Raw genomic sequence first — 55,518 nt, forward strand, 5'->3', positions numbered from 1 at the left:
GATTTCCGGGACCAGCTCCAGTGCCTCGGCCGCCGGTTCGATCGTGCGCCGGGCTCGTCGTTGCGGCGAGCAGAACAGCCCGTCCGGTTTCACCCGACGGGCGTACGCGGCCAGCGCGTCGGCCTGGCGGATCCCCTCCTCGGTCAGCGCTACCTCGCTCGTGCCCGCGTAGCGGTTCTCCGCGTGCCATTCGGTCTGCCCGTGCCTGGCCAGCAGCAGCCGTGCGCCCACTCGTGCCCTCCTTGCGTGTGAACACCCTTGCGAACTTCTCAATCTCGCTGTTAACTTAACATTGCTCGTGTGAAACGGGCTCGCTCTCTGAAGGGATCTGGTGGATGACGCTCGACGCGGTGGTGTTCGACCTCGACGGTGTCCTGGTGGAAAGTGAACACCTCTGGGAGGAGAACTGGGTCGCTTTCGCCGCTCGCCACCAGGTCGAGTGGACGGCGGAGGACACGGCCTCGGTACAAGGCATGAGCGCGCCTGAATGGGCCGGTTATCTCGCGCGGCGGTGCGGGGTGCCGGACCAGGCGGTCGAGGTGGAACGCGCGGTGGTCGACGGCATGATCGCCTCGATCGACGCGGGCGAAGCGCCGCTGCTTCCCGGTGCGGGCGCGATGGTGCGCGAGGTCAGCGAACGGGTTCCGGTCGCGCTCGCGTCGTCGGCCGCCCGCCGGGTGATCGACGCGGTGCTGGAGAAACACCAGCTCACCGGCGAGTTCACCGCGACGGTGTCCAGTGCGGAGGTCGCGCGGGGCAAGCCGAACCCGGACGTGTACCTCGAAGCGGCGGCCCGGCTCGGCAAATCGGGCAGCGAATGCCTCGGGGTCGAAGACTCCAGCAACGGCATCCGGGCGGCGGCCGCGGCCGGGCTCACCGTGATCGCGCTGCCCAACCCGACGTATCCGCCGAAGCCGGACGCGCTGGAGCTGGCCAGCGCGGTGGCCGCGAGCAATGACGACGTCCGACTGAAGCTCCTGGCCTATCTGGCCGGCGAGCCGGTGGCTGCGAAGGACTGAACCATGACCACCTTGGGTTCCCCGGACACGTTCAAGCGGCAGTGGCTGGACGGGTTCGTCACCGCGTACGGCCGCACGGTCCAGAAGGTGCCGGATGCCTACGGCGTCGTGCGCCGCGAGGCTCCGGCGAGCCCGAAGGTCGCGGTCGTGATCGGCGGCGGTTGCGGGCACTACCCGGCGTTCGCGGGTCTCGTCGGGCCCGGCCTTGCGGATGGCGCGGTGGTCGGCGACGTGTTCACGAGCCCGAGCGCCGAGCAGGTCTACCGCACGGCGCGGGCGGCGGACAACGGTGCCGGTGTCCTCTTCGGTTTCGGCAATTACCAAGGCGACGTGCTCCACTTCGGACTCGCTGCCCGCAGGCTGGCCGCGGAGGGCATTCCGAGCCGCACCATTCTGGTCACCGACGACATCGCGAGCGGTCCGGCGACTGAGCCCGAGCGCCGTCGCGGCGTGGCAGGCGATTTCCTGGTCTTCAAGATCGCGGGCGCGGCGGCGGAACGCGGCTACAGCCTGGACGCAGTACACGAGGTCGCGGCGAAGGCGAACGCGCGCACGCGGACGTTCGGCGTCGCGTTCGGCGGCTGCACGCTGCCCGGCGCGGACGCGCCCCTTTTCACTGTCGCGGACCAGGAAATGGAGCTGGGCCTCGGAATCCACGGTGAACCGGGCGTGCGCACGGTGGGCCGGTTGTCCGCGGCGGAGCTGGCAGACGAACTGGTCGACGGCCTCCTGCCGGAGCTGCCAGAGGGCGACGGCCGCGTGGTCGTGCTGGTGAACGGGCTCGGCCGCACCAAATACGAGGAAATGTTCGTCACCTACACCCGCGTGCACGAAAGGCTCGCCCAGGCCGGGCTCAGCCCCGTGCACTCCGAGGTCGGGGAGTTCGTGACCTCGCTCGACATGGCCGGGGTTTCGCTGTCGATCCTGGTGCTGGACGACGAATTGGCCGAGTTGTACGCCGCGCCGTGCGACACCCCGGGATACCGCACCAGCGGTGCCGAACTGACCACGGTCGAGCTTGAGTCCACAGTGGACGAATTGCTGACCGCGGAGGCTCCGGGGACCAGCGTTGTCGACCGGGTTCTCACCGCGGCTTTGCGCAGCATCGAGGAGAACGAAGCCGAACTGGGCAGGCTCGACGCGGTAGCCGCGGACGGAGACCACGGGCTCGGCATGACCCGCGGGATGCGCGCCGCCGTCGCCGCCGCGCGGCGCGAGCCGGACACAGTTTCCGGTGCGCTCCTGGCTGCCGGCACCGCGTTCGCCGATGCGGCTGGCGGTGCCTCAGGCGCGCTGTACGGCGTGCTGCTGGCGGAAACCGGAGCCGGTCTGCGCGGGGTTGCTGCCGAGGACATCACCACGGCAATGCTCGCCGACGCGGTCGACGGCGCGGTTCAGGCGTTTTGCGAGCTGGGCAAGGCCGAACCGGGCGACAAGACGATGCTCGACGCGATCGAGCCGTTCCGGGCCACGCTGCGGGAGCAGACGGGTTCGGAGGTAGTGCAGGCATGGCGGAAAGCCGCCGGAGCCGCGGTCGTGGCCGCGCAGGAGACCGCGCACCTGCGTCCGGCGAAGGGCCGCGCGGCGCGGCTCGCGCAACGGAGCGAGGGTCATTCGGATCCAGGTGCGGTGTCGTTCTCGCTGCTGGTGACGGCTGTCGGCGAGGAGCTGGAAAGGAGCGCGGACTGATGCGCATCGTGGTGGCGGCGGACAACGCCGGGGTCGAACTGAAGAATCAGCTGCGCGACCTGCTGCGGGCCGACGAGCGAGTCGCCGAGGTGACCGACCTCGGCGTGCCGGACGCGGCGGACGACCGGGCGTACCCGTTGCTCGGGCTGGCCGCGGCGGAAGCGATCGCCCGCGGCGAAGCGGACCGCGGCGTCCTGGTCTGCGGCACCGGCATCGGCATGGCGATCTCGGCGAACAAGGTTCCCGGCGTGCGGGCGACGGTCGCGCACGATTCGTACTCCGCCGAGCGGTCGATCAAGTCGAACGACTGCCAGGTGATCACCTTCGGAGCACGCGCGATCGGCCCCGAAGTGGCGAAGAAGATCGTGGCCGAATGGGTCGGATACCGCTTCGACCCCGAGTCGGCCAGCGCGACCAAGGTCGCGCACATCACCGAATACGAGAACGCCCACTGACCAAGGCGTCCGTCGTGGCGCACAATCGGCACAGAGCGAGTGAGGGAGCAGAGTTGCACATTCTCGCTGCGGGAGACCACTTCGTCAGCCCCGGCCTGCTGGCCGGAGCCGTCCGCGCGGAACTCGGCGGCGACCACGGGGTCGCCGAGCTGACGCTGCCGTGGCCGGTCGAGCCGTTCGGGCCGGTCGGCAACGTGCTGGAAGCCAGCGGTACCGAGGACCAGGTGATCGAGGCACTCGCCGGTGCCGAGGCCGTCGTCACGCAGATGGCTCCGTTCACCAAGAAGGTCTTCGCCGCCGCGCCGGCGCTCAAGCTCGTGTCGGTGTGCCGTGGCGGGCCGGTGAACGTCGACCTCGTCGCCGCCACTGAGGCCGGGGTCGCCGTCACCTACGCGCCGGGACGCAACGCGGGCGCGGCGGCCGAGTTCGCGGTCGGCATGATCCTGGCCGCGATGCGCCGGATCTCGACCTCCTCGGCCGAACTGCTCGTCGGCACCTGGCGCGGCGACTACTACGCGTACGACCAGGCAGGACTCGAACTGGGCGGCACCACGGTCGGCCTCGTCGGTTACGGCGCGATCGGGTCCCGGGTCACCAAGGTGCTCGTCGCGTTCGGGGCGAACGTCCTGGTGGCTGACCCCTATGCCGACCGCGCCGCGGTGGAGGCCGATGGCGCACAGCTTGTCGAGCTGGACGAGCTACTCAGGCAGAGCCGCGTCGTGAGCCTGCACGCACGGCTCACCGAGGAAACCCGGCACCTCATCAACGCGAGCAAGCTCGACCTCCTGCCGCAGGGCGCGGTCCTCGTGAACACCGCCCGCGGTGGCCTGCTCGACTACGCGCCGCTGCCCGAAGCTCTGCGCTCCGGTCGGCTCGGCGCACTCGCCCTGGACGTCTACGACGTCGAGCCGCCGCCAGCGGACTGGGCGCTGCGCGATGCGCCCAACGTGATCGCGACCCCGCATCTCGCCGGCGCGAGCAGGCAAACCGCTGAGCGGGCGGCCGCGATCGTCGCCGCGGAGGTCGGCCGGTACGCGCGCGGCGAGCAACTCGCCAACCTCGCGAATCCTGAGGTGCTGGAGCGACGGCCGTGATAGTCGGGGTCGACATCGGAACGTCGCTCACCAAGGCCGTGGTGTTCGACGAGGACGGCAGCTCCATCGCGAGCGCGTGCACGCCGTCCGAGGTGCACCACCTTCCAGGCGGCCGGGTCGAGCAGAACCTCGACCAGGTCGTCGGCACGGTCGCGACGGTGGTGCGCGAGGTCGCGGCCGCCCTGCCCGAGCCGGTGTCCGCGTTGGCGTTGACCGGCCAGGGCGACGGGCTGTGGCTCCGCGACGAGACGGGCGCCGCGGTGCACCCGGCCATCTCGTGGCTCGACGGCCGGGCGAACACGGTGCTCGCGAAATGGCAGGCCGACGGCGTGACCGCGGAAGTCTTCCGCCGCACCGGCTCCGGCATGTTCCCCGGCTGCACGGCGGCCATCATGTCCTATTTGGATACTCATGAGCCCGAGGTGCTCGACCGCGCCGTGGTAGCCGGGTACTGCGTGGACGCGGTGTTGCAGCGGCTCACCGGCGAGATCACGGTCGACGTTTCGGATGCGTCGCTGCCGTTCCTGAACCCAGCCACCCGCAGCTACGACGACGGCGCGATCGAGGCATGCGGACTGGGGCATCGCCGGTCACTGTTCGCGAAACCGGCCCCGGCGAAGTCGGTCTTCCGGCTCGACCGACGCGGTGCCGATCTGCTCGGGTTGCCGGTGGGCTTGCCGGTCACCGCAGGACCTTTCGATCTGCCAGCCAGCGCAATCGGTGCAGGCGTACGGAAACCAGGCGACGGCATCCTCACCGCCGGGACCACGCTCGCCTGCCAGGTGCTCACCTCCGATCCCGCATTCGACCCCGAAGCGGAACCAGCGGGCATGTTCCTGTGCACACCCGACGAAAACGAGTACCTGCACGCGATGCCGGCGATGGTCGGCACTGCCGGGATTGATTGGGCCTGCGAGTTGCTGGGCATCAGCGTCGAAGAAATCGACCCGCTGCTGGCAAGCAGCAAGCCAGGCGCTCGCGGAGTACGCGCACTGCCGTTCCTTTCGGTATCGGGCGAACGCGCACCATTCGTCGACGCCGGAGCGCGCGCACAGTTCTCCGGGCTGAGCCTGGAAACCGGCCGAGCCGACCTGGTCCGGGCACTGTGCGAGTCGATCGCTTACGCCGCACGGCATTGCTTTGAAGCAGCCGGCCTGTCCGGGCAGCTCTACGCCTGCGGCGGCGGAGTCCGTTCGCCCGAATGGCTGCGGATTTTCGCCGATGTGCTCGGCCGCCCGGTCGTGATCCCGAGCGACCCCGGCGTCGGCGCCCGCGGCGCCGTGCTCACCGCCGCGGCCGCACTGGGAACGCCGTACGATCGGGACCGCTGGGCCGCGAACTCGCGAACAGTCGAGGCCCGGCCCGAAAATGTAGCTGATTACGAGCGCGGTTACGCCGACTACCAGGCTTCCCTGTCTGCCGCGCGCGGACTGTGGAGGCTGTGAATGATCCTGGAGAACGAGCGTGCCGCGGTATGCGAGTACGCCCGCCGCCTGACTTCGGACGGCTTGGTCGTCGGCACGTCAGGCAACGTGTCCGCGCGAGCAGGCGACCTAGTCGCCGTAACCCCCACCGGCGTCGACTACGCCGCCCTCACACCCGCCGACATCCCCGTAGTAGACCTCGACGGCAACCTTGCAGACGGCAGCCTGAAGCCGACAAGCGAACTCCCGATGCACCTGGCCGTGTACACCCGAGCCGCCGACCCGGCGAGCGCACCGGTGAACGCGGTAGTGCACACGCATTCCGTGCACGCCACCGCAGTGTCCACTTTGGTCACCGAGGTCCCGCCGATCCACTACATGCTCGCGGCAATCGGCCCCACGGCCCGCGTAGCCCCATACGCGACCTACGGCACCACCGAACTTGCCGACGCCATGCTGCAAGCCCTGGACGATCGACGAGGCTGTCTCCTGGCCAACCACGGCACGATCACCTATGGCGACACGTTGTCGAGTGCGTACAGCCGCGCGCAGCAATTGGAATGGGTCTGCCAGGTGTGGCTGCAGGCCCGCTCCGCCGGTACTCCGAATTTGTTGCCGCCAGCGGAAATCGAGCACGTGGTGGAGAAACTGAAAGGATATGGCCAACGCTGACTGATCAATGCGAGGGTGGCGGCCCGCCCTGCTGACCAGCTTGTCCCGGCGGACACCCGGGCTGTTGCGGATACCTGGGTTGTGGCGGTATCCAGGCGGTGGTGCAGCCTGCGGCACCGGGTAACCGTTCTGCGACAAGGAATCCCGGTCCAGGCGGCATCGGGTGCCTAGCCTGATCAGGAGCCCAGGGCTGCGGTGAAAATCCGGGCGGCACCGGAACCCCGGGCTGACCCGGATATGCGGTGCCCGGTGGAGGCGGGTACCGGCCTGCCCGGCGTATCCCCGCGGCGTGAACTGCGCTGCCGTCCAAGCCGCTGGACCGTAGCCTGTTCCGACAGGTTGCGCGCCCAAAAGCACCTTGGCGACCGGAGGCAGCAACATCGCGATTGCCGTCAGCCCGGCGACGATCGCCGCAATCCAGTTTGAAGTTCCACGACGGCAAGCACGTGACGAGAGAGCAAACGCGACAGCGAAACAATTGCCACCACCGCTTGCACAACCGCAGGCACCACGAGAAAACGCGCCGGGCGCAGACCTCACGTCGCGAGCAATGCCGCTCCAGGCAGCACCGCGATACTCAGCACGGCCAACAGCGGATGCACGTAACTGCCGCTTTTCCAACTATGGTTGATCATGGTTGCGGCTTCGGCCCAGAGCACGACTATCTCGCTGAGTCCGAGCGCTCCCGTGAGCGCCAGGGCAAGATTCCGCGCCTGTTTGGTTGGTCCGGGCAGGCCGGGATAGCCCATACCCCCTGGTCCTCTTACGGCAGCGGGACGAGTGCCCCCATGCCCGCCCCCGCGAACTGCGTCGCCAGTCGCTGCGGCAACGGATTCGGATACAAAATGATCGACGCGAACGGCGACGGCGTGGAACCAGGCCCGCCGTGGCTCTGCAGACGCACGCTGACATGGACGTTGCGGTCAGCGGGAATCTCGAACGACACCGCACCCCAGGAAACGACGTATTGCCGACCGTCGATTCCCGCGAACGGGATGTACGTGTCAGCTCGGACGATATGCGTGGAAATATCGATCGTGAGCAACCGTCGAGGCCCGTCATGCGGGTCGACGTACGGAATCACGTTCGGAGTAGAAGCCAATTCCGGCGGGTCGGTCATCGTTCCGGGCCTTCCGCTAGACAACGGTCGAAGCTTACCCTCGGCGGGCGGAAGTCCTGATAGCGCTGGGCTTACGCGGCATTTCCCTTTGCCGTCGCGAGCGGCGAGGCGAGATCAGAACTGGTAGTACAGGAACGGGCTGAAAGTCCCCGTAGCCACCAAGATCGCCGCGTAAACCAGACCCACCGTCATGACCCCGATCCGCAGCGCCGTCGCTCCGCGGCTTCGGGACGATTCCAGCAGCGGGCCGGTCACCGGGTGCGCCGGGAGGATGAACACGATCAGCGCCAGCAGCAGGATCACCAGTCGCTGGTTCGTCAGCGCGCTTTCCACGACGTCACCCAGGCCGCCGAAGTCGGGGATCAGCATGTGGCCGATCATCGACAGCGCGTGGCCTAGGTCGGCGGAGCGAAAGAAGACCCAGCCGAACACCACGAGGATCAGCGTCAGCACCCGGCGGGCGATGCGGGCGGCTGGCTTGGCCGGGGAGTCGCCGAGGTTGAAGCGGCGTTCGATGACCAGGAGCGCGCCGTGGTAGCAGCCCCAGATCAGGAACGTCCATTGCGCGCCGTGCCAGAAGCCCGTCAGCACGAAGACGATCGACAGGTTCCGGTACGTCTTTCCGGCGCCGGAACGGTTGCCGCCCAGCGGGATGTAGACGTAGTCGCGGAACCAGCGGGACAGCGACATGTGCCAGCGGCGCCAGAACTCCGTGATCGTCACCGACGAGTACGGGCGGGCGAAGTTCTCCGGCAGCCGGAAGCCGAGCATGCGGCCCAGGCCGATCGCCATGTCCGAGTAGCCGGAGAAGTCGAAGAACAGCTGCAGGGTGTAGCCGATCGCGCCGAGCCAGGCCGTCGTGAACGTCATTTGGTTGGCCGGGGTCGAGAAGCAGGCTTCGACCATCGGGCTGAGCGAGTCGGCGATGATCGACTTCTTGCACAGGCCCAGCGCGAACCTCGGGAAACCCGCGGCGATGTCGTCCAGGCGGTGCGAACGCCGCTGCGGAAGCTGGTCGGCGATCTCCCGGTACCGCACGATGGGACCCGCCACGAGCTGCGGGAACATCGCGATGTACGCGGCGAACGACACCGGGTTGCGCAGCGCGTGCCGCTCGCCGCGGTAGATGTCGACCACGTACGAGATGTGGTGGAAGGTGTAGAAGGAAATGCCGATCGGCACCACGATGTTCGCGACGCCCAGGTCGCCGCCGAACCAGTGCGCGACGGCCGCGATCTGCTGCGTCGCGAAACCGGCGTACTTCCAGATGACGAGCACGAGCACGTCGAGCGTGATGACGCCGATCAGAATCCGCTTCCGGCGCTGGCCGCGCACGTCCCACGGGCTGGGTTCCAGCGCCGGGCCGGCCAGGAAGTTCACTGCCATGCAGAGCAGCAGCAGGAACAGGTAGGGACCGGCGCCGATCGTGTAGAACAGCAGGCTCGCGACCGCGACGATGCCGTTGCGCCAGCTGCGCGGGCACACCAGGACCGCGATCAGCACCGCGGGCATGAAGTACCACAAGAACAGCGGCGAAACGAACGACATCGGTGACGGACCCCCTCGGTTCCGGAGGAGACCTTAGCCCGAGCGGGTGGCTTCGCGGGGCGATGCCCGACGGATCACAGCACGAATCACCGAGGGTGATGGTTTTGGGAGGATTTCGCCGCTCGCGGTGGGGAAGCGGGATGGGCTCGGCGGGGCGCGAGGTGGTCCGGCGGACGTCGGTGAGACCGGGCGGCTTGGGGTTGGGCGATACCCGGGGCGGCTAACGGGAAGAGCCGTGGCCACGCAACGCAGCAGCGCGAGGATTCCGGCGGGCGGGCCGGGGGCGGTTAGGTGCGGGGCCTGGCGAGATGGAGCGTTCTGGAGGAGCCGGGATGGTGAGGCCTGGCTGGAGTTGTCCGGTGCGGAGGTGCGAGTGGAAGCATTCCCGGGTCCGGTTCGGTCAGCCGTTCTGGCTGAGTCGAGCGCGGCGAGGGCTGGCTGGAGTAATCCGGTGCGGAGATCCAAACAAACGCCCCGGTTGGTCAGGCGTTTTGGAGGAAGTGAGGCTTGGCTGGAGTTGTCCGGTGCGGAGGTGCGAGCGGAAGCACTCCCGGGCCCGGTTCGGTCAGTCGCATTGGCTGAGTCGAGGGCGGCGAGACCTGCCTGCGGTAGTCCGGTGCGGAAGTCCCGACGGAAGCACCCCCGACCCGGCTCAGTCGGTCTGGCGGAGGGGGCGGCGAGGCCTGAAGCCATCCGAACCGAGGCGTGCGAAGCCACCCCCGGCTCAATCAGTGATCCGGTCCAGCCATTCGCCCATCAACGCCTTCTCCGCCGCACTCAACCCCGAAACCTGCGGCAAAACCGCCCGCAAAGCCGTAGCTGCTGCGGCCGGGCCGGGGGTCCGGGACACCGGTCGGTCCGTGCTGATCGCGGCGATCACCGCCTCCCGGGCCGCGACCGAGACCGTCAGGTCGCGGGAGTCCGGCGGAGTGGTGATCAAGCTCAACGTCGCCCCGGACCCGGCGGCGTGGATCAAGGCCGCCGCCAGGGGTTCTGGCACCCGGAGGCGTCCGGCCGAGGCGATGCGGCTGACTCGCGCCGCGAGGATCTCCAGGGACTTCTCCAAAGCCGGAGAAGGACCGGGTCGGGTGGTCATCAGCAGGTACAACGCGGGGTTCGCCAGGCCGAACTCCAGATGCTGATCCCAGCCCTGCCGCAAATCCTCTAGGGGGTCGTCGGCGGGGGGCTGGGCCGTTTTCTCCTCCAGATAGTCGGCGTAGCCCTGGACGGTGATGGCGTCGAGCAGGCCGTCCTTGTCGCCGAACAACCGATAGATCGTCGGCGGCTGGACGCCTGCCGCTGAACTCACCGCGCGGGTCGACACCGCGTCCGGGCCGCCACTGGACAGCAGGTCCAGGGCGGCCTTGATGATGCGGGCGCGGGCGTCTTCGGGCACGTTATCGACGATAACAGGCCGGTGATTCCAGTGAAATCAGACGCGTCCGGCGATCCGGCGGCGGCGGGCGACCTCGGCCAGCAACACGCCAGCGGCGACCGAGGCGTTCAGCGACTCCACACCAGCGGCCATCGGGATCGAAACTGTCGCGTCGCAGGTCTCGCGGACCAGCCGGGAAAGGCCGCGGCCTTCCGAGCCGAGCACAATGACCAGCGGGTCCGCCGCCAGGTCGAGGGCGTCGATGTCGACCGTGCCGTCAGCGTCGAGGCCGACGATCATCAGGCCCTTCGACGCCCACGCGCGCAGCTGGCGCGTGAGGTTCGTGGCGACCGCGATCGGCAGCTTCGCCGCGGTACCAGCGCTGGTACGCCACGCGACGGCGGTCATTCCGGCGCTGCGACGCTCCGGCAGCAGCAAACCCTGCGCACCGAACGCCGCGGCGGACCGGATCACCGCGCCGAGGTTGCGCGGGTCGGTGACGCCGTCGAGCGCGACGAACAGCGGGGTGTTGCCCGAGTCGCGCGCGGCCTGCATCAGGTCGTCCGGGTGCGCGTACTCGAACGGCGGCACCTGCAGGCCGAGGCCCTGGTGCATCGCCCGGTTGGTCTTGCGGTCCAGCTCCTCGCGCGGGATCTCCAGGATCGAGATGCCCTTGTCGCCGGCCAGCCGGACGGCCTCGTTGACCCGGTCGTCGATGTCGATGTTGAGCGCGACGTACAACGCCGTGCCCGGCACGTCCGCGCGCAGCGCCTCGACGACCGGGTTGCGGCCGGCGATCAGCTCCGGCCGGTCGGCCTTCTTCTGCCGGGCCTGGTCGCGCTTGGTGGCGGCGTTGGCAGCGCGGTACGCCTTGTGCCCGGGCCGGTCCTCGGCCTTGGGCGTCGGGCCCTTGCCCTCGAGCGCCTTGCGCCGCTGCCCGCCCGACCCGACGACGGCGCCCTTCTTGGTGCCGGTCTTGCGGATGGCACCTTTGCGCTGTGAGTTGCCTGCCATGAATCCTCAATCTCTGCTGCCGCGAAGGAAGTCAGGAGTTCCTGACTGTCCATTGCGGACCGTTCGGGGTGTCTTCCACCGCGATCCCCGCCGCCACGAGACGGTCGCGGGCGGCGTCCGCGCGGGCGAAGTCCTTCGCCGCACGGGCCTCCTGGCGTTCGGCCAGAAGGGCTTCCACGAGCGTGCCCAGCGCGTCGCGGACGGGAGTGTCCGAGCCGCCATCCGCCCAGTCCGGCGACAGCGGGTCGATGCCGAGCACGCCGGTCATCCCGCGGACCGTGCCGGCCAATTCGAGCGCCTTCGTGGTGTCGCCGCCGTCGAGGGCGGCGTTACCGTCGCGGACCGTGTTGTGCACCACGGCGAACGCGGCCGGGGTCGCCAGGTCGTCGTCCATCGCCGCGGCGAATTCCGTCGAAACCTCGCCCACGGAGACCGCGCCTGCCGACTCCGCCCGGCGCAGGAACGCCTCGATCCGCCGGTAGCCCTGCGCGGCTTCGGAAACCGCGCCTTCGGAGTACTCGACAGTCGACCGGTAGTGCGGCTGCACCAGGTAGTAGCGCAGTTCGGGCGCGCGGTAGCGCTCCAGCATCGCCGGGATCGCGACCGTGTTGCCCAGCGACTTCGACATCTTCTCGCCGGACATGGTCACCCACGCGTTGTGCAGCCAGTAGCGGGCGAACCCGTCGCCCGCCGCGTTCGACTGCGCGCGTTCGTTCTCGTGGTGCGGGAACACCAGGTCGACGCCGCCGCCGTGGATGTCGAACTCGGCGCCGAGGTAGTTGGTCGCCATCGCCGAGCACTCCAGGTGCCAGCCCGGCCGCCCGTCGCCCCACGGCGTCGGCCATGACGGCTCGCCCGGCTTCGCGCTCTTCCACAGCGTGAAGTCGCGCGAATCACGCTTGCCGCGGGTCGGCGTCTCGCCCTGCTGGACCTCGTCGAGCTGCTGGCCCGACAGCGTGCCGTACTCCGGGAACGACTTCACCGAGAAGTACACGTCGCCGTCGACGGCGTACGCGTGCCCGGCTTCGATCAGCCGCTCCATCAGCCGGACCATCTGCGTGATGTGCCCGGTCGCACGGGGCGTGGCGGACGGCGGGAGGCAGCCGAGATCCTCGTACGCCTTCTCGAACGCCCGCTCGTGCGTCGCCGCCCATTCCCACCACGGCCGTCCGGCGTCGGCGGCCTTGGCGAGGATCTTGTCGTCGATGTCGGTGACGTTGCGGACCAGCAGCACGTCCAGTCCACTGTGGAGCAGCCAGCGGCGGAGCACGTCGTAATTCAGCATGCCGCGGACGTGCCCGATATGCGGTACTCCCTGCACGGTGGCACCGCACACGTAGATCGACGCCGTTCCGCTGCGGACGGGAGAGAACTCCCGAGGGGCACGGGTCGCGGTGTCGTACAGGTGCAAAGCCACGAGGTAAAGGGTACCGGGAGCACTGTGGGAGACGTCGCAGGACGTCAGAGCACGCCGTGCTCCCGCAAGACGCCTAGCAGCGCGTCCGGCCGTTCGGCAGTCGGCAGCGGGTCGACCAGGGCGAAGTGGCAGCCCAGCGCACGGGCGCCGCCGTCGGCCTCTTCGCTGTCGCCGACCATCAGCGTCTCCTCGGCGCGCACGCCGAGCCGCTCGATCGCCGACTGGAAGATCTCCGGCTCCGGTTTCACGGCTCCGACCTCGAAGGACAGCGTGAACTCGGAGACGTGCGCGTCCCAGCCGCGCTGGCCGAACGCGGGCCGGATGTCGAACGCGATGTTGCTCAGCACGCCCGCCTTGCGCCCGCTGCTCGCGACTGCCTTGAGCGCGGCCTCGGTGTCCGGGTACGGCGTCCACTGGTCGGGCGCGATGAGCTGCGCGTACAGCGCCTCGGCCTGGTCGCGCCGCGGCACGCCGGACAGCCGCAGGACCTCCAGGTACACCTTCCGGTGCAGCTTCGGGTCGCGGTCGCGGTTGTGCCAGGCGTGCAGGTGCTCCTCGTCCAGTTCGACGGACTGCTCGACCGGCGCGGTCATCCGCCGCATCAGCTCGGTCTGGGCTTCGACGTCGAGCGCCGCACCGTCGTCGTCGCGGACGTCGGAGAGCCAGCCGTCCTGCTGCTCAAGCCGGAAAAGAGTGCCAGAGAAATCGAACAACACCGCGTTGATGGCCACGCGCCAACCTTATCCGGCAATCCGGGTGCGATGCCGCCCGTTTGTGGTCCCCGGCTCACCTCCGCGCCTTTCCTGGTGCTGGGGCGAGCGTGGTCTGATGACTGACGTGCGTCTGGACAATCTGGCGGGCACGACCGAGACGGCAGTGATCGTGCCGGTACCGGCCGCGGACGCGGTCGTGGACAGCTACCGGCAAGTCCTGGACCACTCGGCCTGGTGGGGTGTTCCGGCGCACGTCACGGTCGTTTATCCGTTCCTCCCGCCGGACCGGATCACCGAGGCTGTGGTCGAAGACTTGCGAGAGGCGCTGACGGCGGTCGGCTCGTTCGAGTGTGCGTTCTCGAGGGTTGGCTGGTTCGGGAAGGAGGTGGCGTGGCTGGCTCCTGACCCGGCTGAGCCCTTCCGGACGTTGACCGAACTGGTGTGGCACAGGTTCCCCGAGTACCCGCCGTATGGCGGTGCCCATGCCGAGCTGATCCCGCACCTCACTGTCGGGAGCACACGCCTTGGTGATCATTCCGCGCTGCGGCGGGCAGCCGCCGAGGTGCGGTCGAAGCTGCCGATCCGCGATGAGATCAACCGGGTGCGCTTGATCGCTGGCAACGCGGGGGCGAGGTCGTGGCGAACGGTGATCGAGTTCGCGTTGGGGGATGCGTAGGCACGTGGCGATTCGAGGTCGACGGTCAGGCGGCCGGGACGTACAGCTCCACGAACTCCGGCGTCGCGTCGAGCCGGACCTTCAGGATCGGCACCGCCTTGTTCACCGGATCGCCGCGGTCGTCGAACGAGATCATCCCGCTCGCTCCCGGGACCGCGGACTGTCCGTGCAACCGGTTCCTGGCCTGCAGCACGTCCTGGGCGGTGACCTGCTCCGGCGACACCCGCGGGATGCCGCGGATGGCCCAGACCACGGTCAGCACCGCGTCGTGCGCCAGGATCGCGATGCCGTCGTCCAGCCGCTCCCGGGGGAAGACCGCCGTGAAGCAGCCGTCGCACCCTGGTTCTTCGAAGCTCGCGACGGCCGCCTTGTTGAACGACTCCGGATGGTCGCGCCAAGCCTGCGGGTGCGCGAGCCCGGGGGCGAGGACGGTGACGTTCGCCTGGAGGCCGCGGCGCATTTCCGGACCGGGCGGGCCGACCTGGGCGAGGTCGCCGGTCAGCACGGTCAGATGCTTGTCGAGACACGGCCGCTGGGCGAGCTGCGCGACGAACGACTTCAGGTGGTCCTCGCGGCCGGCGAAGTAGACGACGTCCGGGTTGTCGCCGCAGATGTTGGGCATCATCTGCAGGAACGTGTTCTCGATCCCGGGCAGGCTCGAGTCGTAGGACTCGGTGCGCCCGACGATCCGGTGCGTGGCGTCGGCGAACGTCTTGGTGAACGCCGTGGCCAGCGTCTTCGGGTACAGGTCGTCGGGGTTCTGGTCCTGTACGACGGTGGCGGTGTGTGCGGTCGGCTTCACGTAGCCCGCCATCGAACTGCCGTAGGTCGAGCTGGTCGGGGAGACCCGCAGGAACCCGGGGATCTGCGAGAACTCGTCGGCGGCCAGGTGCGAGGCGACGACCGGGACGCGGTGGTCGGACAGCTTCTGGATGGCGCTGCGCGCGGTGTCGAGGCTCAGCCCGATCCCGGTCACGCCCACGATCCGGTCGGCTCCGGTGCGGCCGATCAGGTCGTCGACCACCGGCTCCCACTGTTTGAGCTGGCTGCCGGGGTTGGCGAGCAGCAGCCGGATGAGCGGCACGCTGCCCCACGACTGCGTTTTGTTGGCCCGGTGCTGCGCGACATACGCCCCTTCGAGCTGATGCCGCACCCATTCGCGCGAAAGAATATCGTGGTCGGTGAGCGTCATCGGCAGGAGCACCGCGATGGTCACGTACGGTTTCCCGGAGCCGACGGTTTCGGTATTTTCCTGATGAATTCTGTTTTCCACATCCGCGAGGTCGGGAGAAAACACGAATTCGCCGTCAGTCGTGCCGATGCATTCGGAATTCTCACCGCGCTCCTCGACGCCGGCACCGCACGTGCGGTTCGCCTCGCTGATCGCCGGGACGACCACGAACGCCGCGACGACGATGACCACGACCAGCACGACCGCGCCGCCGCCCCACAGCCACTTCGCCCAGGCCGGCCGAGGCGGCTTGATCCGTTGCGTCATCGGTAGCGCTCCGCTCGCTCGTGCAGCAGCATCGATCCTCGTCCCCGGCCCTGGGCCAGATGGTGGAATCCGCTTTCGATGGTGGCGTTGAGGGTGCCGCCCGGGTCGCCGAGCGGATCGCGCGCCAGCCACAGCGAAACGACCAGCCACGCCACGGTGGTCTCCAGTTCGCCTTCCCATTCGCCGACGTGCTCCTGCACCTGCGTGTACGGGTCCGCGTTCTCCACCAGGCGGTTGGGCGCGGCGGTGATCGTGTCCAGTTCGGCGAGCCACGCTTCCGCGGTCGGCACGTCGAACTCGGCGTGCGCCGCGCTGAGCGGCTTGCACAGATGCGTCACCACCGCGTCGACGTTTTCGAGCGCCAGATCGTGGTAGCGCGCGGCGGCGACGCGGCCGTTCTTCTCGTAGAAATCGCGGCAGCGCGTGTGCACCTTTTCCCAGTTCAACGGGTGGTCGTCGGCGCGGGTCGCCAGCTTCCGCAGCAGCAACCGGCGCAGCCACGGGTGCAGGACGTAGCGCGACGGATCGTCCGGATCCGCCCGCAGCCACAGCTGATCGGCGAGCTGCTTGAAGAGCGGTCCCTCGCCCATCGGATTGCGCAGGTCGAGAATTTCCTTGTGGAACAGCATTTCCACGTCCACCGCGGCGCTCGCGGTGACGAGTTCCTGGCGGCTCGCGGTCGAAAAGTCTTGCAGCAGGTAGTCGCACATCTCGGCGAGCAACGTGGACTCGCTGCCGTCGTCGGCGGTTACCGTGGTGTACAAGGCTTCCCGCAAGGTGTTCGGGTTGGCCGATTCGTATCGCGCGGCGAGAGTCCGCAGGATTTCCCGCACCGCGCCGGGGTGTCCGTCGGTGAGCCGGGACAGAAACCGCGGCAGCCGCGACGTCGGGTGCACGTCGTGCGCGGCGGCGACATCGACGACGTCGCCGGTGGACAGCGTGCCGAGTTCCAGCAGGTACCACGGGGACCAGCGGTTGTCCGGCTGACCGGGGATCCAATCGGTTTCCACGTGCGCGGGCAGCCGCGGCACCGGCCATTCGAGCCCGCTGGTCCGATGCTCCGGGTTGCGGCGGATCTCCCGGTCGCTGCCGGGATGCGCGGTGACCATCGACCAGCTTTCGCCCCAGTCCGGATTCCACGTCCGGCTCGTCGCGATCACCACCAGCGGATCGGCCTCGTCCGGCGTGTGCCTGCGCGACTCGGCGAGCGCGCGCAGGAAGTCCTGTCCGCCCTTCGTGTGCGCGTTGTCCAGCAATACCAGGCAATTCATCGTCCGGCGGGTGCCGGAGATGCCGGAGTACGCGCGGCGCAGATCGGCGAGGAACGCGTCGCAGATGATCGCGTCGACCGCGGCCCGGTCGTCCTCGTCGCCGTGCGCGTGCTTGGCGATCTCGATCAGGAAGTCCTGGTGATTGCCGTGTCCGGTCGGCATGGCCTTGACCTTGCCCATCAGCCGCCGCCGGTCGTACCAGCTGAGTCCGCGCAGCAGCAGTTCGGTCGCCTCGTTCCAGCCGGGAAGGCTGTTGCCGGACGTGACCCCGCCGACGAGCTTGACCACGTCCACGATCGTGTCGCGATTGCGTTCCAGCGGCTGGTTTTTCGCGATCAGGTCCCGGAGCTTGCGCAGCGCGGCCCTGCGGTCGCCGAGTTCCACCGGCGCGCTGAGCACGAGCATGCACAGCCACAGCCGGGGAAACGCGATACGGCCGAATTGCCGCCATTGCCTTCCGAGATCGAACGCCAAGTGGCCCAGCAGTTCCCGCGGCTGAATCTGCTCCCAGTCGCGCCGCTCGAAATCGACGAGCGCGTGCGGGAGGTCCTCGCATCGGGTGCGCAATTCCTCCAGCAGTGCCGACTTTCCCGAACCGCGCACGCCGAGCGCCACCGCGATCGGCAGCGGTCTGCTCTGCCCTCCCGGACGGCTCAGCAGTTCTTCGACCAGCCTCCCGGTGATCGAACGTACTCCGGACAAGCGATGCGCATCGACGGGCATCGTCCCCCTTTGGCCCGGGCGGCCCCGCTCCCTGCCGCCGCAAACGTCGCGGAATAACTATAATGAGCCGCGGGTACGCGCGCAGAAGTTAGCGAAGATTTTTGCCCGGTCGGCGAAGATCGTTTTCCCGGATCAGCTAGTCCGCGCTGGTCAGGTATCGCCGAAAATGGAATATCACGATTTCCCGCGCGAGCGAATTCCGCTCAGCCGCGCACCAGCAGCGCGGTCGCGACCGCCGCGATGCCCTCGCCCCGTCCGGTCAGCCCGAGCCCGTCCGACGTCGTTCCCGAGACGCTCACCGGCCCGCCGGCGGCGTCGCTCAGCACCTGTTGCGCCTCGTCGCGCCGTTTCCCGATCCGGGGGTGGTTGCCGATGACCTGGACGGTCGCGTTGGCCACCTGCCAGCCCTCGGCCCGCAGCAACGCGCGCACCTCGACGAGCATGTCGGTGCCGTGCGCGCCGTCCATGCGCGGATCGCCGGTGCCGAACACCGCGCCGAGATCGCCGAGGCCGGCGGCGGACAGCAGGGCGTCGCACAGCGCGTGTGCCGCGACGTCGCCGTCGGAGTGGCCCGCGCAGCCGTCGACTCCCGGCCATCGCAAGCCCGCCATCCAGCATTCGCGGCCCGGCTCGACCGGATGGACGTCGACGCCGTTGCCTACCCGCAGATCGGTCACAGGGGATCCTCTCGGTCCCCGCCTGCGACGAGCGCCTCGGCGAGGGTGAGTTCGAAGGCGCTCGCGACGCGCATCGCGTCCGGATCGCCGGGGACGGTGGCCGCGCCCGCGGTGTCGGCGAGACCGGGGTCAGCGGAATCGGCGAGTGCGGAACGGAAAGCGGAAAGGGAAAAACCAACCGGGGTTTGCGCGCTGCGGAGTCCGTCGCGATCCACCGTGGCGGTGACAATTCCGGTTTCGTCAGTGGTTTTCACCGTGTCGGACATCGGCAGCACCGGCACCGCGACGGGCGCGCCTTCCCGGACCGCGGCCAGCACCTGCCGGACCGTCCGTTGTGGAGTGAACGCCCGCAGCGCGTCGTGCACCAGCACGACGGCGTCCGGGGAAAGAAGCGGCTCGACGGCGGCGAATACCTGCCGGAGCGATTCGCCGGAAACGACCCGGCAGCCGAGGCCGTGCACAGCCTCGGAAAACGACTTCGCACACCGCTCGGGGGCTGCGGCGACCACCAGATCGATCTCCGGTGTGCCGAGCAGCCCCCGCACGGTGTGCGTGAGTAGTGCTGCACCGCCGACCGCCGCGAGCGCTAGCTCGGGATCGACCGGATGGTGCGCGACAGTCACGAACGCGACACTGAGCACCTGTGGGTTCATCAGGTCGTGATCGTAGGGAACCGGTTGCCTTGGCGGCGAACCGGACGACCCGGGGTCAGACCGTCGCGGTCTCCAGAACCTCGTCGAGGAGCGTTTCCGCCTTGCCCTCGTCGGTGCCCTCCGCGAGCGCGAGCTCGCTGACCAGGATTTGCCGTGCTTTCGCCAGCATGCGTTTCTCGCCGGCTGAAAGTCCGCGGTCCTTTTCTCGCCGCCAGAGGTCGCGCACCACTTCGGCCACCTTGTTCACATCGCCGGAGGCGAGTTTCTCCAGGTTGGCCTTGTACCGACGAGACCAGTTCGTGGGCTCTTCGGTGTGCGGAGCACGCAGAACATCGAAGACCTTGTCCAGTCCCTCTTGCCCGACGACATCGCGTACGCCGACGATCTCGGCGTTGTCAGCGGGCACGCGAACCGTAAGATCCCCTTGCGCGACTTTGAGGACGAGGTACTTCTTTTCCTCGCCCTTGATCACGCGGGTCTCGATGGCTTCGATGAGTGCGGCACCGTGGTGCGGGTAGACGACGGTCTCTCCGACCTTGAAAACCATGTGTCCTCTGCCCCTTTCGCTGACTCCATCCTATCACGGCTGTTCGGCGGCCACCTAGCGGCCCGGGATCGTCGTCGCAGGTCAGCGGCCTGAGCAGGGCTTGACAAACCGGTTTTCGCCGTGCTCATGCAGGTGAGCCACGAGCACCTCGGCCGGCACCGCGGGATCCTTTGTGGACAGTCGATCGGCCGGGAACGCACACCGGTTCCGCGGGCGGAGAACCGCCCGGCTAGTCTTCGGGAAGGACGAGGCCGTGAAAGGGAAGGACTCTGACGTGAGGCTGCAGAATCGCCGCGTGCTCGGCGCAGGCGTGTCGGCGCTCGGCGCCGCACTCGTGCTCGCCGGTTGCGGAGCCGGTCAGATCACCCAGACCGACACCCAGCAGCCCGCCGTCAACGGCACCTATGCCCAGGTGAAGACGATCGTGCTGCGCAACGTCGCGGTGCAGTACCCGGCGCAGGGCCCCGGCTACGCGGCCGGTTCGCCCGCCCCGCTCACGCTCACCGTGATCAACCAGGGCCAGAAGGACGACAAGCTCGTCTCGGTGACCTCCGAGGGCGCTTCCGGTCCCGCGCAGATCTCCGGGGACTCGACGATCGTCGCGGGCCACTCGCTCGTGATCGGCCCGGCCGACGCGGTCGAGCAGGGCGCCCCGGCGCTGCCGGAATCGGCGAACAGCACGCCGGCCTCCGACGCGAACTCGGCCGCCAACGGCGCGCCCAGCTCGGCTCCGAACTCCGCCCCGAACAGCGCGTCGAACTCGGCCCCCAACTCGGCGTCGAGCGTGCCGCAGGCGGGCGAGAACGGCGGCGCGGAGAGCCAGCTCGGCACCGGCAAGGTCGTGTTGCAGGGCCTCAAGCAGCCGCTGTGGCCGGGCGCGACGATCAAGGTCACCTTCACCTTCCAGAACGCCGGCCCGATCGTGGTCGAGCTGCCGGTCGCCGCGCCGGCGCACCCGCGCTCCTGATCGCGGCCGCGGTTTTGTCGGTGCCCGCCGATAGCCTCGCGGCGTGGTGAAGAAGAGCAACACCGTCCACCGGTGCGCGGAATGCGGGTACGAAACGGCGAAGTGGGTCGGTCGCTGCCCGGAATGCCACGCGTGGGGCACCCTTGAGGAGCGCGGCTCCGCGAAACCGGCCATCGCGCGGGTGGCCGCCGGAGCGCCGAGCGCGCCCGCGCGGCCGATCGCCGAGGTCGACGTCGAGGCAGCCCGGGCGAAGGCCACCGGCGTGCCGGAGCTGGACCGCGTGCTCGGCGGCGGGCTCGTGCCGGGAGCGGTCGCGCTGCTGGCGGGCGAACCCGGGGTCGGCAAGTCCACGCTGCTGCTCGAAGTCGCCTATCAATGGGCGGTCACGGCCGGGCGTTCGCTGTACGTCACCGGCGAGGAATCCGCGGGACAGGTCCGGCTGCGCGCCGAGCGCACCGGCAACGTGCACGGTGAGATGTACCTCGCCGCGGAGAGCGATCTGTCCGCGATCCTCGGGCACGTCGACGCGGTGAAGCCGGGCGTGCTGATCGTCGATTCGGTCCAGACCATGGCGTCGCCGCAGGTCGAGGGCTCGCCGGGCGGCGTGACGCAGGTCCGCGCGGTCACCTCCGGGCTCGTCGCGCTCGCCAAGGAACGCGGGCTGCCGGTCGTGCTCGTGGGACATGTCACGAAGGACGGTTCGGTCGCCGGTCCGCGCGTGCTGGAGCACCTGGTGGACGTGGTGCTGCAATTCGAGGGCGACAAGCATTCGACGCTGCGGATGGTGCGCGGCATCAAGAACCGGTTCGGCGCGGCGGACGAGATCGGCTGTTTCGAACTCACCGAGGAAGGCATCGTCGGGGTTCCGGATCCGTCCGGGCTGTTCATGAGCCGGACGGCGGAACCGGTGCCGGGAACCGCGATCACGGTCGCGGTCGAAGGAAAGCGGCCGCTGCTGGGCGAGGTGCAGGCGCTGGTGTCGAGCAGCGGCATGCCGCAGCCGCGGCGTGCGGTGAGCGGCCTCGATTCGGCCCGGATCGCCATGGTGCTCGCCGTGATGGAGAAACGCGGCCGGATGAAGCTCGGCGACAAGGACGTCTACGTCGCGACGGTCGGCGGCATGAAGATCACCGAGCCCGCCATCGACCTGGCGCTGGTGCTCGCGCTGACCTCGTCCCTGCACGACGTGGCCTTGTCGCCGCGGTTGGTGGCGGTGGGCGAGGTCGGGCTGGCGGGCGAGATCCGGCGGGTGCCGAACGTCGCCCGCCGGCTGGCCGAGGCGGCGCGGCTGGGCTTCACGCACGCGTTGGTGCCGCCGGATTCCGGCAAGCTGCCGGACGGCATCCGGGTGCTGGAGGTGCCCGACGTGGCGAGCGCGCTCAACGCGGCGAACCACGCGAAATGATCACTCTCCCGCCCGGTCGGTGGTCTCGGAGGAGAACTGGGCGGAGCTGACCAGGATGCCGGGCGAGAACCCGGCGACGGGGCTCGTGGCGAGCACCTGGATGTCGGTCAGCTGAGCCCGCGTCGGGTTGGCCGAGACGAGCATTTTGTACGGGCCGGCGGGGACCGCGTACTGCACGAAGTCCGGACCGATCTGCACCAGCTGGAAGCCGAGCGCCGGGTCGTCCATCGCTTTCAGGAGGGCGCCCCGCAGCTCGCGCGACGCGTACCCGGAAGCGAGGACGTTCAGGATCATCCCGGTCGCCGACGGATAGCTGACGAGGCTGGGGTCCTTCGGAGCGCCGTAGTTCAACGGCTGCGGCAGCGGTCCGTCGCTGGCGGGCAACAACTCCGGAGGGATGCGGTCCTGCAGGAGGCGATTGGTCAGCCTGTTCGGGTCGGTCGGCAGGTTCGCGACGAATTCCGGGGTCGGGTGGGACCAGGCCAGTCCAGTGCCGGCAGACGAATCTCCGGGAAAGCGGGAGTCGGGCGTGAACCGCCCGCCGCGCGCGGACTCCTCGGTCTGGGAAGGCCCGGGCAATTTCGCGCTGTCCCGGGGCTCCCCGCCGAGCAGGGTCGGCGGTTCGGCCCGGATCCAGCGGCGTTTCCAGATTCCGGACGGGTCGGCCGGAATCCACACGTCCACCTGTTCCTTGACCCTGAACACACTGGTCCCGCTCACCAACGCGGTGCGGCTGTACTTGGTCACGACGTGGGTGAACGGCGCGCCCGCTTCGCGGCGGTCCGCTGGGGAGCCCGGGCCCGCGGGCGCCAGCGTCGAGGGCGCGCTGGCGAGTTCCCGGACTACGACCACGCCGCCGGTGACGAGCAAGACCGCGGCGGCCACGGCGATCCATCGCCACGCACCGGAGCGCTGTTTCCGTTGCGGGACAACGGGTTCGTCCGATTCGCTCACTGCCGCGGCGGCTCGCATCATGCTGGCGCGGGCCCGGTCGAGTTCGGCGCGGTCGGTGGTCGCCTCGTGCGGGTGCAGCGCGGCGAGCGCCTCGTCGAGTTCGGCATCGGACCACAGATGCCGCACGGTGTCGTCGTTCACTGTTCCTTCGCCTCCTCGCGGGTCGATGCGGCTGCGTTGGTGCGCAGCCATCTGCGGATCCGGTGCAATCGCGAGCGCACGGTGCCCGGCGGGATGCCGAGCGCCTCGGCGACTTCGACCGGTTCCAGCCCGGCCCACGAGACCAGCAGCAGCGTGTCGCGGTCGGCGACGCTCAGCTTCGCGAGCGCGCCGGCCAGCTGTGCCGCGCGGGCCTGGGCGTCCACCTGCTCGGCGACCCGGGTGTCGTGCCCGCCGTGGCCGCGGTCGCTGGAATTCGCGAGCCGTGCGGTGGCTCGCAGCGCCCGGGTTTCGCCGCGGACGTGGTGGCGCAGCAGGTTCGTCGCGATCCCGTACAGCCACGAGCGCGCGGTGCCCAGCTCCGGCCGGTAAGACTCCCGCCGGCGCAGCGCGACGAGGAACGTCTCGGCGACTAGGTCGTGCGCGGTTTCCGGGCCGACGCGGCGCGCGAGGTAGCGGTGCATGGTCGCCGCGTGCGCGTCGAACAGCCGCCCGAAGGCCGGGGCGGGATCGGGTCCGCCCAGGTCGGGGCGGTCCTGCGGGCCGGTCGACACCGGCTCGGGACCGTCATGGGTCACCTGCATACCTGTTCTTGCCCGCATGGCTGGCGAGCGTTCACGGCGTTACCAGATGGGGTGGTCGCTGAACTTCTCCAGCGTGCTCACCGACGGCCGGACGAACCAGAGCCCGGCGCTGTAGCCGATCAGGCCGATGGCGAAATTCGCGAACGTCGCGAGCAGTTCGGTGAAGCCGAGCTTGCCGTGGTTGCCCCAGAGATCCACCAGCGCGGACACCCCGAGCGCGATCAGGCAGCTGACCGAGAGCACGGTGAAACAGGCGGTGAGCGCCGCGCGCGTGCCCCGGGCCCGGGCGGTCACCAGGTAGTCGCCTTGCAGGCAGCGGCGCGCCGACAGCACCACCACGGCGATGGCGAGCACGGACAGCATCGGCAGCAGCAGGGCGGCGAGACCGAGCAGGCCGCGCGGCAGGCTGTGCCCGTGCAGCGGACGGTTCACGAGCGCGGTGATGCCGAAAACGAGCAGCGTGCCGATCGCCAGGGAAACCCCAATGACCACGGAAGCGACGCGCACCCGGGCGGCGAACAACGGCGGCAGCGGGGCGTACCCCGCGGACTGCTGCCCGTAGTACTGCTTCACCGCATCACCTCCGCGCCGGCAACCCGAACGAACGTGCAAATGCTCGTGAAGGCCACCTTAACGGAATGCGATTCCGGCAAGGCGGCCTTCACGGCACTTGTCACCGAGGCGTGCTAACGGGCTTGCCTGATCAAGCCTTTTCGGCCAGCAGATTCGCGCACCGGATCAGGCCGATGTGCGAGTAGGCCTGCGGGTGGTTGCCGAGCGAGCGCTCCGCGACCGGGTCGAACTGCTCCGGCAGCAGCCCGGTCGGGCCCGCCGCGCCGACGATCTGCGCGAACAGTTCCTCGGCCTCGTTGCGCCGCCCGGTGCACAGGTACGCCTCGATCAGCCAGGCCGCGCAGATGTGGAAGCCGCCCTCGCCGCCGGGAAGACCGTCGTCGCGCCGGTAGCGGTAGACGGTGGAACCGCTGCGCAGTTCGGCCTCGATCGCCGTCACGGTCTTCTGGAACCGCTCGTCCGCCGGGTCGATGAGGCCGGTCAGGCCCACGAACAGGGACGCCGCGTCGAGGTCGGTGCCGTCGTAGGCGGTGGTGAACGCCTGCACCTCCTCGTTCCAGCCGTGCTCCAGCACGTCGGCCTTGATCTCGTCGCGCAGCTTGGGCCAGGCTCCCGGGACGTCGCGGCCGTACTCGTCGCCGAGGCGCACCGCGCGGTCGATGGTCACCCAGCACATCACCCGCGAGTACACCCGGTGCCGCGGCACGTGCCGCTCTTCCCAGATGCCGTGGTCCGGCTCGTTCCAGCGCCGCGTGACAGCCTCGGCCATCGCGCGCACCATCTGCCAGTCCTCGTCGCGCAGCTCGCCGCGGACCTGAGCCAGCGTCGCGACCAGTTCCACGACCGGGCCGAACACGTCGAGCTGGACCTGGTGGTTGGCCAGGTTGCCGACGCGCACCGGCCGCGAACCGGCGTATCCGGGCAGCGATTCGATGACCGCCTCCGCGCCGATGACGGTTCCGGCCAGCGTGTACAGCGGGTGCAGCCGCTCCGGGCCGGCCAGCGTGGCGAGCACGCCGTGCAGCCACTTCAGGTAGCCCTCGGCCTCCTCGTGCGAACCGAGGTGCACCAGCTCGCGCACGGTCATCGCGGCGTCGCGGATCCAGCAGTAGCGGTAGTCCCAGTTGCGGACCCCGCCGATCTCCTCCGGCAGCGACGACGTCGCGGCGGCCAGCACGCCGCCGGTGTCGGTGTTCACCAGCCCGCGCAGGGTCAGCGCGGAGCGGCGCACCAGTTCGGTCTGCACGGTCGGCAGCTTGAGCTTGGCCGCCCAGTCGCTCCAGTACTGGCCCGCCCGGTCCCGACGGTCCACTTCGGACAGTTCGTGCGCGGTGAAATCCGTGGTGCCGCAACGCAATTCGAACACCACCGGCTGTTCCGGCGTCGGCTGGACGAGCGCGATCGCGGTGTCCTGCAGGCCGTCGGAGGTGATCGACCATTCGACGCCCGGCGAGCGCAGCACGAACGGCTCCGACGTGCCCAGCACGCGCAGGCCCTCGGCCTCGGCGACCAGCCGCACCGGCACCCCGCCGAACTCCGGCCGCGGCGCGAACACGACCTGCGCCACCGCTTCGCCGGAGATCACGCGCACGAGGTCGGTGCGGTGCCCGGGGCTTTCCGGTTCGAGATAGTCCGTGACGAGCAGCCGCGACCAGCGCGTTTCGACCGTCATCGTGTTCGGCAGGTACCGCTGCCCGAGCGGGAGCCCGTTGCGGTGCGGTTTGATCGAGAAGTGGCCGGCCCCGGGACCGCCGAGCAGGTCGGCGAACACCGCGGGGGCGTCCGGACCGGGGTGGCACAGCCAGGTCAGCTTCGCGTCCGGCGTCACCAGCGCGACCGAGCGCTCGTTGGCCAGCAGCGACAGCCGCTCGATCGGCGTCGCGGACTCGCCGTAGAGCCAGTTGCGCCGCTCTTCCAGGAGGAACGCGAGCACCATCGCGACGTCGACGGTGTCGGGCACGTGGTACTCGGCGAGCGATTCGCCGTCGCCGACCTTGATGCCGAGGTCCGGCCCGGCCAGCCGGGCGAACGCCTTCTCGTCGGTCACGTCGTCGCCGAGGAACACCGCGGCGGTGGCCCCGACCTGGTGGCGAAGGGTGTCGAGGGCGTTGCCCTTGTCGGTCTTCACGACCGCCAGCTCGACGACTTCCTTGCCGTCGGTGGTCGTGACGCCGTCCCACTTAGACGGGCCTTCGTGCACGGCCGAGAGCACGCGCCGTCCGGCATTGTGCTCGGCGCGGCGCACGTGCACCGCGATGCTCGCCGGCTTGACCTCGAGCGACACTCCGGGCACGTCGAGCACCAGCTGTTCCAGCTCGTGCTCGAGCCGCCGGTGCAACGCCTTCGCGTCCTCGTCGAGCGCGTGGATGAAGCCGATGTCGAACTCGGACCCGTGGCTGCCGACCAGGTTCACCTCGGACGGCAGCCGCGACAGCGTCGCGAGGTCGCGCAGGGCCCGGCCGGAGATCACGGCGGTGGTCGTTTCGTGCAGGCCGGCGAGAGATCTCAACGCGCCCACCGACTCGGGCATCGGCCGCGCCTCGTCCGGGTTCGCCGTGATGGGGGCCAATGTGCCGTCGTAGTCGCAGGCGACCAGCAGGCGCGGGGTACGGGCGATCTGCACGATCGCGCGCCGTAGCTCCGCGGGCAACGCCTCGGCGGTCAACACTCCTCCTCAGGAGGTCCAGCGCGGTACGGGGGAGGGGGTCAGTCGGCCGGTTCGGCACCCAGCGCCTGGAGGAACGAACGCGCCCACCGGTCGACGTCGTGGGTGAGGACCTGGCGACGCATGGCGCGCATCCTGCGTCGGCCCTCGGCGGGGTCGAGCGTAATGGCAGCCTCCAACGCGTTCTTCACCCCGTCCAGATCGTGCGGGTTGACGAGGAAAGAGCTGGTCAATTCGGCCGCCGCGCCGGCGAACTCGCTGAGCACCAGCGCACCGCCGAGATCCGGGCGGCACGCGACGTACTCCTTGCAGACGAGATTCATCCCGTCGCGCAGCGGAGTCACCACCATGACGTCGGCCGCGGAGAAGAAGGCGGCCAGCTCGGTGCGGTTCACGGATTGGTGCAAATAGTGCACGACCGGGTGGCCGACGCGGGCGAACTCGCCGTTGATCCGGCCGACCATCTGCTCGATCTCGCCGCGCATCCGCTGGTAGTGCTCGACGCGTTCGCGGCTCGGGGTGGCCAGCTGCACGAAGGTGACGTCGCCGGGTTCGAGACGGCCCTCGTGCAGCAGTTCGTGCAGCGCTTGGAGCCGCAGGTCGATGCCCTTGGTGTAGTCGAGCCGGTCGACGCCGAGCAGCACCGTCTTCGGGTTGCCGAGGTCGCGGCGGATCTGCTTGGTGCGCTCGACGACGCCCTTGCTGCGGGCGAGCGAGTCGAGACCGGCCGCGTCGATGGAGATCGGGAACGCGCCGACGCGCACGGTGCGGTCGCCGACCTGCACCATGCCCGGCCGGGACCGGACGCCGACCGCGCCGCGGGTGGGTTCGAGGCCGACCAGCTGCCGGGCCAGCCACAGGAAGTTCTGCGCGCCGCCGGGCCGGTGGAAGCCGATCAGGTCCGCGCCGATCAGGCCGCGCACGATCTCCGCGCGCCACGGGAGCTGCATGAACAGCTCGACCGGGGGGAACGGGATGTGCAGGAAGAAGCCGATGCGGAGGTCGGGCCGCAGTTCGCGGAGCATCCGGGGCACGAGCTGCAGCTGGTAGTCCTGGATCCAGACGGTCGCCCCCTGCGCGGCGACGGCGGCGCTGGCCTCGGCGAAGCGCTGGTTGACCTTCACGTAGCTGTCCCACCACGACCGGTCGAAAACCGGCCGTTCGACGACGTCGTGGTAGAGCGGCCAGAGCGTCGCGTTGGAGAAGCCCTCGTAGTAGTCGCGGACCTCGGCGGAGCTGAGCGACACCGGGTGCAGGACGAGGCCGTCGTCGTCGAACTCGTCCACGTCGACGTCCGGCACGCCCGGCCATCCGACCCACGCGCCCTTGCGGGAGCGCAGGAACGGTTCGAGCGCGGAGACCAGTCCGCCGGGACTGGCGGTCCAGCGCTGTTCCCCGCCCGCGGTCCGTTCGAGGTCGACGGGCAGCCGGTTGGCCACCACGACGAAATCCGCGGACGGTGCGTTCTTCTCCTCGGCGATCGCGTCAGTCACTCCAGCTGCTCCCTCGTCATCGGCGGGTCGCGGCCCCACTGGAAACCCTAGCGCGCACGGAGTGACCGGCCGGTGACCAACTGGTTACTCCAAACGCCGTTCGGTCGGCTCCATCGGCCCGGCCAGCCGGGGCCCGGAGAGCTTGCGCTCGAGCCTGCCGAGCCCGGTGCGGACCGGCTGGGCGAGGTATTCGCCCAGTACAACGCCCGCCGCGAGGGCGAGCCCGATGGCGACCGCGGTCATCAGGGTGGAGATGTTGCCGCCTGGCGACACCGCTAATTGGTATAGACCACGATAGGTGGAGAGACCGGGCAGCAGCGGAGTGATCCCGGACACGGCCACCACGAGCGGCGTAACTTTCAGCCGCCGCGCCATCACGCCGCCGCAGAACCCGACGAGCGTCGCCGCGACCGCCGAAGCGCTCACCGCGTCGAGCGTCGCGAGGATCAGCGCACCGTAGACGAGCGCGCCGATCCCGCCCGCCGCGGCGGCGACGAGCATCGCGCGCAGTTTCGAGTACGAGGCGAGGGCGAAGCAGGCGGCCGCACCGGCCCCGCCGACGACGATGATCGGCAGGTGCTGCGCGGTCGAGACGGGGACGTCGGGCAACGGGGTGCGCGGCAGTTCGAGCATCACCGCGATGCGCAGGGCGAGCACGACCCCGGCGATCAGCCCGGCACTCATCAACGCGGTTTCCATCGTGCGGCCGGACGCGGTGACGTAGTACCCGGTGATCCCGTCCTGCACCGCGGAAACCGTGGACAGTCCCGAAAGCAGCACGGTGACCGCCGCGGCGACCACGAGCGTCGGCCGGTCGGTGGTGAGGATGTTGCTGCTGACTATCACCATCGCCGACAGCGTCGCGAACAAGCCGCCGACGACCTGCTGGAAGAAGAACGGCAGGTTGAACTTGTTGAGCAGCCTGCCGATCCGGTCGACCGCGGCGGAGATGACCATCGCGACGAGCGCGATGTCGAGGCCACCGCCGAGCAGCAGCGTGATGAACCCGGCCAGCCCGCCCCAGGCGGCGGTCGCGGTCCAGCGCGCGTACGGGTGCGGCGCGGAAGTGATCCGGTCCAATTCGGTGACGGCTTCCTCGGCCCCGGTGCGACCGCGCACGATCTGGCGCACGAGCGCCTCGGTCTCGGTCAGCCGGGTGTAGTCGAGACTGCGCGAACGGACCACTCGCAACGCGGTGACCGGCGCGAGGTCGGTCCCGCGGTGACAGGTGACGGTGATCGACGTGAAGATGACGTCGACCTCGCAGTGCGGCAGCCCGAGCGCGGAAGTGAGCGCGAGAATGGTCGCGGTGACGTCGGACGCGCCGGCACCGCTGGCCATCTGCACCTCGCCGATCCGCAAAGTGAGATCCAGAACGAAGTTGACGGTCGCGTCGTCGGGCGGCTTGGGCCCGATCGCCTCCTCGGACTCGACCGCGGGCTGTTCCGCCGTCGGAGCCTCGAGAATGTGCCAAGCGCGGCGGCGCAGCAAATTCGGCCGATGCCGCTGGCTGGACCGCGGGTGCGGAGGCTCGAGAATCGGCCACCGTCTGCGCGCAGCCCCCTGGCCGGCACGCTCGTTGATCTTCATGATCGATCCCCACCTCCTCGTTCGTTCCCGGGGACCATCGGCCGTACCGGCCCGGCTGTTGCAGTGGTATCCGCCACACCTGCTGACGATCGTGCCGCATGGGGTTGGATCGCGCCGATTTTCGGTGCTGACCTGGGACTTAGGGCGGGTTGTCCGGGTGCGTCGGGAGAGGCCCGATATACTTTTGGCGCGCCCGTGGCCGGGTGCGCGCCGGTATAGCTCAGTTGGTAGAGCATCTGTCTTGTAAACAGAAGGTCAGGGGTTCGAACCCCCTTGCCGGCTCCGTGAACGCAGCCTCAATGCTGCTGAGTTGATCTTAATCCACCGCGACCGGTGCGCGAGGCGTCGGAACGTCCTTCTTTGCGACCCTTCATAGCTGCGCCATGCCCTTTTCCGGGTGCGCGACGCGTGCGCGTCAGCTACACTGAATCAGTCGGTTGGGTTTTGATTCACGCAGAGGGGAGGGACTGTGAGCACACACCTTGCGGGTGCGCGGATCGCGCGGGCCGTCGAGGCGGCCGGGCTGAGCCAGCGTGCTCTCGAGGCGGCGACGGGCATCTCGCAGTCCACGCTGTCGCGGATCGTTTCCGGTGCCCGCACGGCGAAAATGCCGGAGATCGCCGCGATCGCGCGCGCGGTCGGTGCCACGGTCGCCGAGCTCTCGGGTACGGGTTCGGTGGCTGACCGGGTGCAGTGTGCCGCGCGGGCGACGAATGGATCGGACATGCAGCAGATGCGCGAGACGCTGCTGCACTACCTGGAGCTGGACGCTTACTTGGACGACCAAGCTGTGCCGGCCACGGGGTGAGTGCGGCCAAGGGGCGGAGATGACTGCGGAGACCGAGGGCCGCGCCGCGGCGGAGGCGTTTCGGGCCGAGCATTGCCTGGGGCTGCGGCCCTTGGGCGATTTGGCCGCGCTGATCGAGCAGATCACCGGGTTCGACGTCGCGGTGCTGGAGGCGGAGCCGGACGAGCACGGCTTGACTATGCGGGATCCGGCGCGCGACGCGGTGTTCATCGGAGTCGCGCGCACTCGCCGTCCGATGCGGCAGCGCAGCACGCTCGCGCACGAACTCGCGCACGTCCTGTTCGCTGACTGGGTCGAGGACCACGACGGCGACTGGGCAGACCGGCGGTTCGCGGAACAGCGGGCGGATGCGTTCGCCCGCCACCTTTTGCTCCCGCTGGACGGAGTCGGCCAGTTCGTCGCCGGCCGGGACCTCACGCTGGCGACGTTGTCGAGCGTGGTCCAGTGGTTCCTCGCCTCGCCCGCCATGGCCGCGATTCAGCTGTACGAAGGCAAGCACATCGACGCTGCCGCCAAAGACCGGTGGATGGCGACCACGACACCGCAGGTGGCGGCCAGGTTCGGGTGGAGCGACCAGTACGCCGCGCTGCAGGCGGAATCCGATCACCCGCGCGCCCCGCAGCGACTTCTTGCCCGGGCGATCGTCGGCTACGCGGAAGCGGTGGTGCCGGTCCAGGCCATTGCCACCCTGCGCGGCGTCTCCGCCGAGCGAGCCGAAGCCGAATTGCGCGACGCCGGTGTAGTGCCTGCTCCGCAGAAGGCGTCCTGGGCCAGTGCCGACGACCTGCCGGACGTGGAGGTCGACCTGGCCGATTTGGACCGTGACCTCGCCGCTCCGGACGGGGATCGCGAGAGCTGATGAACCAGCGGCCGATCATCGACGCCGGCCCGAGCTTGAATTTCCTGTCTGTCCACCAGGAACGGCTGCTCATCGGGGCGCTTGGACCGCTGTCGGTGCCGGAGACGGTGCAAGGCGAGGTGCTGCGGAAAGCAAACCAGGATGCGAGGTTTCGCGCGGCCGCGGCGACTTGGCGCAAGCTGACGCCGAAGTGGGTGCAGGTGCTGTCCGACGATCCGACCTCGGAGCTGACGGCCGTGGTCGAGCGGATTACCCGTCTTCCCGTCCTGGAGCGGCTTCAGCAGCCTAAGGACCTGGGCGAGTTGATGGTGGTCGCGCATGCCGTTGTCGCCGCGGAGTCGGGGCACACGGTGCGGGTGTTGATCGACGACGGGCAAGGCGCGCGTCTGGCCGCTGCCGAGGCGGCCCGGCTTGAGCGCCTGCGGTCCGGGGGAAAGCCGGTCGGCGCGGTCGAGTTGGTGAGCACGCTGACGGTTCTTGAGGTCGCCGCGCAGAAAAGACTGGTGGCTGACCGTGGCGCGATGCGTGACCTGTACGGGCGGATGCGCAACCTCGACGACGGCCTTCCGCCGATCGACAACACTCGCCTGCTGTCGCGGAAAGTGTGGTCCTGACCCCGGTGACAGCTCGTCGGGTTTGCGGTCAGGGGCTGGTGGCCCCGTTGGCCGGCACTCGATGACTATGCCGACGAGCAGAGCGTCGAGTCTCGGTCCGCGGCGCTGCACCAGGAGTGCGCCCGCACCTCGATCTCTGCGCCGGTAGCCCCGTCCGAGGGGAGGTGAGCCCGTCGTCAGCCGTCGCTGAAGAATCGCGGCCGGTCAAGAAAGCTTGCCGAAGCTTCGGTGTGCGGTGGTTCAGGCAGCGGACCGCGGGAGGTCGGTGGCAGGCAGATCGATCGCGGCTCGACCGGCGTCGGTGAGGAGCGCCGGGACGCGCTCGCCGCGCCGACCAGCGCGCAGCGGGACCACCAAGGCGAACCGGGCGAGGCGGTGGGCGGTGAACTGATCGCAGCACGCGACGCCGTCGATGTAGAGGTCGGGTTCGCAGCTGCAGGTCATTTCGGCGCGGCCGAGGCCGACGGCGGTGAGGGTGGCTCGCTCGCGGTGGTTCAGCGGGAGGGACATGACTGCCTCGCTGGTTCGGGTTCGCTCAGTGCTGTACATCACTGTGCGAGATCCATCTGGTGCCAGCCAGATCCAGTTCAGCGCCTATTTCCAGGTACCAGATGCCGGCGCTCGACGCGCGGCCCGCCTCGGGTCAGGCCGGATCCGCCGCGGAGAGGGACTTTTCCAGCAGTCCCAGCAGTCTCGACAGTGCGGTCCGTTCCGCGCTGCCTGCTTGGCCGAGAAGTTCGTTCTCCCGGGGGAAATGCTCGCGCGCCACGCGGTCGACCAGTTCCCGGCCGGGTTCGGTCAGGCGGAGGTGGACGACCCGGCGGTCCTTGCCGTCTCGTTCGCGTACTACCAGACCTGCCTGCTCCAACCGGTCCGCGCGCAGGGTCACGCCGCTCGGGCTCGCCAGAGCGGACTCCGCGATCTCGCCCACGGTGCGCCGATACGGTGCGCCGGCCCGTCGCAGCTCGGTCAGGACGTCGAACGCCGCCATGGTGATCCCGTGTTCCTCCGCGATCCGGCTCACCGAAGCCCGGTACAGCGCTGAACACCGGTGCAGCCGGCCGAAAACGGCGAACGCGGACACGTCCGGCCCGGGGGGTCCGGTCCTCCGCTCGTCATGGATGTGATCGGCAGTGTCCGCCGCTGGCGGCTGCGCGCTGTCCAAGGCCGCGGACATCGCTTCGGCGAAATAGGGCGCGAACGCCGCGCTGGGCACCGATCGGGCCGGCTCGTGCGCGAACAGGTACCGCTCCATGACTACGCCGAACAGCACGCTGCGGACAAGCGCGATCCGCTCTCGCGCGTCGGGCGCTTCCGTCAGCAGTTCGGCGAGCGGCTTGGTGACCTGTTCGTCGAGGATGGCACGCAATTGCTCGGCACTCGCTTCGCGGGAGACCGCCGAGCGGATCAGCGCGGCCCAGGGATGTTCGGCGGGGGTGCGATCCCAGCGTTCGAGGTAGGCCTCGGCCAGCGCGTGCGACAGGCGGGCCGGGCCGTCCGCGGCCGCCGCGACGATGTCGACGGTGATACCCGTGTTCCCGCCGACGATTTCGCGGAACAAGCCGTCCTTGGAGCCGAAGTACGCCATTACCGAGCCCGCCGTCACGCCGGCCTCGGCAGCGACCTCCCGGATCGACGTCCTCTCGTAGCCGCGCGCGGCGAAAAGCCGGCGCGCGGCGTCAAGCACCGCGCGCCGGTTGCCTTCCGGATCTTGGGGGCGACCGCGGCGACCCGCGGTCTCGGCCCGGGGCGGAGGGGCGTCATCGGCGCTCATGGCTGCCATCTTAATCAGCAAAGTTTGAACATCTGTTCATGATCGAGGACGAGCTTCCTAGCGGACGGGAATCGGCAATGATCCAGGTGTGGGCGGGTATTTCGGTGTATCGCGAGAGTGCTGGCCATCCGGCTGCGCGAAGGAAATCCACCGGTAGTCCTTGCGTGTGTAAATCTTTGGTGTAACTATCTTAGTACTCAATGAAATCGACCGGAGAGGGTCAGCATGAAACCGAGCCCCTTCGACTACGCCGCCCCAGCCACCGTGGCGGAGGCCGTGGCCCTGCTGGCAGACGGAGACCGCGAAGCCAAGGTGCTCGCCGGCGGCCAATCGCTAGTGCCCATGCTGTCCATGCGGCTGGCCAGGCCCGAGGTGCTGGTGGACATCACCCGGATCGCCGCTCTCGCCCGGTGCGCGGTCGGCGGCGAGGGGGAGTTGCGGATCGGTGCCGCGGTCCGTCAGTCGGCGGTCGCGGCCAACCCGGCCGTTCGTCGCGGCTGGCCGTTGCTCGCGGCTGCGATCGACCGCATCGGGCACCCGCAGATCCGCCATCGCGGAACGGTGTGCGGCAGTCTGGCCCACCACGATCCGGCCGCTGAACTCCCGGCCGCCGCCCTCGCGCTGGACGCGCGGTTCGTGCTCGCCGGGCCGGCCGGGACCCGTACGGTTCCCGCGGCCGAATTCTTCGTCGCCACGTTTCAGACCGCACTCGCCGACGACGAATTGCTGACCGAGGTCGTCTTCCCCGCGCAGCCTCCCGAACGAGGCTGGGCGTTCGAGGAACTGGCGCGGCGGCACGGCGATTTCGCCACTGTCGGAGTTTGTGTCCTGCTCGACCGCAGTGCCGGTTCTGTCGCCGGCGCGCGGGTTGTGTTTTGCGGTGCCGGGCCGGTGCCTGTCCGGCTACCGCCTGCCGAAGCCGCCTTGACCGGAACCGCGCTCGACGCCGATGTCCTGGCAGCGGCCGCGCGCGCCGTCCACAGCCAACTGGAACCGGCCGGGGACGTGCACGCGAGCGCTGAGTACCGCCGCGAGGCCGCCGCCCACCTGCTGACCCGCGCCGCGACCACTGCTTGGGAGCGCACCCGATGAACACACCTGCCAGCCCGCCGCTGCCCGAACCGTCCGCGTGGCACGCCGTCCGCCTGACCGTGAATGGAGAAGTCGTTGCCGCGCAAGTGGAATCCAGATTGCTGCTTTCCGATTTCCTGCGTGCTCGCCTAGGCCTGACCGGTACCCACACCGGCTGCGAACACGGGGTCTGCGGCTCGTGCACTGTCCTCGTCGACGGAGCACCAGTGCGCGCGTGCCTGACGTTTGCCGTGCAGTGCGAAGACGCGGACATCCGGACCGTCGAAAGCCTCGCACCGGGCGACGCGCCGCTCACGGCCGTGCAGCGCGCCTATCACGAATGCCACGGAATGCAGTGCGGTTACTGCACTCCCGGGCTCCTCATGACCACGACCGCACTCGCGTCGGCCGAGCGCCGGCCCACCGAAGCCGAGGTCGCCGACGCGCTCAGCGGGCATCTGTGCCGATGCACCGGCTACCGCAACATCCGCCGCGCCGTCGCGCAGGCCCTCGACGCGCGATGGGGAGAGGAAACCGCCTGATGACGGGAAAATCCGGCTGGATCGGCCGCCCGATGGCTCGCGTGGAGGACGATCGGTTGCTGCGCGGGCAAGGCCGATACGTCGACGATCTAGCCCTTCCGAATGCGTTGGAGGCGGCGTTCCTCCGCAGCCCCGAAGCACACGCGCGCCTGGTTTCCGTCGACGTGTCGGCGGCGCTCGCGGCACCCGGCGTCACCGCCGTCTGGACCGGTGAGGACCTGGCGGGACTCGCCCCCTTGCTCAACCGCGAGGAATTGCGCGTCCCGGCCGGTCTCGCGGAGACCGTCGATCCGACGGTGCGGATAACGCCGATGCCGCTGCTCGCCCGGGAGAAGGTCGCCTACGTAGGCCAGCCGGTCGCCGTTGTCTTCGCCGAAAACCGCTACCTTGCCGAGGACGCGCTCGAGTTGATCGACGTGCGGTACGCGTCGCTGCCGGTGGTGGTCGACCCGGAAGAGGCGCTGAAGCCCGAGGCTCCGTTGATCCACGAAGACCTTCCGGACAACACCGCGGTAGCTGTGACCGCCCGCGTCGGCGAACCGGACGCCGCATTTCGCGACGCCCACACGGTGATCAGCGAGGAATTCCAAGCTCACCGGTACGTCGCCTCTCCGATCGAAACCCGTGCTGTCGCCGCGGACGTGGATCCGTATCGCGGTGAGCTGACTGTCTGGTCAGGAACCCAGACGCCGCACCGGCTTCGCGATTCGATCGCGCTCACGCTCGGGCTTGACGCCGAGGCCGTGCGGGTGCTCGCCGTCGACGTCGGCGGCGGGTTCGGACAGAAAGGGATCCTGTACGTCGAAGAACTGATCGTCCCGCACGCCGCGCGCTGCCTCGGCAGGCCGGTGCGCTGGCGCGAGGACCGCACCGAGAACCTCACCGCCTCGTCGCACGCCCGCGAGCAGATCCATCGCATCGAGCTGGCGGCCGACGCCGACGGACGGCTCCTCGGCGTGCGCGACCGGATCACGGTCAACTTCGGCGCGTACAACATGACTGGCCTCGTGGTGCCCTACAACTCGCTGTGCCACCTGCTCGGCCCGTATCGCGTGCCGAACGTCGAGATCGACGTGGCCGGGGTGCTCACGAACACGACGTTCTCGACTCCGTACCGCGGCGCGGGGCGGCCCGAAGCGGTGTTCGCGATGGAACGCGCGATGGACCGGCTCGCCGCCGCCCTCGGCCTCGAACCCGTGGAGCTGCGCGCGCGGAACCTGGTGCGGCCCGGCGAAATGCCGTACCGGACCGGGCTGGTCGACCGGTCCGGCCGCCCGCAGGTCTACGACTCCGGGGACTTTCCGGAGCTGCTCCGCCGCGCGGTGGCGAAGATCGATCTTCCCTCGGTCCGGGCCCGGCAGGAATCTGGCACGGCGGAAGGGAAACGCGTCGGCGTCGGGTTCGCGCTCTACATCGAGGCCACCGGCCTCGGCCCGTTCGAGACCGCCCGGATCGACCTCGCGCCCAGCGGCCGGGTCAAGCTGGCGATCGGCACCCCGTCGCAGGGCCAGGGCCACCGCACGGCGATGGCGCAGATCGCCGCGGACGCGCTCGGAGTGTCGCCGCTGCAGATCGACGTCGTCGGCGGCGACACCGCGGCCACGTCCTTCGGGGTCGGCACCATCGCCAGCCGTGCGCTGGTCAACGCGGGCAACGCGACACACCGGGCCGGACGGCTCGTGCGGGAGAAGGCGCTCGCCGCCGCGGCCCGCAGGCTCGAGGTGGCCGCGGCCGATCTCGACCTTGCCGACGGGGTGTTCACCGTACGCGGGGTTCGGACCGGACCGTCGCTGACTCTCGCGGAACTGGTCGCGGGCGCTCCGCTGTCCGACGACGGTCCCGGTGCCGAGCTGTCCGAAACCGTGCACTTCCGCCCGCCGGGGTTCGCGGTGTCCAGCGGGGCGCACGCGGCGGTCGTCGAGGTCGACGAGCGCACCGGCGAGGTGGACATCCGAAAGTACGTCGTCGTGCACGACGCGGGTGTCATCGTGAACCCGCTGATCGCCGAGGGCCAGGTGACCGGCGGGATCGCGCAGGGCATCGCGGGCGCGCTCTACGAGGAGATGATCTACGGGCCGGATGGCCAGCCGCGCACCGCCACGTACCTGGACTACCTCGTCCCGACGTCGTCCGAGATCCCGGATCTCGACCTCGACGACCTGCACACCCCGAGCCCGATGAACGACCTCGGCGTCAAGGGACTCGGCGAGGGCGGCGCGATCGCGCCCCAAGCGGTCCTCGCGAACGCGCTCGAGGACGCCCTGCGCCCGCACGGCGTGGTGGTCCGCCGCGGCCCGCTCTCGCCGAGCCGGGTGCGCGACCTGCTGCGGACCGTCTGAATCCGCACTCACGAAACGGAAAGAACGCGATGCACCTCGACCATTCTTTCACTGTTCCCGCCGCCCCGGCCGCCGCCTGGCGGCTGTTCCTCGACCTCGAGCGGGTCGTGCCGTGTCTGCCCGGCGCGGTCCTCGACCGGCTGGACGGGGAGTCGTTCTCCGGACGGGTCAAAGTCAAGGTCGGCGCGGTGCAGATGAGCTATCAGGGCTCTGGCACCGTCAAACGCGACGAGGCCGCTCGGCAGATGGTGCTCGACCTCGAGGGCCGTGAAAGCCGCGGTACGGGCACCGCCTCCGCGACGGTCACCGCCGTGCTGGCCGCCGATCCGGCCGGGACCTTGGTGCGGGTGCGCACTGAACTTGCTCTCACCGGCCGTCCCGCGCAGTTCGGCCGCGGGATCCTCGCCGAGGTGAGCGATCGGATCGTCCAGCAGTTCACCGCCCGGCTCGCGGAAGCCCTGAACGACCCGGTTTCTTCCCCGGCCGAGCCGGAAGCCGTCGACCTCGGGGCCGCGGTGGCGCCGGTGCTGCTGAAGAAGGCTGCCTTGCCCGCACTGGCGGTCGTGGCCGTGGCGATTTTGGTTCGCCTGTTGCGCCGTCGATAGCTGCCGGTGCGGAGAAGGGCCCGGCAAACTCCTGCCGGGCCCTTATGCCGGGAACTGGTCAGAAGCCGTCGCAGGTGGCGGTCGCGAAGTTGCCCGACGCCTTTGCCGTCTTGGCTTCCTTGCCGTCCACGACGACCTTGCAGGTCACGTCTCCGCCGTCGGCGCCGGTGGTCACCGACAGGCTGCCGCCCTTGACCAGGCCCTTCGTGGTGATGTCTTTCGACCACGGCAGGGTCTGCGGTTGATCCTGGCTGGCGGAAGCGTTGCCGTCGCCGATTGTGGTGTAGGTGATCGAGGCTTCCTTCGCGGTGCCGGTGACCTCGTAGTGGACCGTCACCGAGCGGTTCGCCTCGGTGTTGACCTCGTTGACCACCTTGGCGGCCGTCACGGTCCAGACGATGCAGATCGCCAGGCCGATCACCGAAAGCACCAGGCCGGCGATCGAGAGGCCCTTGTTCGTGGCCTTTCCGGACCGCGTCCGGGCGAAGCCGAGTGCCGAGAAGATGATCCCGAGGATCACCAGCGGCCACGCGACGAGCCCGATGACCGGGATGAACGAGAAAATCAGGCCGACCAGACCGAGCACGAACCCGGCAGTGCCGAGGCCGTTCTTCGGCGGGACCTGGTGGACCGGAGGGGCCGCCTGGGGTGCGGGCGGCGGAGGATAGTCAGGGGCGGACATGCGAACCTTTCGTGGTCGACCGTGCACAAACAGGTCGCATTAGCCGCCACGGGTGTTACTACATTTCTGGTATCAGTTCGGGCGCGGCTCCACGTGCACTCGCTCGCCCTGCAGTCCGAAGAGGATCAGCAGCTCGACCGCGCCGCCGTCGGCTGAGCCGAGCCAGTGCGGTTCCGTCGTGTCGAACTCGGCTGCCTCGCCGGGCGGGACCGTCAGGTCCTTCGCGCCGACGATCAACCGAAGGTGCCCATTGAGGACGTACAGCCATTCGTAGCCGCTGTGGGTTTTCAGTGCGGGTTCCGCGGAGCTGCCGGGGATCAGCATTTTGTACGCGTGCACCCCGCCCGGTCGCCGGGTGAGCGGCACGTAGGTCATTCCGTGCTGGTGGATCGGGCGCAGGTGGACGCGCGGGTCGCCGGCCCGGGGCGCGCCGACCAGGTCGTCGATCGGCACGTCGTAGGCGCGCGAGAGCGGCAGCAGCAGTTCCAGGTTCGCCCGGCGCTGGCCGTTTTCCAGGCGGGACAGGGTGCTTTCCGAGATGCCGGTCTCCGCCGACAGGTCGGCCAGGGTGATGCCGCGCCGGCTACGCAGGGTTCGCAGCCTCGGGCCGACCGCGTCCAGGACTTCGTCGATCTCGCGCATGGTGCCTAGTCTTACTCGTGAGTGGCTATGCCGGTTAGAACCGGCATAGCCACTCACGAGATCAGCTGACCAGTTCGGGAGCCGGTTTCGCGGCGCGGCGCGCGGGGGCGGTTTCCGGGAGGATCAGCAGGCAGACCAGGCTCAGCACGAGCAGCGCGGCCAGGTAGTAGCCGACCGCGAGGGCGTCGCCGGTCGCGGCCACGATCCGGTTGGCGATCATCGGCGACAGGCCGCCGCCCAGCACCGCGCCGACGTGGTAGCCCACGCCGAGGCCGGACTGGCGCTGCTCGCGCGGGAACAGTTCGGCGAACCAGGTGTACATCGGTCCGAAAAGGATTCCGGTGGCGGTGAAACCCAGCAGCAGCGCGAGGAACACTGAGCTGACCGTGCCGGCCGACGCGATCGGGAACATCACCAGTGCGGCGGCGATCGACAGGACCGAGCCGGTCAGCATCACGGGTTTGCGGCCGATCCGGTCGGACAGCCAGGCGGATCCGACGTTCGCGGCGGCGTGGCACAGCAGGGTGATCGTCGAAACGGCGACGATCGGGCCGCGCGGGAGGCCGAGACCTTCCGGGGCGGCGGCGGTCGCGTAGGACAGCATGAACGTGACCAGCGCGAAAGTGCAGGCGGTGAGGCCGAGGTTCGCGCCGGCGATCAGCAGCAGCCGTCGCCAATTCGAGCGGAGGACGTCGGCGAGCGGCTTTTTCGCCCGCGTTTCGGCGGCGGCCATTTTCTCGAATTCCGGGCTTTCCGAAACGCCGCGGCGGATCCAGATGCCAATCGCCAGCACGATGCCGCCGGCGAGGAACGGAAGACGCCAGCCCCAGCTCATGATGTCGTCGTTCGGCAGCAGGAGGACCAGCGCGAAAGCCAGGTTCGCCAGCACGACGCCGATCGGCGAGCCGAGCGCGACGAAGGAACCGTAGAGGCCACGCCGTTTTTCCGGAGCGTGTTCAACGGCGAACACCGCAGCGCCGGCGCTTTCCCCGCCGCGAGCGGCACCGTGCAGCAGGCGCAGTCCGACCAGCAGCAGCGGAGCGGCGATGCCGATCACCGCGTACGGCGGGAGAACGCCCATGCCCAGCGTCGCGAAACCCATCAACAGAAACGCGGCGTACAGGGCGGTGCGGCGGCCGCGGCGGTCGCCGATCCATCCGAAAAGAGCCGCGCCGAGCGGGGCCATCACGAAACCGATGGCGAAGGTCGCGAGGCTCATGAAGGTGCCGAACCAGGCGTTGCCGGTTTTGAAGAACACCGACCCGAACACCAGTGCCGCCGCGGTGCCGTAGATCGAGAAGTCGTACATTTCCAGGGAAGTGCCGACGCCGGCGGCGAATCCGAGCCGCAGCACGCCGGGAGAGTGCGCTTCGTCGCGCTTGGCCATAGCAGGCCTTTCGTCGTCTCGCGCGAGAATGCGCGGAGTGTCCGGTGGTGGGGAAACGGTGGACACAGCTTAGGGAAAACGTGACGAAGGAGGCAAAGTCCGATTTGCGGCGGATTGATAAATAAAATCTATCAATTAATAGACAAGACGGCCGGAATCACGAGGATCCCGGCCGTCCGAGTCAGTACAGTTCGATCACCAGTTTTTCCGAGCGGGCGCGCGACACGCACAGCGCCATCTGGTCGCCGGAAGCCTTGTCACTGGCCGAAAGACACTGGTCCCGGTGTTCCGGCGTGCCTTCCAGCACCCCGGAAACGCACGAGCCGCAGATGCCCTCCTCGCACGATTTGAACACCTCGATCCCGTTGTCGGTCAGCACCGACAGGATCGACTGGTCAGCCGGGATCTCGAACACCTCGCCGGTGTCGAGTTCGACGGTGAACGGCTGATCGCCGCTCGTGTCGACCTCGGCCGCGGTGAAATGCTCGACGTGCACCTGCGATTCGCCGACCACTGGCGCGAAGACGCCGGTGACCTGCTCCATGAATCCTTCCGGGCCGCAGGTGTAGACGTGTCCAGAGGAACCGAGCCCAGTCGCCACTTCCGTCAGCACCGCGGGCTGTTCGTCGCGCGGTACGCCGAAATACAGCAGCACTCTGTCTCGGAATTCGGCCTGTTCTTCAAGCAGAGAAACAAAAGCCGCCGACTCCCGGCTGCGCGCGAAGTAGTGCAGTTCGAATTCCGCACCGTCCGCGTGCAGCTGATAAGCCAGGCTCAGCAACGGAGTGATGCCGATGCCGCCCGCGATCAGCACGTGCCGGTCCGCGTCCGGAGCCAGGGAAAGCAGGTTCCGGGACTCGCCGACCTCGAGCTTGTCGTTCTCCGCGACCGTGTGCAGCGCCTCGGAACCGCCGCGCGAATCCGGCTCCCGCTTCACCGCGATCAGCAGCGACGACGTGTCGTCCGGCCGCCCGCACAGCGAATACTGGCGCAGGACCCCGGTCGGGCCGGTGACGTCGACGTGCGCACCGGCGGGGTGCGGGTCGAACGGCAGACCGTCGGCGCGGACGAGGCGAAGTGCCCGGATCCCAGGCGCTTCCTCGACGACCTCGGCCACGCGGACCACGGTGTTCGGCATCGGCTCTCCGTTTCAGGGCAAGGGAGTTCAGCGCAGGTAAAGGCCGCCGTTGGCGTCCCAGCAGGCCCCGGTGACCGAGGCCGCGCCGGGCGAGGCGAGCAGCGACACCATCCGCGCGATGAACGCCGGGTCGCCGAGCCGGCCGACGGGGATGTTCTTCGTGAAGGCTTCGAGGTTGTCCTCGCCGACGATCGAATGCACCATCGGGCTGTCCAGCGGCCCGGGGGACACCGAGTTCACCGTGACCCCGCGCGAGGCGAGTTCGCGCGCGAATACCTTTGTCGCGGACATGATCGCGCCCTTGGACGACGCGTAGTGCCCGCCGGTCGCCGTGCCGCCGTTCTGCCCGGCCAGCGACGCCATGTTCACGATCCGCCCGTAGCCCTGCTCGGCGAAGTACGCGCCGAAGAGCTGGCAGGCGGTGAACGTGCCGGTGAAGTTGACCGCGAGGACCGCGTCGAGGTCTTCCGGCGTGATCTCCATCAGCGGTGCCGCCTGAGTGCGGGCCGCGTTGTTGACCAGCACCTGGACGCTGCCGAAATCGTGGACGACGTCGTCCTTCAGCTGCGCGAGCGCCGCCCGATCCCGCACATCGACCGGATAGCCACGGCAGTTTCCGAGGGAGGCAGCCAGTTTCTTTGCCGCCTCGCCGTTGACGTCCGCGATCGCGACGCGGTAACCCTCGGCGTGCAGCTGCCGCACGATCGCTTCTCCGAGACCGCTCGCGCCGCCGGTGACAACGGCGACGTGCGGCTCCACCGGCGCGCTCACAGCAGGAATCCCGCGGCCGGAACGGCGTCGTCGCTGTTGACCAGCCGGACGATCTTCAACGCGATCCGGTCGCCTTCGGGACCTTCCGGCGACAACTGGATGCGGTGCACCAGATCCGCGGCCCACAGGTCGTGGTTGCCGCGCTTGTAGGCGACCAGGATCTGCGCCGAACGCAGCACGACTTCGTTGTCGGAAACGGATTCCGGCACGAATCGCGACACCGTGCGTACCGTGCGGGCGGAATCGACGGCGGCGAGCGCGTAGCCCTCGGTCATCCGCGCGATGCGCATCTGCCGCATCCGCGCGTCGTCGTAGACCATGTTCAGCGAGCCGGCGAAATCGTCGGTTTCCCGGTCGATCGGGATGACGTAAATGCCGTCTTCGGTGAACAGCTTCTCCCACACGTGGTATTCCGTGCGGTCCAGCAGTTCCGCCTCGCGGTTGACGAGGTCGACGGCGCGCGCGACCCGCGTATCAGTGGTGGGGATGGTTTCAGTCATCGCCCATCATCTCCTTCCACTGGGCGTACGCGGCGCGCATGCCGGTTTCGTCGGTGACGTGCGAGGTCGGCCAGCCTTCGGGGCTCGCCTTTTCCCGCGCCAGCCCGCGGTTGACCAGGATCGGCAGGTCCGGGCCGCCGTGCGCACCGCGCTGCACGCGGTCCCAGCCCTCGGCGTCGTCCGGGGTGCCGAACCCGAACGGGCCCTGGAAGTGTTCGTGGATGCGCAGCCGCTCGCGATTCACGATGTCCAGCTCCGGCGGTCCGTCGGGGCCGATCGCGACGTGCTCGATCAGCGTCTCGTTGACCGAAATCGGCCGCAGTACCCGGAAAAACGCCGCGGACATCGAGACGTTCGGGAACAGGTTGAGGTTGAACCCGGTGCCGTGCATGGCCCGGACGACCTTGCGCACCTGCGCCTCGTCGAGCGTCTTCGACAGCTCGGCCACGACGTGGTCGAAGCGGCCCTGCAGCGGTTCGGTGCCGTCGTCGATGTCGAGGTCGGAGTGCTCCGGCACCATCTGCATGACGCTGTGCCCGTTGCCGAGCGAATGCGTGATGGCCGACGGGTCGGTCATGAACGACATCATGTCGGCGGTTTCCGCGTCCACCGAAGCCATCCACGACCGGTGCACGATCGGGAAGTGGTAGCCGTCGGTGGTGTTCTCCAGCTGGATCTTCCAGTTGCCGCGGAATTTGAACTGGTGCTTGCCCAGCACCTTGATCGGATAGCCGCCGCCCTGCTTCATGAAGCGGTCGATCCACAGTTTCGCGTCGCCGAGGAAGTCCTCAAGGGACTCGCTCTCCTCGGCGAAGGTCGCGAAAACCATGCCGCCGTAAGACTCGGTGCGCAGTTTCTTGAGCGACAGCTCGCCCTTTTCCAGTACGCCTTCGTAGCCGTCCGGGTAAGGGATGCCGCGCAGCTTGCCGTCGAGGCCGTAGCTCCAGGCGTGGTACGGGCAGGTGAAGCCGTTGGCCTTGCCGCTCGGCTTCTCGCACAGGCTCGCGCCGCGGTGGCGACAACGGTTGAGCATCGTGTGCAGCGTGCCCTTGCGGTCTCGCGTCACGATGACCGGCTGGCGGCCGACATAAGTGGATTTGAAGTTGCCCGGCTGCGCCAATTCGCTTTCGTGCGCGACCCACACCCACGAACGCTCGAAGATCTGCGTCATCTCGCGTTCGAAGATTTCCGGGTCAGTGTAAAGCCGAGCGGCTACGCGGTCGCTCTCGGCGAAGTCGGCGGGAACAACGGTGTTCTCAGTCATGAGGTCTCCGGTTCAGTCGGGCAGTTCGACGTCTTCGCGGACAGTCAGCGGGCGGCCGATCCGGGCTTCGATCTTGGCGAAGCGCCACAACTTGACGCCATTGCTGCCGACCTCCGTCGTCCGCAGCAGGTTGCAACCGGCCTTGACGGTTTCCTGGCTGTCAGCGTCGGCCAGGATGTAGCAGGTCCACGGCCAGCCGTCGGACGGGCCGACCATGTGCGCGTCGTCGTCGATGTCGCCGATGAAAGTGATGCCGGGCAACGCTTTCAGCTGGTCCATCATGGACACGAAGGACTGCCAGACGTCGCCGATGGTGATGCCGTCGGCGGGCAGGTCGAAGAAGTTCTGGTTGATGCCGATGCAGAAAAGCACCCGCAGGGGCTGCGTGCTCACAGTCGGAGACTCCTCGTCGTGGTGGTGGCTGATCAGCGGAAGCCGGGGCTGGTCGGCGGCTGTCCCATGAGAACCGCGCCGGCGGCGTCGTGGATGGCCGGGCCCAGGAACGCATGCTGCTTGGGTACCAGTGCGTCGCCCTGAAGTCCACGCAGCGGGTGCGTCGAGTAGATCGGCGCGGTGCCGGAAATCTCGACGAGCTTCGAGACGACCTCGGACGACGTCTTGGCCAGGTGCGCGGACGAAAGCCGCAGCTGGGCGTTCTGCTCGTCGGTAGCCTCGTCGCCGGAAACGACGGTGTCCCAGACCTCGTGGCTGACCTCGTAGAACCAGGAGCGCGCGGACCGCAGCGCGGCCTCGGCGTCGGCGTACCCGGTGCGGTAGTAGCCGCGGTCGGCGAGCTTCGGCGCACCGGTGACACCGGTGTAGCCAGCGCCGACCTCACGGGCGTGGTCGAGTGCGGCACGCGCGACACCCGCGCCGACGATGGCGAGAACCTGTGCGGCGTAAGCGATCGTGGGGTAGCGGTAGAGCGGTTCGTCCACCGTAGGCGCGCCGCCGCGGATGAACGTCCACTCGCGCGGGACCTCGACGTCGCGCACGACCAGGTCGAACGAACCGGTGCCGCGCATGCCGACGACGTCCCATTCCTGCACGATCTCGACCTGCTCGGGCCGCAGCAACGCGGTGCGCGGTTTCCCGCCGGTCGATTCGTCGCCGGGGATGCCGACGCCGAGGATGTCCGCGCCCATGCAGCCGCTGGCGAACTTCCAGCGACCGTCCACGCGGAAGCCGGTTTCGGTCGCCGGGGCGGGCTGGACCGGGAAGAGACCGCCGGCGAACGCGACGTCCGGACCGTCTTTGTACAGCTCGGCCTGCGTGTCCAGCGGGAGCGCGGCGAGGTAGATCAGCGACGAGCCGAAGCTGGCGACCCAGCCGGTCGAACCGTCCACTGTGGAAATGCGCTCGATCAGGCGGAGGAACTCGGCGGGCGGGAGCGGGTTGCCGCCGAACTTCGCCGGGGTGCTGGCCCGGTAGATGCCGAGCTGCTTGAGCCGGTCGACGAAGTCCCGCGGAACGTAGCGCTGCTGCTGGAACTCGTCCTTGCGTTGGGCGAGCTCGGCGAGCACCTCCTCCATGGTGACTTCGCTCATCGCTGCTCCTCAGAATGCCGGTGCGGTCGCTCCGACGGTACGAACCCGGCCGCCGCGCGGGAATTGGTAGTGCCTGAGCGGGCGTAGGGGATTTCTTCAGTGCGGGCCGCCAGCCAGGGGCTTTACCCTGAGCCGATGGAGGCAGACCCGCGCGCGCCCGAGCTGACGACGCACGATTTCGTCGCGATGCTCAAGGCCAGCCGCACGTGCGTGCTCGTGCACGACGGCGCGACGAAGAACATCCTGTGGGCCAACCCGGCCGCGTGCGAGATGCTCGAGTGGAGTGTCACCGAGCTGCGGCCGTTGAAGGCGAACCACATGAGCAGCTCCGCGCAGCAGTACGACCGGGTGATCGGGCGAGCGTGGCTGCAGGAGGCGGTCGACAAGGGCGTCAGCCGGATCGAATGGCACTACCGCACGAAGTCCGGCCGGGTGATTCCGACGGACGCGGTGGCCACCCGAGTTGAACTGGCGCAAGGTCCGGCGGTGATGGTGCAGTTCCGCGACATCGAACGCGAGCAGGAAATCGAGCGTGAGCTGCGGTTGACCACGTCCTGGGTCGACGCGCTGGCCCGGCACACGTCCGCGCTCGCGGTGATGCTCGACGCTTCGGGCGCGCTCCGGTTCGTCACCGATTCCGCGGCGGAGCTGTTCGGCGCGACTCCGGACGAGCCGCTCGGCTGCCTGACCGACCACGCTGGCCTGCGCCTCGACGACCGTCCGGCCACTTGGGAGGAGGTCCGCGAGCGAGCCGCGCCGGGCACCCCGGTGCGGCTGGAAATCCAGGGTCGCGTGTGGCTGGAGGGCAGCGTCGAACGGCTTCGCGAGCCTGGTGGAGACGCGTTTCTGATGCTGCTCTACGACGTGTCCGAACGCGTCCGCGGCGAGGTCCGGCGCGAGCGGGAGCTGCATCGGGAGAACTACCTGGCGCGCTACACCGCGATGGGCGACATGGCGATGGCGATCGCGCACGAGCTGAGTCAGCCGCTCGCCGCCGCGGGCAATTTCCTGGCGGGTGTCCGGTCGCGGACGCTCGATGCCGCGCCCGTTGTGTACGGCATCGACAGCGCGGTCCGGCAGATCGAACGGGCGAGCCAGATCGTGTCGTCCGTGCGCGCGTTCGTCGGGCATCTGGAGCACGTCGAGCAGGTCGCGGACCTCAACGAGATCGTCGAGGAATGCCTGTATTTCGTGCGCTTGCGAGCCGAACCGGCCGCAATCGAGGTGACCTTCGAGCGGTCTGCCGACGCGGTGCCGGTGCACTGCGAACGCGTGCTGACCGGCCAGGTCGTGCTGAACCTGTGCTTCAACGCGATCGAGGAAATGGCCCAGTGCCCGCAGCAGCGGCGCAGCCTGGTGCTCACCACGCGCCGCGACGGCGACACCGGCGTGGTCACCGTGGACGATCGCGGTCGCGGTTTCCCGCGCAACCCGTTCGACGAGTCGTTCACCGCCAAGGAGCGCGGCAGCGGCATCGGACTGGCGCTGAGCCACCGCATCATCACCCGCCAGCACGGGACGATCTGGGCCGAACACCGGGCCGGAGGCGGTTCGCGGTTCGGCTTCGCACTGCCCGCGACCGGCCCGGGTTAGGAATTCTTCAGCTGTGCCGGGGAAGTTCTCGATATCCCGCGACCGGTGCGGCTTTGTACGGTCGAAACAGTCCCGGCCCCAGTCCTAGGAGGCACCGTGTCCGAGCTGACCCGGACCCAGCGCGAATTCCGCACCGCGATGGCCAACCTCTCCGCGGCCGTCAACGTCGTCACCACCGCGGGCCCGTACGGCCTCGCCGGGATGACGGTGAGCGCCGCCTGCTCGGTCACCGACAGCCCGCCGACGGTGCTCGTGTGCGTCAACCGGTCGAGCCGGTCGCACGCGATCCTGGTCGGCAACGGCCAGGTGTGCGTCAACGTCCTCGGCCCCGGCCAGGAGGACCTGGCGATGCATTTCGCCGGCGCGACGAAGGTGCCGACCGCCGAACGGTTCGGAGAGGAGTGCTGGGACCTCGACAGCGAGGACGCCCCGGTCCTGCGCGGCGCGGCCGCCTCGCTGGTCGGCCGGATCGTCGCCGAACAGGAGCACGGGTCGCATTCGGTGCTGTTCGTCGAGATCGAGAAGGTGCTGACCGCGCCGGACAGCGGAGCTTTGGTGTACTTCCAGCGCCGCTTCCACCGGCTTGCCGCACTCAGCGCCTGATCGAGGAGAACCCGTGGACCGGATGACCCTGACCTGCTACAACGACACGCACGGCTACGGCTGGCGGCACGTCGACCTGTTCGTGCACGACGAGCACGGCCGCGAGCTGGACTGGGTGCACTGGCAGGCCCCGGCCGACGGCCCGGACGCCGCCGACGAGGCCACCGCCCGCGTCGAACCGCTGCTGCGCCGGACGTCCGACTGGCGGCATTCGGTCAGCGCGAGCGGCATGGACTACTGGACCGCCGACGCCGCCTGGACCCAGCCGTGACCGCCCCGTGGTCGCTGCGTGCCCTGGTCGCCGATCTGACCGCTGGCCGGACGACGCCGGAAGCTGCTGTCGCGGAGGCTCGCTCGCGGATCGCTGCGGCTTCTTTTGACGCCTGGGTTTCGTCGGCTTTTGTGCCTGTGTCGACGGGTCCGTTGGGCGGTGTTCCGTTGGGCGTCAAGGACATCATCGATTTGGCAGGGCTTCCGACTCGCTGCGGCTCTGTCCTGCGCGCGGACGCTCCACCGGCCACTGTGGACGCTTCGATCGTCCAGGAATGGCGGCGCGCCGGAGCAGTGCCGATCGGCAAGACAGTCACTACGGAATTCGCTTTCTTCGCGCCTGGTCCCACGGATAACCCCGCTGCGCCTGGCCATACGCCTGGCGGTTCCTCCAGCGGTTCCGCCGCTGCCGTCGCCGCTGGACACGTTCCGCTGGCGCTGGGCTCGCAGACCGCTGGCTCGGTCACGCGACCAGCTGCGTTCTGCGGAGTTGCCTCGCTGGTCATGAGCCGGGGCCGGTTCCCGGTCGACGGCGTCACCGGCCTGAGCCCCAGCCTGGACAGCCACGGCATGTTCACCGCGTCCGTTTCCGACCTGGCATTGGCCTGGTCAGCGTTGTCGGGCGAGCCGGAGGTCGCTGTTTCTTCCGCTCCGCGATTGCTGGTGTGGTCGTCCGCCGACGCGAGCCCAGCTATGCAGAACGCGCTTGGTTCCGCGGTTGCGGGGCTGCGAGCCGCCGGGGCCGTCGTCGACGAATTCCCGGATCCGGCTCTGGTCTCCGCTTTGACCGCCGCACATCCCGTGGTGATGGCCTACGAGGCGGCTCGGGAACGTTCCGTTGAGCTTGCTTCCGCGGACCGGCTCAGCGCCCCGCTGGCACAACTGCTGCGTACCGGCGCGGAGATGCCGCTCGCGGAATACGAAGCCGCGCTTGATGTCGTCGCTTCCGGTGCTTCGCGACTCGCCGAGATCGTGACCGGCTACGACGCCGTACTCGCTCCTGCCGCGCTCGGTTCGGCCCCCGCTGGCCTGACCGCGACCGGCGATCCCGTGCTCAGCCGCCCTTGGCAGGCGCTGGGTCTGCCGGTCATCGCCGTCCCGGGCCTGCGCGACGAGGCTGGCTTGCCACTGGGATTGCAGCTGGTCGGCAGTTCTTCGGGCGAGACTGCTTTGCTGGCCGCGGGTCGCTGGACGGAGACCGCGCTCAAACGGTGACGCGATGGGTGAGGATGTCGCGGACCAGCGTCCCCAGGCTGTCCGCCGACGTCTTCGCCTTGATCCGCGCCCGATGCACGTCGACGGTCTTGACGCTGGTGCCCAGTCGGTGCGCGATCGCCTGGCTGGGCATCCCGTCGACCACCAGCCGCAGCACCTCGCGCTCGCGCTGGGTCAAGGTGTCGAGCCGAGCCCGAACCGCCTGCCGCTCGGCATGCTCCGCGAACCGGCGGCGAGCCTCGATGAGCTGCGTCTGAACGACCTCGACCATACGCTGGGCCTGGTAAGGCTTCTCCAGGAAATCGACCGCCCCCGCGGTGAGCGCACGGACCGACATCGGAATGTCGCCGTGCGCGGAACAAAAGATCAGCGGAGCCGGACAGTCGATTTCCGCGAGCTTTTCCTGCAGCTGAAAGCCGCTGATCGCAGGCATTCGCACGTCGACGATCACGACCGCTGGCTCGGCCGGATCGAACTCGTCGAGGAACGTCTGGGCGTCCGGATAAGTCAACGCCTGCACGCCGACGCTCTCCAGCAGGAAAACCAGGGACTGCCGGAGATCCTCGTCGTCGTCCACCACGTGCACGACCGGGTCGTCGCTCATGGCTTCATCAGCACCGAGGCCGAGGGATAGTCGCTGGCCCAGCCTTCCGGCAGCGGGGCGATGAAGACGTTTTCGGTGCGAGTACGGGTGATCCGCCAGGTGTCGCCCACGCGGCGGAACGCGTTGTTCAACCGGCTGGAGCGTAGGAGCGCCTTCCCGTCGGAGAACAGCCACGGCTGCATGTGAATCCATTGCCCGGTGGCCTCGTCGCCGTCGACGTGAATCTGCTCGGAGGTGAGGTAATGCGCGTTCAGCAGAAGTTCGGGGTCTTTCTTCTCGCCCCAGAACCGCTGAAAATGCGCCCGGATAGCGGCCGCGCCTTCCGCCCGCCCGAACTGCCCGTCGTAGTACTCGCCGACGCCCTCCCAGACAGCGTCCTCGGTGTAGAGCGCCATGATCAGGTCGATCCGCTCGTCGTCGCCGGTGATGCCGAACTCCGGGCAGGGAGTGTCGCAGAGGAACATGTAGCGCGCCTGCACCCGGCGGATCTCCGCCTCGGCCTCGAGCACCCCGACCCGCCGAACCAGCCCCGCGACAGTCTCCTCCAGCGCGGCAACCCGCCGGTCCTGGCTGCCGGCGGCCGGGTCGGATGTAGCGGAGTGCTCGAGAGACATCGTTTTCCTCACCAGAGAAGTAGAGATGGTTGGCGCTTCGGTGCCGGGTCAGCCTTTCGGTGCGGTTTTCGGCTCGTTGACAGGGTAACCGGACCGGACCGCGCCGGGCGTGGGCAGCTTGGGATCAGCCTCTGCCCCGTTCGGAAGGGTTGTCAATCGAATCGGGGAGTTATGCGCGGCATGTTTCAACCGTGGGGTGGCGGTTATGAATGGCGGGGTGCTTGGTGGATAGCGGCTTGGGGAGTCGCTTCTGGACTGTCGCAGGCCCTCCCGCCGGGAAGATGCGGCGGATCGGCCTGTGTGGACACGGCCGGGGCCGAACGTTGCCGCTCCTTGGGAGAGGTCCGAGATGGCGTGCTGGAGATTGGAGCGCTGCCTTTGCTCCAAGACCGGAACGTGGTGACCGCGTCGGGATCGGTTAGGTGAAAATCGGGACTGGGGTGAGCCCGAGTCGTTGGTGGCCGAGACAGCGGCGTTCGAGGCTGGAGCATTGGGAACGGGAAGTCGCGGCCGGACCCTTCGTTGAGGCCCGACCGGGTTGAGCCCGGGATCGGTTGGCGGCCGGAGCGGCCGTGCGCTGATTCGGAGCGCCGGTTGCCTGCGGGGAGCGCTGGTCGCCCTGGCGGCTGGCAGCGCCGTACGGCCCGCGGATTATGCGGCACTCGGCTGGTCCGCGATAACGTTGCGGTATGTGCGTTTCCACTGGCGCCGGACGTCGGCGATGAGTGCGGCTCAGCGGGCCGACGCCCGGGAGAACCGGGAGCGGATCGTCGAGATCGCCCGCGAGGCGATCGCCGGTTCAGGAGAGCTGCGGCTGAACGCGGTGGCCAAGTCGGCTGGCGTCGGGCAGGGGACGCTCTACCGGCACTTTCCCACGCGCGAGGACCTGCTTGCCGAGGTGTATCGGCAGGAGGTGGAGGAACTGGTCGCGCTGGCTCCGGAATTGCTGTCCGCGCACGGACCGGTCGAGGCGCTCTCTCGCTGGTTCGACCGGATCGCCGAGTACGCGCGAGTCAAGCGCGGCGTCTTCGCGGCGTTGGAAACCGCGGTGTGGAAAGGACTGTCCGAAGAAAGCCACGGGCCGATCGGCGACGCCCTCACCCTCCTGCTCGACGCCGGAAAAGCTGAGGGAAGCATCCGCACCGACATCGACGCTCGCGACTTTTTCATCTTGTCGGGTTACCTGACTCGCCTGGACGAGGACGAGTGGGATTCCCGCGCTCGGCACCTCTTGGACGTGCTGTTGCAGGGAGTCCTTTCCCGCTGAGCGGACCGTGGTGGTCGACGGGCTGCTCTACGGCAGGGCTGGCGAGAACTGCTTGCACGGCAACGGATTCACGGCTGATCGGCAGTGCTGGCTATCGAGGTGCGACAGACGCGACGCGTTAAACAGCGTGCACTACGCGGTTGGGTGATATGCCGGATCTTGGGTGCAGCGGTCGCGGTGCGGCGGGCGAGTGCGCACGACCAGCGCGCCGGACAGAAACTGGTGGCACGAGTGCAGTGCGAAGCGCGTCGTGCGGCGACCGTCGTCAGACGAGCGCGGCATGGTGTGCGCAGGCGAATGTCGCCGGAAAGTTACCGAAATTCAACGCCAGAGTCGGCCGAAGGCCGCGGCACCGGACGTGGTGTCCATATTGGACGGGCCGCTCGCGTGCGCGGCCGGCCCGATCCCCCAGAATTCCCCAGTGGTGCTGCTGTGGTGTCGCGGTTCAGGAGGCGACGGCCAGGCGGACCCGGCGGTCGCGGGCGTACGAGACCAGTTCGCGGACCTCGTCGGTGGTGATGATGCGGACAGCGTCTTCCAAGATCTCGGCCGTGGCGACCTGCAGCGGCCAGGAACGCAGGCCGGGAGCGGGTTCGTGCCAGAACCACTGGCCCTGGGCGAGATCTTCGGCGGCGACGGTGGGTGCCTCGGTGTTCATGCCTGCAGCCTAACTGGCCCCACCGACAGAAAATCGCTCTACCGGACATCCCGGGACAACCCCGGAGGAAGCGCAAGAAGTGAATGCCGGTTCGGCGATGGTTCCTGCTGGTCGAGAGGATACGAGCGAGCTGGCGGGTGGTGTGGGTCACGCGGTCTTTCCCGCCCAACCGCGGAATCCGGAGGTCGGATGCGAAAGCAAGGGCCGGGTTAACTGGTCTCTCGCACAGCCGGGTTCCGGTGGATTTTGCACGGCCGGGCGGCCTGCCCTAGGATTCGCCGGTCACCGCGCACACACCGGGGGTTTCCGGGACGAGAGGAACGGTGCGAATGGCTTTGCGCGACCCCGAGGCGTACCGCGACATCGACCTGCCGACGATTCTCCGCATGGAGCGGCGGCTTCCCTGGTACGGCTGGCCGCACCTGCCGCTGGGGCTGCTGGTCTGCGTGGCCGCGATCCTTGCCGCCTACCGGGTTCCGGTCTCGTATCACCTGACTACCGCGTTGGTCGCGGGCAGCGGCGTGGTCGGCGGGTTTTCCGGTTACGGCTGCGGGCTGGTCATGGTCAGCACGCCGGGCCTGGTCCAGACCGGGTACCTGAACTGGCGGCGCACCCGGGTGTTGCGGGTGCTGCTGATCGTGCTCGGCGGGCTGTCCGCGGCTTCGATGGCGGTCGTGGTCGCGTGCCATATTTCGTTGCTGGCCGGTGCTTCCGACCAGCATCCGTTCCAGCTTTCGGTGCAGGCCGGGCTGTACTTGGCGCTCGTGGTCGCCAACACCGTCCTCGCGGGGCTTGAGGCGTGGCAGCTCTCGAAGATTCTGCGCGCGCCCGTCGCCGAGGCTGCCGCGGAATCCGCGGCGCCGGCACGGGTTCGGCTCGGCTGACTGTCTACATCGGACAGATCAGCGCCTGCGCAGCAGCACTTCTTGGGTCACTGAGGCAACTAGTCGTCCGTCGGTGGTGAAGAATTCGCCGTGGGTCAGGCCTCGGGTGTTCGCATAGCTCGGGCTTTCCATGTCGAACAGCAGCCATTCGTCCGCGCGGAACGGGCGGTGGAACCACACCGCGTGGTCCAGCGACGTCAGCTGCGGTTCTCCCGGGTCGTCCCGGTGCGGCAGCAGGGCGGTGCCCGCCAGGCGGATGTCGGAGATGTAGGTGAGCGCGCAGACGTGCGCCAGCGGGGTGTCCGGCAGCGCGTCTTTCGCCCGCACCCAGATTTGCTGACGCGGGCCGCGGCCGGTGTCGGGCAGGCCGGTTTCCGGGCTGCTGACGAAGCGGACTTCGATGGCGGACAGGACGATCGGCGAGCGGTCCTGCTCGACGACGCCGGCCTCGTCCGGAGCCGGGACGTCCGGCATCCGCGCCTGGTGCGCGCTGCTGTCCGCCTCGGTCTGGAACGACGCGGACAGGCTGAAAATGCTCTCGCCGTTCTGGATCGCGACGACCCGGCGCGTGGTGAACGAACCGCCGTCGCGGGTGCGTTCGACCTCGTAGATGATCGGCATGTCGGTACGCCCGCCGCGGATGAAATAGCCGTGCAGCGAGTGCACGTGCCGCGCGCTGGGCACGGTCGCGCCGGCCGCGGTGAGCGCCTGCGCCGCGACCTGACCGCCGAACGCCCGCTGCGGCGAACCCTGGTGGCACCAGCCGCGGAACAGGTTCAGCTCGAGCGGTTCGAGCTTCAGCAACTGGTCTAGCCCGGTCCGGGTCGGATCGATCGTCGTCACCCGGCCAGTCTAAGCGCCTGCTCAGTCGCCCCGCGGCGTGAGCAGCGCCGCGACCGCGGCTGGATCCTCGACGTGCGCGTTGTGCCCGAGCCCGGACAGGACCACGGCCTCGGGAACGAGGGCGCGCAGCTGCTCGGGACGGCACATCGGATCGTTTTCGCCGGTGGCGAGCACCACAGGACAGCGCGCGGCCGCCAGCAGGCTCGGCAGATCCGGGCGGCCGACACCGAAGGCCGGTGAGTCCAGGGCCAGCCGCCAGCCGTCCGCGGTTTCGGTGACACCGTCTGGGTCTGCCGGAGCCAGGCCGATCAACCCGGCGACCTTCAGGTAGGCGGTTTCGGCCTCCTCTCGGGTTTCGAACAGTCGGGGCGGACGGGCTGCCATCGCGGCGGCGCGGGACAGGTCGTCTTCGCTCCACTCGACCTTGATGCCCACCGCCAGCACACTGC

Annotated in this window: 57 protein-coding genes and 1 tRNA gene (2 of these 58 only partly in view); 23 read left to right on the forward strand and 35 right to left on the reverse strand. The window is 69.0% G+C overall.

Features of this window, described 5'->3' with window-relative positions; all coding sequences use genetic code 11:
* Positions 1-231 carry the 5' end (the start) of a histidine phosphatase family protein gene (locus D0D37_RS10300; protein WP_116200277.1) on the reverse strand. Its footprint begins 381 nt before the window's first position, so the window shows 231 of its 612 coding nt (coding positions 1-231); its start codon is at positions 229-231; its stop codon lies beyond the left edge, outside the window.
* A gap of 104 nt (positions 232-335) precedes the next feature.
* Here D0D37_RS10300 and D0D37_RS10305 point away from each other — a divergent pair, with 104 nt between their 5' ends.
* The 6 genes from D0D37_RS10305 to D0D37_RS10330 are packed head-to-tail and all read left to right on the forward strand — an operon-like array spanning position 336 to position 6,353.
* Entirely contained in the window at positions 336-1,019 is a 684-nt protein-coding gene (locus tag D0D37_RS10305; protein ID WP_116200278.1) for an HAD family hydrolase, read from the forward strand.
* 3 nt (positions 1,020-1,022) lie between these two features.
* Positions 1,023-2,708 (forward strand): dihydroxyacetone kinase family protein, encoded by a 1,686-nt coding sequence (locus D0D37_RS10310; RefSeq protein ID WP_116200279.1) that lies wholly within the window; start codon positions 1,023-1,025, stop codon positions 2,706-2,708.
* On the forward strand, positions 2,708-3,163 hold the full coding sequence (locus D0D37_RS10315) for a ribose-5-phosphate isomerase (RefSeq protein ID WP_116200280.1): 456 nt from the start codon (positions 2,708-2,710) through the stop codon (positions 3,161-3,163). Before D0D37_RS10310 ends, D0D37_RS10315 begins: the two co-directional genes overlap by 1 nt.
* A 53-nt stretch (positions 3,164-3,216) precedes the next feature.
* Complete coding sequence (locus D0D37_RS10320; protein ID WP_116200281.1) at positions 3,217-4,257, forward strand: 2-hydroxyacid dehydrogenase; 1,041 nt, start codon at positions 3,217-3,219, stop codon at positions 4,255-4,257.
* Positions 4,254-5,702 carry an FGGY-family carbohydrate kinase gene (locus D0D37_RS10325; RefSeq protein ID WP_116200282.1) on the forward strand — a complete coding sequence of 483 codons (1,449 nt, stop codon included), beginning with the start codon at positions 4,254-4,256 and terminating at the stop codon, positions 5,700-5,702. Before D0D37_RS10320 ends, D0D37_RS10325 begins: the two co-directional genes overlap by 4 nt.
* Positions 5,703-6,353, forward strand: a complete 651-nt coding sequence (locus tag D0D37_RS10330) for a class II aldolase/adducin family protein (protein WP_116200283.1) — start codon at positions 5,703-5,705, stop codon at positions 6,351-6,353.
* Between the two features lie 536 nt (positions 6,354-6,889).
* On the opposite strand, the gene D0D37_RS10335 is transcribed toward D0D37_RS10330, so the two are convergent.
* The 7 genes from D0D37_RS10335 to D0D37_RS10365 all read right to left on the reverse strand — a co-directional run bounded on the left by D0D37_RS10335 (position 6,890) and on the right by D0D37_RS10365 (position 13,558).
* A complete protein-coding gene (locus D0D37_RS10335) occupies positions 6,890-7,102 on the reverse strand; it encodes a hypothetical protein (protein WP_116200284.1) in 213 nt (70 codons plus the stop codon).
* Between the two features lie 14 nt (positions 7,103-7,116).
* Positions 7,117-7,473, reverse strand: a complete 357-nt coding sequence (locus D0D37_RS10340; protein WP_116200285.1) for a hypothetical protein — start codon at positions 7,471-7,473, stop codon at positions 7,117-7,119.
* Between the two features lie 114 nt (positions 7,474-7,587).
* A complete protein-coding gene (locus D0D37_RS10345) occupies positions 7,588-9,021 on the reverse strand; it encodes an MBOAT family O-acyltransferase (RefSeq protein WP_116200286.1) in 1,434 nt (477 codons plus the stop codon).
* Between the two features lie 724 nt (positions 9,022-9,745).
* Positions 9,746-10,417, reverse strand: a complete 672-nt coding sequence (locus D0D37_RS10350) for a TetR/AcrR family transcriptional regulator (protein ID WP_116200287.1) — start codon at positions 10,415-10,417, stop codon at positions 9,746-9,748.
* Between the two features lie 36 nt (positions 10,418-10,453).
* Entirely contained in the window at positions 10,454-11,410 is a 957-nt protein-coding gene (gene rlmB, locus D0D37_RS10355) for a 23S rRNA (guanosine(2251)-2'-O)-methyltransferase RlmB (RefSeq protein WP_116200288.1), read from the reverse strand.
* A gap of 31 nt (positions 11,411-11,441) precedes the next feature.
* Positions 11,442-12,827, reverse strand: a complete 1,386-nt coding sequence (gene cysS / locus D0D37_RS10360) for a cysteine--tRNA ligase (RefSeq protein ID WP_116200289.1) — start codon at positions 12,825-12,827, stop codon at positions 11,442-11,444.
* 44 nt (positions 12,828-12,871) lie between these two features.
* A complete protein-coding gene (locus tag D0D37_RS10365) occupies positions 12,872-13,558 on the reverse strand; it encodes an HAD family hydrolase (protein ID WP_116200290.1) in 687 nt (228 codons plus the stop codon).
* A 97-nt stretch (positions 13,559-13,655) separates the two neighbouring features.
* Here D0D37_RS10365 and D0D37_RS10370 point away from each other — a divergent pair, with 97 nt between their 5' ends.
* On the forward strand, positions 13,656-14,216 hold the full coding sequence (locus D0D37_RS10370; protein ID WP_116200291.1) for a 2'-5' RNA ligase family protein: 561 nt from the start codon (positions 13,656-13,658) through the stop codon (positions 14,214-14,216).
* A 25-nt stretch (positions 14,217-14,241) separates the two neighbouring features.
* Here the strand turns inward: D0D37_RS10370 and D0D37_RS10375 are convergent, their stop codons facing one another.
* The 5 genes from D0D37_RS10375 to D0D37_RS10395 form a co-directional block, all read right to left on the reverse strand.
* Positions 14,242-15,714 (reverse strand): type 1 periplasmic-binding domain-containing protein, encoded by a 1,473-nt coding sequence (locus D0D37_RS10375; protein ID WP_116200292.1) that lies wholly within the window; start codon positions 15,712-15,714, stop codon positions 14,242-14,244.
* On the reverse strand, positions 15,711-17,708 hold the full coding sequence (locus D0D37_RS10380) for a hypothetical protein (protein ID WP_116200293.1): 1,998 nt from the start codon (positions 17,706-17,708) through the stop codon (positions 15,711-15,713). The genes D0D37_RS10375 and D0D37_RS10380 overlap by 4 nt, the downstream gene beginning before the upstream one ends.
* A gap of 203 nt (positions 17,709-17,911) precedes the next feature.
* Positions 17,912-18,376 (reverse strand): 2-C-methyl-D-erythritol 2,4-cyclodiphosphate synthase, encoded by a 465-nt coding sequence (gene ispF, locus D0D37_RS10385; protein ID WP_116200403.1) that lies wholly within the window; start codon positions 18,374-18,376, stop codon positions 17,912-17,914.
* A gap of 5 nt (positions 18,377-18,381) precedes the next feature.
* Positions 18,382-19,038, reverse strand: coding sequence for an IspD/TarI family cytidylyltransferase (locus tag D0D37_RS10390; protein WP_116200294.1), 657 nt, complete (start codon positions 19,036-19,038; stop codon positions 18,382-18,384).
* Between the two features lie 55 nt (positions 19,039-19,093).
* The gene (locus D0D37_RS10395; RefSeq protein ID WP_009084200.1) at positions 19,094-19,585 is read right to left on the reverse strand and encodes a CarD family transcriptional regulator; all 492 of its coding nucleotides are present in this window, start codon (positions 19,583-19,585) and stop codon (positions 19,094-19,096) included.
* A gap of 274 nt (positions 19,586-19,859) precedes the next feature.
* Between D0D37_RS10395 and D0D37_RS10400 the strand changes: the two genes are divergently transcribed.
* Both D0D37_RS10400 and radA read left to right on the forward strand, forming a co-directional pair.
* The gene (locus D0D37_RS10400) at positions 19,860-20,552 is read left to right on the forward strand and encodes a copper chaperone PCu(A)C domain-containing protein (RefSeq protein ID WP_116200295.1); all 693 of its coding nucleotides are present in this window, start codon (positions 19,860-19,862) and stop codon (positions 20,550-20,552) included.
* A gap of 43 nt (positions 20,553-20,595) precedes the next feature.
* Positions 20,596-21,957 carry a DNA repair protein RadA gene (radA, locus tag D0D37_RS10405; RefSeq protein ID WP_116200296.1) on the forward strand — a complete coding sequence of 454 codons (1,362 nt, stop codon included), beginning with the start codon at positions 20,596-20,598 and terminating at the stop codon, positions 21,955-21,957.
* On the opposite strand, the gene D0D37_RS10410 is transcribed toward radA, so the two are convergent.
* From D0D37_RS10410 to D0D37_RS10435, 6 genes are all read right to left on the reverse strand, one after another.
* Complete coding sequence (locus D0D37_RS10410) at positions 21,958-23,052, reverse strand: hypothetical protein (protein ID WP_116200297.1); 1,095 nt, start codon at positions 23,050-23,052, stop codon at positions 21,958-21,960.
* Positions 23,049-23,654: an RNA polymerase sigma factor gene (locus D0D37_RS10415; protein WP_116200298.1), complete on the reverse strand. Its 606-nt coding sequence runs from the start codon at positions 23,652-23,654 to the stop codon at positions 23,049-23,051. The genes D0D37_RS10410 and D0D37_RS10415 overlap by 4 nt, the downstream gene beginning before the upstream one ends.
* Before the next feature lie 39 nt (positions 23,655-23,693).
* Positions 23,694-24,227: a hypothetical protein gene (locus D0D37_RS10420; RefSeq protein WP_116200299.1), complete on the reverse strand. Its 534-nt coding sequence runs from the start codon at positions 24,225-24,227 to the stop codon at positions 23,694-23,696.
* A gap of 130 nt (positions 24,228-24,357) precedes the next feature.
* A complete protein-coding gene (gene otsB / locus D0D37_RS10425) occupies positions 24,358-26,892 on the reverse strand; it encodes a trehalose-phosphatase (protein WP_162834147.1) in 2,535 nt (844 codons plus the stop codon).
* Between the two features lie 41 nt (positions 26,893-26,933).
* Positions 26,934-28,385, reverse strand: coding sequence for an alpha,alpha-trehalose-phosphate synthase (UDP-forming) (locus tag D0D37_RS10430; protein WP_162834148.1), 1,452 nt, complete (start codon positions 28,383-28,385; stop codon positions 26,934-26,936).
* Positions 28,386-28,469: 84 nt separating this feature from the next.
* Positions 28,470-29,975 (reverse strand): threonine/serine exporter family protein, encoded by a 1,506-nt coding sequence (locus D0D37_RS10435; RefSeq protein ID WP_116200301.1) that lies wholly within the window; start codon positions 29,973-29,975, stop codon positions 28,470-28,472.
* A gap of 209 nt (positions 29,976-30,184) precedes the next feature.
* On the opposite strand from D0D37_RS10435, the gene D0D37_RS10440 reads away from it, so the two are divergent.
* The 4 genes from D0D37_RS10440 (at position 30,185) to D0D37_RS10455 (ending at position 32,256) form a co-directional block, all read left to right on the forward strand.
* Positions 30,185-30,257 (forward strand) — tRNA-Thr (locus D0D37_RS10440).
* Between the two features lie 187 nt (positions 30,258-30,444).
* Positions 30,445-30,783: a helix-turn-helix domain-containing protein gene (locus D0D37_RS10445; RefSeq protein WP_116200302.1), complete on the forward strand. Its 339-nt coding sequence runs from the start codon at positions 30,445-30,447 to the stop codon at positions 30,781-30,783.
* Between the two features lie 19 nt (positions 30,784-30,802).
* Entirely contained in the window at positions 30,803-31,642 is an 840-nt protein-coding gene (locus tag D0D37_RS10450) for an ImmA/IrrE family metallo-endopeptidase (protein WP_116200303.1), read from the forward strand.
* Complete coding sequence (locus tag D0D37_RS10455) at positions 31,642-32,256, forward strand: PIN domain-containing protein (protein WP_116200304.1); 615 nt, start codon at positions 31,642-31,644, stop codon at positions 32,254-32,256. Before D0D37_RS10450 ends, D0D37_RS10455 begins: the two co-directional genes overlap by 1 nt.
* Positions 32,257-32,496: 240 nt before the next feature.
* Here the strand turns inward: D0D37_RS10455 and D0D37_RS10460 are convergent, their stop codons facing one another.
* Entirely contained in the window at positions 32,497-32,766 is a 270-nt protein-coding gene (locus tag D0D37_RS10460) for a hypothetical protein (RefSeq protein WP_116200405.1), read from the reverse strand.
* 133 nt (positions 32,767-32,899) lie between these two features.
* Positions 32,900-34,030, reverse strand: a complete 1,131-nt coding sequence (locus D0D37_RS46500; RefSeq protein WP_162834149.1) for a TetR/AcrR family transcriptional regulator — start codon at positions 34,028-34,030, stop codon at positions 32,900-32,902.
* A gap of 225 nt (positions 34,031-34,255) precedes the next feature.
* Here D0D37_RS46500 and D0D37_RS10475 point away from each other — a divergent pair, with 225 nt between their 5' ends.
* The 4 genes from D0D37_RS10475 to D0D37_RS10490 are packed head-to-tail and all read left to right on the forward strand — an operon-like array spanning position 34,256 to position 38,587.
* Complete coding sequence (locus tag D0D37_RS10475) at positions 34,256-35,122, forward strand: FAD binding domain-containing protein (RefSeq protein ID WP_116200305.1); 867 nt, start codon at positions 34,256-34,258, stop codon at positions 35,120-35,122.
* The gene (locus D0D37_RS10480) at positions 35,119-35,643 is read left to right on the forward strand and encodes a (2Fe-2S)-binding protein (protein WP_116200306.1); all 525 of its coding nucleotides are present in this window, start codon (positions 35,119-35,121) and stop codon (positions 35,641-35,643) included. The genes D0D37_RS10475 and D0D37_RS10480 overlap by 4 nt, the downstream gene beginning before the upstream one ends.
* Positions 35,643-37,982, forward strand: coding sequence for a xanthine dehydrogenase family protein molybdopterin-binding subunit (locus D0D37_RS10485; RefSeq protein ID WP_208719891.1), 2,340 nt, complete (start codon positions 35,643-35,645; stop codon positions 37,980-37,982). The genes D0D37_RS10480 and D0D37_RS10485 overlap by 1 nt, the downstream gene beginning before the upstream one ends.
* Before the next feature lie 29 nt (positions 37,983-38,011).
* Positions 38,012-38,587, forward strand: coding sequence for an SRPBCC family protein (locus tag D0D37_RS10490; protein ID WP_116200308.1), 576 nt, complete (start codon positions 38,012-38,014; stop codon positions 38,585-38,587).
* Between the two features lie 58 nt (positions 38,588-38,645).
* On the opposite strand, the gene D0D37_RS10495 is transcribed toward D0D37_RS10490, so the two are convergent.
* The 9 genes from D0D37_RS10495 to D0D37_RS10535 form a co-directional block, all read right to left on the reverse strand.
* Positions 38,646-39,269, reverse strand: coding sequence for a DUF4190 domain-containing protein (locus D0D37_RS10495; RefSeq protein WP_116200309.1), 624 nt, complete (start codon positions 39,267-39,269; stop codon positions 38,646-38,648).
* Positions 39,270-39,341: 72 nt separating this feature from the next.
* Entirely contained in the window at positions 39,342-39,911 is a 570-nt protein-coding gene (locus D0D37_RS10500) for a helix-turn-helix domain-containing protein (protein WP_116200310.1), read from the reverse strand.
* A gap of 61 nt (positions 39,912-39,972) precedes the next feature.
* Positions 39,973-41,298 (reverse strand): MFS transporter, encoded by a 1,326-nt coding sequence (locus D0D37_RS10505; protein ID WP_116200311.1) that lies wholly within the window; start codon positions 41,296-41,298, stop codon positions 39,973-39,975.
* 181 nt (positions 41,299-41,479) lie between these two features.
* Positions 41,480-42,436, reverse strand: coding sequence for a PDR/VanB family oxidoreductase (locus tag D0D37_RS10510; RefSeq protein ID WP_116200312.1), 957 nt, complete (start codon positions 42,434-42,436; stop codon positions 41,480-41,482).
* 27 nt (positions 42,437-42,463) lie between these two features.
* Complete coding sequence (locus tag D0D37_RS10515) at positions 42,464-43,207, reverse strand: SDR family NAD(P)-dependent oxidoreductase (protein ID WP_116200313.1); 744 nt, start codon at positions 43,205-43,207, stop codon at positions 42,464-42,466.
* Positions 43,204-43,707 (reverse strand): aromatic-ring-hydroxylating dioxygenase subunit beta, encoded by a 504-nt coding sequence (locus D0D37_RS10520; protein WP_116200314.1) that lies wholly within the window; start codon positions 43,705-43,707, stop codon positions 43,204-43,206. The genes D0D37_RS10515 and D0D37_RS10520 overlap by 4 nt, the downstream gene beginning before the upstream one ends.
* The gene (locus D0D37_RS10525) at positions 43,700-44,971 is read right to left on the reverse strand and encodes an aromatic ring-hydroxylating oxygenase subunit alpha (RefSeq protein ID WP_116200315.1); all 1,272 of its coding nucleotides are present in this window, start codon (positions 44,969-44,971) and stop codon (positions 43,700-43,702) included. Before D0D37_RS10525 ends, D0D37_RS10520 begins: the two co-directional genes overlap by 8 nt.
* A 12-nt stretch (positions 44,972-44,983) precedes the next feature.
* Entirely contained in the window at positions 44,984-45,364 is a 381-nt protein-coding gene (locus D0D37_RS10530; RefSeq protein WP_116200316.1) for a hypothetical protein, read from the reverse strand.
* 32 nt (positions 45,365-45,396) lie between these two features.
* Positions 45,397-46,518: an acyl-CoA dehydrogenase family protein gene (locus D0D37_RS10535; protein ID WP_116200317.1), complete on the reverse strand. Its 1,122-nt coding sequence runs from the start codon at positions 46,516-46,518 to the stop codon at positions 45,397-45,399.
* 135 nt (positions 46,519-46,653) lie between these two features.
* Here D0D37_RS10535 and D0D37_RS10540 point away from each other — a divergent pair, with 135 nt between their 5' ends.
* The 4 genes from D0D37_RS10540 (at position 46,654) to D0D37_RS10555 (ending at position 50,199) form a co-directional block, all read left to right on the forward strand.
* Complete coding sequence (locus D0D37_RS10540) at positions 46,654-48,111, forward strand: PAS domain-containing sensor histidine kinase (RefSeq protein ID WP_116200318.1); 1,458 nt, start codon at positions 46,654-46,656, stop codon at positions 48,109-48,111.
* Between the two features lie 96 nt (positions 48,112-48,207).
* Positions 48,208-48,714, forward strand: a complete 507-nt coding sequence (locus D0D37_RS10545; protein ID WP_116200319.1) for a flavin reductase — start codon at positions 48,208-48,210, stop codon at positions 48,712-48,714.
* 22 nt (positions 48,715-48,736) lie between these two features.
* The gene (locus D0D37_RS10550; protein WP_116200407.1) at positions 48,737-48,985 is read left to right on the forward strand and encodes a hypothetical protein; all 249 of its coding nucleotides are present in this window, start codon (positions 48,737-48,739) and stop codon (positions 48,983-48,985) included.
* The gene (locus D0D37_RS10555; RefSeq protein ID WP_208719892.1) at positions 48,982-50,199 is read left to right on the forward strand and encodes an amidase; all 1,218 of its coding nucleotides are present in this window, start codon (positions 48,982-48,984) and stop codon (positions 50,197-50,199) included. Before D0D37_RS10550 ends, D0D37_RS10555 begins: the two co-directional genes overlap by 4 nt.
* Here the strand turns inward: D0D37_RS10555 and D0D37_RS10560 are convergent.
* A complete protein-coding gene (locus tag D0D37_RS10560; protein ID WP_009084166.1) occupies positions 50,189-50,803 on the reverse strand; it encodes a response regulator transcription factor in 615 nt (204 codons plus the stop codon). The genes D0D37_RS10555 and D0D37_RS10560 overlap by 11 nt on opposite strands.
* Positions 50,800-51,417 (reverse strand): nuclear transport factor 2 family protein, encoded by a 618-nt coding sequence (locus tag D0D37_RS10565; RefSeq protein WP_208719893.1) that lies wholly within the window; start codon positions 51,415-51,417, stop codon positions 50,800-50,802. The genes D0D37_RS10560 and D0D37_RS10565 overlap by 4 nt, the downstream gene beginning before the upstream one ends.
* A 721-nt stretch (positions 51,418-52,138) precedes the next feature.
* Here D0D37_RS10565 and D0D37_RS10570 point away from each other — a divergent pair.
* Positions 52,139-52,684, forward strand: a complete 546-nt coding sequence (locus D0D37_RS10570) for a TetR/AcrR family transcriptional regulator (RefSeq protein ID WP_116200321.1) — start codon at positions 52,139-52,141, stop codon at positions 52,682-52,684.
* A gap of 445 nt (positions 52,685-53,129) precedes the next feature.
* Here D0D37_RS10570 and D0D37_RS10575 read toward each other — a convergent pair whose 3' ends face one another.
* Entirely contained in the window at positions 53,130-53,342 is a 213-nt protein-coding gene (locus D0D37_RS10575) for a hypothetical protein (RefSeq protein WP_116200322.1), read from the reverse strand.
* A gap of 329 nt (positions 53,343-53,671) precedes the next feature.
* Here D0D37_RS10575 and D0D37_RS10580 point away from each other — a divergent pair, with 329 nt between their 5' ends.
* Complete coding sequence (locus D0D37_RS10580; protein ID WP_116200323.1) at positions 53,672-54,226, forward strand: hypothetical protein; 555 nt, start codon at positions 53,672-53,674, stop codon at positions 54,224-54,226.
* Positions 54,227-54,244: 18 nt separating this feature from the next.
* Here the strand turns inward: D0D37_RS10580 and D0D37_RS10585 are convergent, their stop codons facing one another.
* Both D0D37_RS10585 and D0D37_RS10590 read right to left on the reverse strand, forming a co-directional pair.
* On the reverse strand, positions 54,245-55,069 hold the full coding sequence (locus D0D37_RS10585) for an acyl-CoA thioesterase (RefSeq protein ID WP_116200324.1): 825 nt from the start codon (positions 55,067-55,069) through the stop codon (positions 54,245-54,247).
* A 21-nt stretch (positions 55,070-55,090) separates the two neighbouring features.
* Positions 55,091-55,518, reverse strand: the 3' portion of a protein-coding gene (locus D0D37_RS10590) for an alpha/beta fold hydrolase (protein WP_116200325.1). It continues 301 nt past the right edge of the window; only the last 428 of its 729 coding nucleotides appear in the window; the start codon falls outside the window, past its right edge — the gene reads right to left on this strand; it ends in the stop codon at positions 55,091-55,093.

Source organism: Amycolatopsis circi (assembly GCF_003385235.1).
GTDB classification, from domain to species: Bacteria; Actinomycetota; Actinomycetes; order Mycobacteriales; family Pseudonocardiaceae; genus Amycolatopsis; species Amycolatopsis circi.

What these genes read in the sequence shown, in the direction of transcription:
- D0D37_RS10520 (WP_116200314.1), bottom strand. Translation starts at nt 43,707, where the DNA reads ATGACTGAAACCATCCCCACCACTGATACGCGGGTCGCGCGCGCCGTC.
- D0D37_RS10485 (WP_208719891.1), top strand. Translation starts at nt 35,643, where the DNA reads ATGACGGGAAAATCCGGCTGGATCGGCCGCCCGATGGCTCGCGTGGAG.
- D0D37_RS10540 (WP_116200318.1), top strand. Translation starts at nt 46,654, where the DNA reads ATGGAGGCAGACCCGCGCGCGCCCGAGCTGACGACGCACGATTTCGTC.
- D0D37_RS10310 (WP_116200279.1), top strand. Translation starts at nt 1,023, where the DNA reads ATGACCACCTTGGGTTCCCCGGACACGTTCAAGCGGCAGTGGCTGGAC.
- D0D37_RS10495 (WP_116200309.1), bottom strand. Translation starts at nt 39,269, where the DNA reads ATGTCCGCCCCTGACTATCCTCCGCCGCCCGCACCCCAGGCGGCCCCT.
- D0D37_RS10395 (WP_009084200.1), bottom strand. Translation starts at nt 19,585, where the DNA reads ATGGTTTTCAAGGTCGGAGAGACCGTCGTCTACCCGCACCACGGTGCC.
- D0D37_RS10560 (WP_009084166.1), bottom strand. Translation starts at nt 50,803, where the DNA reads ATGAGCGACGACCCGGTCGTGCACGTGGTGGACGACGACGAGGATCTC.
- D0D37_RS10435 (WP_116200301.1), bottom strand. Translation starts at nt 29,975, where the DNA reads ATGAAGATCAACGAGCGTGCCGGCCAGGGGGCTGCGCGCAGACGGTGG.
- D0D37_RS10345 (WP_116200286.1), bottom strand. Translation starts at nt 9,021, where the DNA reads ATGTCGTTCGTTTCGCCGCTGTTCTTGTGGTACTTCATGCCCGCGGTG.
- D0D37_RS10375 (WP_116200292.1), bottom strand. Translation starts at nt 15,714, where the DNA reads ATGACGCAACGGATCAAGCCGCCTCGGCCGGCCTGGGCGAAGTGGCTG.
- D0D37_RS10330 (WP_116200283.1), top strand. Translation starts at nt 5,703, where the DNA reads ATGATCCTGGAGAACGAGCGTGCCGCGGTATGCGAGTACGCCCGCCGC.
- D0D37_RS10580 (WP_116200323.1), top strand. Translation starts at nt 53,672, where the DNA reads ATGGCTTTGCGCGACCCCGAGGCGTACCGCGACATCGACCTGCCGACG.
- D0D37_RS10570 (WP_116200321.1), top strand. Translation starts at nt 52,139, where the DNA reads ATGAGTGCGGCTCAGCGGGCCGACGCCCGGGAGAACCGGGAGCGGATC.
- D0D37_RS10480 (WP_116200306.1), top strand. Translation starts at nt 35,119, where the DNA reads ATGAACACACCTGCCAGCCCGCCGCTGCCCGAACCGTCCGCGTGGCAC.
- D0D37_RS10505 (WP_116200311.1), bottom strand. Translation starts at nt 41,298, where the DNA reads ATGGCCAAGCGCGACGAAGCGCACTCTCCCGGCGTGCTGCGGCTCGGA.
- D0D37_RS10315 (WP_116200280.1), top strand. Translation starts at nt 2,708, where the DNA reads ATGCGCATCGTGGTGGCGGCGGACAACGCCGGGGTCGAACTGAAGAAT.
- D0D37_RS10490 (WP_116200308.1), top strand. Translation starts at nt 38,012, where the DNA reads ATGCACCTCGACCATTCTTTCACTGTTCCCGCCGCCCCGGCCGCCGCC.
- D0D37_RS10370 (WP_116200291.1), top strand. Translation starts at nt 13,656, where the DNA reads ATGACTGACGTGCGTCTGGACAATCTGGCGGGCACGACCGAGACGGCA.
- D0D37_RS10565 (WP_208719893.1), bottom strand. Translation starts at nt 51,417, where the DNA reads ATGTCTCTCGAGCACTCCGCTACATCCGACCCGGCCGCCGGCAGCCAG.
- D0D37_RS10390 (WP_116200294.1), bottom strand. Translation starts at nt 19,038, where the DNA reads ATGAACCCACAGGTGCTCAGTGTCGCGTTCGTGACTGTCGCGCACCAT.
- D0D37_RS10340 (WP_116200285.1), bottom strand. Translation starts at nt 7,473, where the DNA reads ATGACCGACCCGCCGGAATTGGCTTCTACTCCGAACGTGATTCCGTAC.
- D0D37_RS10380 (WP_116200293.1), bottom strand. Translation starts at nt 17,708, where the DNA reads ATGCCCGTCGATGCGCATCGCTTGTCCGGAGTACGTTCGATCACCGGG.
- D0D37_RS10475 (WP_116200305.1), top strand. Translation starts at nt 34,256, where the DNA reads ATGAAACCGAGCCCCTTCGACTACGCCGCCCCAGCCACCGTGGCGGAG.
- D0D37_RS46500 (WP_162834149.1), bottom strand. Translation starts at nt 34,030, where the DNA reads ATGAGCGCCGATGACGCCCCTCCGCCCCGGGCCGAGACCGCGGGTCGC.
- D0D37_RS10415 (WP_116200298.1), bottom strand. Translation starts at nt 23,654, where the DNA reads ATGCAGGTGACCCATGACGGTCCCGAGCCGGTGTCGACCGGCCCGCAG.
- D0D37_RS10500 (WP_116200310.1), bottom strand. Translation starts at nt 39,911, where the DNA reads ATGCGCGAGATCGACGAAGTCCTGGACGCGGTCGGCCCGAGGCTGCGA.
- D0D37_RS10535 (WP_116200317.1), bottom strand. Translation starts at nt 46,518, where the DNA reads ATGAGCGAAGTCACCATGGAGGAGGTGCTCGCCGAGCTCGCCCAACGC.
- D0D37_RS10575 (WP_116200322.1), bottom strand. Translation starts at nt 53,342, where the DNA reads ATGAACACCGAGGCACCCACCGTCGCCGCCGAAGATCTCGCCCAGGGC.
- D0D37_RS10450 (WP_116200303.1), top strand. Translation starts at nt 30,803, where the DNA reads ATGACTGCGGAGACCGAGGGCCGCGCCGCGGCGGAGGCGTTTCGGGCC.
- D0D37_RS10550 (WP_116200407.1), top strand. Translation starts at nt 48,737, where the DNA reads ATGACCCTGACCTGCTACAACGACACGCACGGCTACGGCTGGCGGCAC.
- D0D37_RS10305 (WP_116200278.1), top strand. Translation starts at nt 336, where the DNA reads ATGACGCTCGACGCGGTGGTGTTCGACCTCGACGGTGTCCTGGTGGAA.
- D0D37_RS10510 (WP_116200312.1), bottom strand. Translation starts at nt 42,436, where the DNA reads ATGCCGAACACCGTGGTCCGCGTGGCCGAGGTCGTCGAGGAAGCGCCT.
- D0D37_RS10525 (WP_116200315.1), bottom strand. Translation starts at nt 44,971, where the DNA reads ATGACTGAGAACACCGTTGTTCCCGCCGACTTCGCCGAGAGCGACCGC.
- D0D37_RS10455 (WP_116200304.1), top strand. Translation starts at nt 31,642, where the DNA reads ATGAACCAGCGGCCGATCATCGACGCCGGCCCGAGCTTGAATTTCCTG.
- D0D37_RS10460 (WP_116200405.1), bottom strand. Translation starts at nt 32,766, where the DNA reads ATGTCCCTCCCGCTGAACCACCGCGAGCGAGCCACCCTCACCGCCGTC.
- rlmB (WP_116200288.1), bottom strand. Translation starts at nt 11,410, where the DNA reads ATGGCAGGCAACTCACAGCGCAAAGGTGCCATCCGCAAGACCGGCACC.
- D0D37_RS10335 (WP_116200284.1), bottom strand. Translation starts at nt 7,102, where the DNA reads ATGGGCTATCCCGGCCTGCCCGGACCAACCAAACAGGCGCGGAATCTT.